The following is a 57,671-nucleotide window of genomic DNA, read 5'->3' as shown; positions in this document are numbered from 1 at the left end:
TGCCGGCTTACTTGCGCGTAATGCAAATGCCAAAGGGTTAATGCGTAAACCCTGGGTTAAAACATCCTTAGCACCGGGTTCAAAAGCGGTGCAATCATACCTAGAAGAAGCAAAATTACTCCCTGAACTTGAAAAACTTGGCTTTGGTATTGTGGGTTTTGCCTGTACTACCTGTAACGGCATGAGTGGCGCGCTTGACCCTGTAATTCAACAAGAAGTGATAGATCGCGACTTATACGCAACAGCGGTACTCTCGGGCAACCGTAACTTTGATGGGCGTATACATCCGTATGCTAAACAAGCGTTTTTAGCGTCACCGCCATTAGTGGTGGCGTACGCTATCGCCGGCACTATTCGTTTTGATATTGAAAAAGGTGTACTAGGGAAAGATCAAAATGGTAACGACATAACGCTAAAAGATTTATGGCCAAGCGATGAAGAAATAGATGAAGTAATAAAACAAAGCGTAAAGCCAGAGCAATTTAAAAAAGTGTACGAACCTATGTTCGATTTAACCGTAGATTACGGTGAAGACAACGACCCGCTATACAATTGGCGCGAGCAAAGTACCTATATTCGCCGCCCGCCATACTGGGAAGGCGCCCTTGCAGGTGAGCGAACCATGACCGGCATGCGCGCTCTTGCTGTACTTGGCGATAACATTACAACGGATCATTTATCGCCTTCAAACGCTATTATGGCAAGTAGTGCTGCGGGTGAATACTTAACTAAAATGAATGTTCCTGAAGAGGATTTTAACTCGTACGCAACGCACCGAGGCGATCACTTAACAGCGCAGCGCGCTACATTTGCAAACCCTAAATTGTTAAACGAAATGGTGCGTGATGAAAACGGTGAAGTTAAACAAGGTTCATACGCACGATTAGAGCCACAAGGTACTAACACACGTATGTGGGAAGCAATCGAAGCTTATATGCAGCGTAAACAACCACTAATTATTGTAGCCGGTGCCGATTATGGGCAAGGCTCATCGCGTGATTGGGCTGCAAAAGGGGTAAGGCTTGCAGGCGTTGAGGTTATAGCTGCAGAGGGCTTTGAGCGTATTCACCGTACTAACTTAATTGGTATGGGGGTATTACCGCTTGAATTTAAACCAGGCACTACCCGTAAAACGCTTAACATTGATGGCAGCGAAAGCTTTGATGTAAAAGGCGAGCCAACACCAGGTGCAACGCTTAATTTAGTGATTACACGTAAAAACGGTGAGGTTCTAACAGTACCTATGAAATGCAGATTGGATACCCAAGAAGAACTTTCTATTTATGCCGCTGGTGGTGTATTACAGCGCTTTGCGCAAGACTTTTTAGAAGCTACGCAATCAGCATAAGGGGCGTGCATTATGTTTAAACCACAAATTAAAGTACCAGCAACTTATATGCGCGGCGGCACCAGTAAAGGTGTATTTTTTAAGTTAACCGACTTACCCAAACCTGCCCAAGTGGCAGGTGAGGCGCGCGACAATTTACTGTTACGCATAATTGGTAGCCCCGACCCATATGGCAAACAAACCGATGGCATGGGCGGAGCAACATCAAGTACTAGTAAAACGGTTATTTTAAATAAAAGCGAGCAACCTAACCACGATGTGGATTATTTATTTGGCCAAGTGGCAATAGATAAACCCTTTATAGATTGGAGCGGCAATTGCGGTAATTTAACCAGCGCAGTAGGTGCGTTTGCTATAACGAACGGCTTAGTTGATAAAAGCACAGTACCCGATAACGGTGTAGCCGTGGTGCGAGTATGGCAGGCTAATATTAAAAAAAGCATTTTGGTTCATGTGCCTATTACCAATGGCGAAGTGCAAGAAACTGGCGATTTTGAACTTGATGGAGTGACCTTTGCTGCCGCCGAGGTAAAGCTAGAGTTTTTAGACCCAGCCGACGGTGATGGCGCGTTATTTCCAACAGGCAATGTAGTGGATGACTTAGAAGTACCAGGTGTTGGTACTTTAAAAGCCACTATGATAAACGCGGGTATTCCTACTGTATTTATTAATGCCGCGGATATTGGCTATAGTGGCACTGAGTTGCAAAGCGATATTAATAACGATACTGACGCACTTAAAAAGCTTGAAACTATTCGTGCCTATGGCGCAGTAAAAATGGGTTTAATAGCTAATATTAACGAAGCGCAAACACGCCAACACACACCTAAAGTAGCCTTTGTGGCAGCGCCATTAGATTACAACGCGTCAAGTGGTAAGTTTATTGAAGCTACAACAATTGATTTATTGGTACGTGCTATGTCTATGGGCAAGCTTCATCACGCTATGATGGGCACAGCCGCAGTCGCTATTGGCGCAGCCGCCGCTATTGAAGGTACGCTTGTTAATGTGGCCGCAGGTGGCGGGACATTGAACGAAGTTAACTTTGGCCACCCCTCTGGCACGCTAAAAGTAGGCGCAGAAGCTAAAAAAGTAGCTGGTGTTTGGCAAGTTACCAAAGCAAGTATGAGCCGCAGTGCTCGTGTGCTTATGGAGGGCGTAGTTAGGGCTTTGCAATAAGCTGATTTTAACGTTTTATATTGAGTCATTAACGGCGCATATTGCTCGTTAATGACTGTTCAACGTTTAGTTTTAATACAAAGCTAAATAAACATTCTGTTTATATATTTCATTTCAAAATACCACCAAACCCCATCCTTTTTCATTATATTGGCCTTAGCGGGCGTTTTTTTTAGCGTATCTGTCGCAATTACTTGAAGAATATTATTAACAAACTAAATTAAATGTAATATTCACTTAATATAGTGGATATATGGTACGCCAGAGCGATGCTTCTTAATGGTTTTAACATATCCTATTGAAAAATAGTAAAGCCTATGAAGAAGCGTCGTTTATATTTAGTTAAAAACTTATACTTATAGCGCATAAAAATGTAGCAAAAACTCATTACTTAATGTTACTTTAATTAATAAGTAACAAAGGTTGTTATTGTGTGTCTGTTTATGTTTTTTTGTAAACTTTCACGCGTATATTTTATAAAATAATTTCTGATACTCATTGCAGGCTATCAAGGAGAAATAAATGGCACAGCGTATGAATAAAATTACCCCAATTGCAGCATCTGTTGCACTTACCCTAGGTTTAGCGGGTTGTGGTTCAGACAACGACAGAAACACTTACGTTCCTCCAGTTGAATCTGTTACTTCATCTGATGACGCTCAATTTAACGTAGAAATAACAGGTAAAGCTGTTAAAGGAGCCATGAAAGGTGCCGTTGTTAGCGTGATGACACTTGATGAAACAGGGCAAAGTGTTCCAGTTGCATTTAGATTAGAAGCATCAGCAGAAGCTGAAACGTTTACCGGCGAAGCAACTTCTCAAGATGCGGCAGATGCGGCAGTAGAAGCTAGTAAAATAGCAGGTAACCCAGATGCGCTAGTAACCGGCGATAATGGTAGCTACAGCATTTACCTTGAAGATGACTTTACAGGCCCTGTATATATTACAGTGACTACTGCTGAAGAAGGCGATGATAGCTTCTTACGTTGTGATGCTTACGTTGGTTGTGGAACTTACGATGATGCGCCAGAAGCAGATGACGTAAACGATGGCGATACTAACATTGAGTTTGGTGAATGGTACAAAACCGACCTAGAGCTTTCTGTTGTTAAATACGTTACTCCAGCAGAAGCTAACACATCAGGTGCGAGCGGCGCAGCTGGCGATGAAAACGTAGCACGATCGTTTAAAGCTAACGTAACTTTTTTGACTACATTGGTTGCTCAAGCTCTACTTGAAGCCGAAGGTGAAGTTGACGCTGATGCTATTGCATCAACAAGCTTAAACACAGTGATCCAAGTTTTAGGACCAGATGCAGCGGTATTATTATCAGCGCTTATTGGTGACTTATCAAATGGTGGTGCAGTAGATTTAAGTGATGTAGACGGTGAAGAAAGTCTTTCGCAAGGCGTGTTGATGATTGCGCAGCTGTCATCTTCGGTTCAAGGTTTACCATCAATTTCTGATGCTATAGCAAGCATTAAAGCCGGTATTGCAGCAGGCACTTTAAGTACCAGCGACATTGCAGCAACCTTACAAACAGCTGTTTCTAGCACTGCAAGCGTATTCGTGGCTATTGCAACGGGTGATGAAGGTGCTATTAAAGCGGCATTAGAGGCAGCCTATTTAGCAAATAACCCAGATGCGTCAGCTGAAGATATTGCTGCTTTCGCACAAAATTCTGCGGGTATTGCTGCTAAAGCAAAAGAAGCAAAAGATAATGCAGTTAAAAATGGCGCAGCAACTGATGCAGAGCTGGCAGAAATTGCTACTGTTGTACAAACAGTGCTAGATGAGCTGGGTTGTTCTGGTGATGAGTGTGTTGCAGGCGATGACTTTTTTGCAGATTTAGCGGTTGCGTTATCAGCGCAAATCAACACATCTTCTAGCGAACTTACTGAACTTCAAGAAGCGATAGATACTGCTGAAGAAATGCTTGCTGATATTCAAAAGATGAGAGATGCAGTGTCAGACGCAGCTTCTGCGATTGAATTTGCTAATGCTGTCGCAGCACTTGAAAATGAGGCTGAAGCAGCCAGTTTATCAACACTAGTAAATGTTTTATACGCAAAAGCACAAGACTATGTTAGCACCGCCACTTTACTTGTAGAGCAAAGCTCTGATTATCAAAGCATACTTGATTCTGCAACTGATTTACAAGATTCTGCTTTAGAAGAAGCAGAAAACGTAATTACATACGATGCAGCAATTGCACAGTTAGTGCTTGATGCAGAAGCTGCTATTACTGAGTACGAGATTGAAGTAGAAGCCACTAAAGAAATTGCTCTAAATACTGCAGATGTAGCAAATGAAAAGAAAACCGCTGCTAATACTGCAGAAGCTGCTTCAACAAGCGCACTTGCTGATGCGCAAGCTGCTGTTGACTCGGGTGACGATGCACAAGCAACGGTTACTTTAGTTGATGCTGCGGTAACTGCTGCATCTGATTTTTCTGCTGCTGTAGATGCGCTTGAGCTTGCGATTGAACAAGCACTAGAAGCTGCAACTGAATATGCAGACGCAGCAGTGACTGAAGCTGATATGGCTGAAGCCGCTGATTTAGTTGATGCTGCAGAAATGATGGCAGAAGCTGCTGTAATACAGGCTGAACTTGCAAACGAGCAACTTGTAACTGCGCTTAGCCTTCAAGCAGAAGCAGAGCTTGCGGTTGCAACGGCATCTGTTAAAGACACATCAGAATCCCTTTCTACAATGACAGTATTAACAAGTACCGGTGGTGATGCACTTTACAACACAGCCGAAGTGTTATTTGATGTATTTGAAGAGCTTGCCGATATGGGTAACTCTGGTGAAGGGACTTCAACAACGCATCCTGAATGGGCATACGAATACAGCTTAGATGATTTAACGCTAATGCTTACTAATGCGACGACCGGTAGCGAAATTACAGCGTCAGCAGCGTACCAAGATGATCAACTTGTTGTAGCTTGGGGCGGCATGCTAAATATCGAAAACGATGCTACTGTTGAGCTTGTTACAGGTGATGTAGCCGCAGATGCACTTGAAGAGTGTCAAGCATTTGCTGATGGTACAATTACTGACTCTACACAAATTGATTCGTGTTTAGTATTTACGTTTGACGGTGATGTGAGTGCAGATACCGTTGATGACGCTGAGCTTACGATGGCTCAAGCGTGGAATCGTGTTGAAATTATGGACGGCGACTCAGGCTTTATGGGTACTCTAAACCTAAGCGGCATGGAAGAGACAGACATGGCTATGCTAGAACTAGCAGGTATGTCTGGCGACTTAGACTTTAGCGTTATGTCTGAGGTGGATAGCAGTGGTGATGAAGACATGACCATGCTTGAAATTAAAGTTAACGGTGACGCAGCAATGGGTTACACGCTGTCTATGTCGGGTACTGAATCAGCTGGTTACATGGGCGATGTTAAAGCTATGTACGATGGCATGATGATGACCTTTGGTACAGCAACTAAAGTAACAAATGGTGTTTCAATTACTTACATTGACGATGAAGTAATTGAGTACACAGATGTGACTTTAATTGACTCATCTAACTAATACTTAAACTATAAAAGGGAAAAGCAGTGTGCTTTTCCCTTTTTTTATAGAAAGCGATTAAATTATGAAAAAAAAAATTCTCTTGTTAGGATTTTCAACTGCTCTACTTTCACCTCTAGCTTCTGCAAATAATCAATTTCAAATATTTACTCACTTTGACGCCGAAATTTACACTGAGGCACAGCCAGTACAAGCATTTGTAGATGATTTTGACGAGCCTATTAAGTCTGGCGACAGTGCATTTACTTATAATATTTTTGAGATTGGCGTGGGTTACAACAATTTTAAAGTTGGTTTGCAGAGCCGTTATGACTACGTACTTAATTTTGATCCCGATACTGCACTTTATACTTATTTAGAAAAAAACGATTTACCCTTTGAAGAGCGATTTTACACGTATCAGCTAAATGCTAAGCAAGTGACCTCTAATGGGGTGTTTGTTTCATACGATTTTAAATTTTTAGATAAAAACGCGCTAACTATTACACCAAAAGTGTCTGTTTTTGCCAGTACACATTTTCAAGATGCCTCAGTAGATGGGCGAGTGTTTAGTGACGATGTAGAAGGCAGCATTACTGCTGATTATAATTTTTCGAAAGATATTTTATTTAAAAAATTTACTCCCTCGCAAAACCCTGAAGGCCTAGGCTATAGCTTAGATATTTTTGCTGATTGGCAAGTAAATGACGATTTAAAAGTAGGGCTAAGTGTAAAAGATCTGCTTTATAAAACTGACTTTGATGATACAGGCGCGGTAAAAGGGCAAACAACAGAAATCCCTTTCAGTGAAGATGAAAGTGGTAATGTTACCTCTACGCCGACTGTTTCTCTTCAAACATCTGCTTTTGGTAATACCCAGTCGCACACACTTGATATGGAAATGCGTATTACCGCCTTTGCCGATTATCAAATCAACCGCCGATATTCAACGGCGCTTACAATCAAGCAATACGACGAAGATACATTTAGTCAGCTGAAAGGGCGTATTCATTTTTGGGATCATTGGAAGGTACAAGCTGGCTATGAAACAAAAAGTGAGGCGTTTTTAGTCGGTATTGAAAACGAGTACTTTGGTCTTAATTTACAAACCGACAGTTTAGACTTAGATAAAGCTTATTATGCGAATGTAAATTGGTACATGAACATTAAGTTTTAAGGAATGAAGATGTTAAAAAAACTTTTACCTTTGTCAGTTGCTCTAGCTCTTAGTGGCTGCGGTGGCTCTTCAAATGACAGTAGTGACGAAGCGGTTGAAATAAGCGTAGCATCTACCTCTACCGTAAATTTTTATGTACCTCAGTGGCAATCAGCCAAAGGTACCCTTAACCAATTAGACAGCCAAGGCAATGTGGTTGAGTCTGTCGCGGTCGAAAACATAAATACCGCCAGCGTGAGTGTATCGCCTCTTAATTTTTATACATTTGAATTTATACCTGACGATAGCGCCTTGCCATGCCCACGCTTTACAGGGTGCGGCAGAACGCTTCGCGGCGATGTAAACGATATAAACGAAAACCGTTTAATTGATTTTGAAGAGATAACTGGCGTTAATTTAAACTATGCCGCCCGTGCCTATGTTGCGCCAGGCGTTAATGAGGTGTTTTTCTCGCCATTGAGCACCGCAATTACGAATGCAAATGTTGACGCGACCCTTGCAAGTTTATCTGCGAGTCCTTTTTATCAGCTTACACATAGTAGCTTGAGTAATACACTAGAGGCAGAAATTGTGGCTAATGCATTTACCTATAGCGCTATCGTCGCTGGTGTGTCTGTTGAAGGATTTGATTTAGCCACTGCATTTGATGATTTTATCACCCAGCAGGATGATACAAGTGCTTGGCAAACTTACAGCAGTTTAGCTGATCAATACATCGCAGATAACCTTTACAGTGAACAAGGTAATGGTTTAATTCAAAGTGTAGCCGGGCAGGTTAAGCAAACTATTGCGAGTGTGGCTAGTTATACCAATTGGCAACAAAAAGTTGAAACTGAGCAAGCATTAGAGTCTCGCGAATTACTCGAAAATATAAGAGATGCGCTAGGTGTTATTCGCTTACAGGACACAACCTACGCTGATGATTTAGACGCGAAGCTTGAACAACTAGAAAGCGCACTTGATGATGATACGCAGCAAACTATTACTGTGCTTGCTGAGGTGATTAATGAGGTACTCATAAATTACTCTCCACTTGCAGAAGTATCTGCGAGCGAAGGGCAGTACACGTTACGTAATCTTGATATTAGCTATTCAACCTCACCCTACGAATGGCTAATTACCGGTACCTATGATGGCTTGCCAGTAAATATAGACATGTCTATCCCCACATTTAGAATAAGCGGTGTACTTGGTGATAAAATAGAAGGGGTAATGAGCGCTTCTGTTATTAATGGCGATACGCGCTTAGATGTTGATGTAAGTGAATTGCTGGTGGAATTTGATGGGGTAAGTGATCAAAGTGAATTATTACCCGATGCACAAACAGGCATTGCTAATATTACCACTGACGTAGTTATTGCTAAGCAATCAGGCGAGCTTACTGGTGAGATATCATTAGATCTAAATCGATTTGTTACTGCGTTTGCACAGGAAGTTACGTCTTTATCTGCCTTTGATTTTGCTGGCCAATATCAAAGTGATATTCAAACTACGCCTTTTCATATTACAGCATTAGAAGCTTCGCCACTGACGGGTGAGGAAAACGATGATTTAATGTTTGGCCTAGAACTGGCTCTGCCATTAGGTGGTGCGAGTGACTTTAGCTTAGCGTATGTAGGTGATGTTATTGATTTATCGCAGCTTACCAGTAGTGATGTATTTATTAGCGTAAAACAAAAAGCCTTAGATTTACGCATTAGAGAAGTAAATAGCAATATTAGTTTAACCGCAAAAGGTGAAAACGGTCGCTGGCTTGATGTAAAACAAGCTGGCAGCAACTACAGCGGTGGCTTGTACTTAGGCGATACAAAAATTGCGGATGTAACCGCAGTACGTGGTATTCCTGGGGTATTATTTCCTAATGGTGATTTTGAATCGTTATTTTAATAGCGGTTTAAACCTAAACTTAAGCCCAGCAAGTTGCACATACTTGCTGGGCTTTTTTATTACTCGTGCTTATATAATACCTAACTAAGCATATTGGCATAAGTTATAGTAGCTCAATTTCTACGGTTTCGTCTTTTGCAATATTGCCACTTTCTGCGGGCACCACAATAAGGCAGTTAGCGTGGCTAAGCGATGAGAGTACCCCCGAACCTTGCTTATTTATAGGCGTTACCAGTAGGTTATTGTTTTCATCGGTACTGGCAATACCACGTTGAAAGTCGGTACGGCCGGGGCGCTTTTTAATCAGCGCTGTGGTGGTTGCTTTTAAACGTAACTTAGCAGTATGTTCATTTCCTGAAAGCTTTGTAAGGGCTGGCTTTACAAGTCGCTCAAGCGTAACGGCTGCCGATACGGGGTTACCTGGTAAACCAAAAAAGTAGCTGTTAGGTAATTTACCAAAAGCAAAGGGTTTGCCAGGTTTCATGGCAATTTTCCAAAAATGGATATCGCCAATTTCATTTAATACTTCTTTAGTAAAATCGGCTTCGCCAACCGATACACCACCAGAGCTTATTACGGCATCGGCTTGCTCGTTTGCTTTTGAAAACGTATTTTTAATGAGCGTTTTATCATCGGCAATTATCCCCAAATCAATCACTTCTATATTGTTATCATTAAGCTCGCTTAATATAACAGCGCGATTACTTTCATAAATAGCACCTGCTGGAAGTGAATTGCCAGGCTCTATAAGTTCATCCCCTGTAGAAAAAACCGCGACCTTTAGTGTCTCATATACACTTACTTGGTTAATACCAATAGAGGCAAGTAAGCCTACATCGACTGCTTTTAGTTTTCTGCCTGCTTTAAAAACAACACTATTTTTTGCAATGTCTTCACCTGCAAAGCGCACATTATTATTGAGCTCAATATGACTTGTAAATGTTATTTTGTCGTTATCTACGCTGGCGTTTTCTTGCATAACTACCGCATTAGCGCCAGGGGGCAGGGCAGCGCCGGTCATAATTCTAACGCATTGCCCAGGTGTTAAGGTGTTTTTAAAGGTTTGCCCAGCAAATACACTGCCTACTTGCTGATAAGTTGTTAGCCCTTCGCTTAGGCAAAGTGCATAGCCATCCATTGCCGAATTATCGTGAGCAGGCACATTCATATTGGATTTAATATCGCTTGCTAAAACACGGCCAACACTGTGCATTATTGAAATGGTTTCTGCGGCTTTATCAACGTTAATAGCGCTTAGCATGTTACTAATTGCGGTTTCTACTGGTAATAAACCAGGTGCATTGCATACATCGTTCATATATATTGTTTTTTATAATGTGTCTGATTTTTAAAACAATACTTATAATGTTAAAGCTTTACAATACATGGTGTGGTTATTTGTTATTACTGTTAGTGGTATTTAGCAATCCTCTTAACGCAAAAGAAACGCTGCATATAGCCGTTGCGAGCAATTTTAAACCTGTGCTGCAAACGCTGGTAACTAACCCAGCCCTAAAAAATATTAATATTAAAATATCAGCTGCTTCTAGCGGCGTATTACACTCTCAAATTATGCACGGTGCACCGTACGATATTTTTTTATCAGCCGACGCTGCACGCCCACACGCACTTATCAAAGACGGCTTTGCACTCAAAAATAGCTTAACTACCTATGCGATAGGTTTATTAGCGCTGTGGCAGCCAAGCAACTCAGTTTTTAATAATAAATTAGCCATTGCTAATCCAAGGTTTTCGCCATATGGGCAATCATCGGCGCATTATGCTAAAAACTATATAAAAACACCGTATGAATTCGTGTATGCAAATAATATTACCCATGCGTTTCAATTTGTAGAAACAGGCAATGCCGCTAAAGGCTTGGTCGCGTTATCTACGTTAAAGTCGGCGTATCGCAAAACTAAAAATAAAAAATATTTAAATTACACGCTTATCGAACCTGAAAAATACCCTGAAATAACGCAGCAAGGCGTTATCATAAGCGCTACTAAGCATTTAACGGCAGCTAAAAAATTTATGGCTTTTTTAAATGACCCCTCAACCGCAAAAACATTATTAGAGCTTGGCTATAAAGCAAAGGAAAATGATGTTAGCAAGTGATGTAACAGCGCTGTGGCTTACAATTAAACTTGCCTTTATAACGGCTGCTATTTTGTTGATTATATGCATTCCGCTTGCATGGCAACTAGCCAGTTATAAAGGTAAGTTAAAGCCTATATTAGAAGCACTTATAGCAATGCCTTTGGTGCTGCCGCCTACGCTAATGGGCTTTTATTTATTGGTATTGTTTTCACCTACTCATGCATTTGGCCAGTTTTGGTTTTGGCTCACGGGTACGCAGCTCGCGTTTAGTTTTCAAGGGGTGGTTATTGGTTCGTTATTTTACTCTCTCCCTTTTGTGATGCAGCCGTTACTGGCGGGCTTTAAACAAATAAATACTACTTACAATCAAGCTGCTATTGCCTTAGGGATCAGTCCATTTAAGCGTTTTATGTATTTAACGTTACCGCTATTAAAGCCAAGCATAGGCAGTGCCTTTGCACTGGGCTTTGCCCATACATTGGGAGAATTTGGTTTAGTGCTAATGATTGGTGGCAATATACAAGGCGAAACCCAAGTGGTGTCTATTGCGTTGTACGACCATGTAGAGTCGCTTAATTATGGGGCAGCGCACCAATTGTCGTTGGTATTGCTAGCAATCTCGTTTGCGTGTTTAGTGTTGTTGTTTAAATTTAATAAAACCGTGATAAACGGAGCTGCTAATCGTGCTTAAAATACAATGCCATCAACGTTTGGACGATTTTGAATTACATGTTGATTTAGCTATAAATCAATTTGATATTTTAGGGGTGTTTGGCCCTTCGGGCTCGGGCAAATCGAGCTTATTACAGGCGATAGCAGGGCTTACTACGGCGCAAAATGTGTGTATAAATAATCATAATATTACCCATTTAAAGCCCGATAAACGCCTACTTACTTTACAGCTGCAGTCGTGCCCGTTATTTCCACATTTAAATGTGATGGGTAATTTACTGTTTACTCACAAGCATTGTAAAAATAAAAGTAACAACCTAACGCCTGATCAGGTAATTGATTTATTAGCACTAAACCCATTACTAAATCGTGATGTGTCGGGGCTTTCGGGCGGGGAGAGCCAGCGCGTAATTTTTGCAAGAACACTACTAAGTGGGCAATCTGTTGTTTTACTTGATGAGCCATTTAGCGCCTTAGATTGGTCAACGCGTTTTACTATGTTGGGGGCTATTCAACAACTTAATAAATCCCATGGTATTAAATTTATTATTGTCAGCCACTCTTTAAAAGAGCTACTTTATTGTAGTGATACATTACTTCATATAGCGAAAGGCAACGTGCTCCAGTGCGGTGCAACACAAGAAGTGGTGCAAAGTATTTATACAAATAAGAGCCAAACGCCACTTAGTATACTTAGTTATAGTAAGCCTGAATTTAATGATGCTTTTGGTCTTTACCAGCTTACTCTTAGTAATAGCCAACAGCATTTATATGCAGTGCCTTCGCTGGTAAAACAAAACCATAAGTTAATTATAGAAAGCAGCCAAATAACCTACAGCAAAGTAAAACCAATTAACGAGAGCAGTGCAAACGTGCTAATAGGTATGCTTGAAAATGCCCAGCAGCTTGATGAGCAATGGCTACTTACTGTTAATGTAGATACTCAATTACTGTATTGCGCGGTGTCTAAAAGGCAATGGCAGCAAAGTGCTGTAAGCCTAGGCGAGCAGATTTACTTGACAATAAATAACCTAGAAACGCTAAATTAGGCTCTAAAGAGCAGTCATGCATTTACAATGTACTAAATTAAGCACTGCAAACAGAGCAGTGCTTATTTTTAACAATGTTAAAACGGTTAAACTCCATACTTAAACCATCTACAAGTAATAGCTGCTCGGTGAGTTTACTAGGCAGTTCTGCAATAATTTTAAGTGCTTCAGTCGCTTGAATACTACCAATAAGCCCTACAATAGGGGAGAGTACGCCTGACTCTGAACAGCTTTGAGTTTGTTCGCCAAAGAGCTGTGACACACACCCGTAGCAATGGCTATTAGGCGCCATTGTAAAGCAAGCTACTTGTCCCTCTAACCTTATGGCAGAGCCCGAAACCAAGGGCGTACGGGTGTTATAGCAGGCGCTGTTGAGCAAATTACGTGTTGCTAAGTTATCAGTGCAGTCAATAACTACATCTACTTTGCTAAGTAATTGTTCAAGCTGCGAGTTTTCATTTAAAAATTCATCAATAGTGTGGATCTCTATTTCATCATTTAACTGAGTTAACTGTTTTTTTGCACTGTGGGTTTTTAAGCACCCAACATCACTTTGTTTATAGAGCACCTGCCTTTGCAAGTTAGTTGCATCAACCACATCGTTATCTACAAGCGTTAACGTACCTACGCCCGATGCCGCTAAGTACTGCGCAACTGGGCAGCCTAATCCACCTAACCCCACAATAAGAGCATGACTTTGCCATATTTTTTCTTGTCCATCTATATCTAGCTGAGGAAGCATAATATGGCGAGAATAGCGTAATTGCTGCTGATACGTTAAAGGGGGTTTTTGCATTAATGAGTTCTCATAATTTTTTTTAACAATACCAATTAGTTAAAACCTAGAGCAAGTAAAGCTTAAAAATTCTTTGCACTGTTTACGCCCAACAAAGCTGCTTAAATAGTGCAAAGCGAAATAAATATTAATTCCCAAAAATATAAGTAACTGAAAAACCTACCTATTAATTGTTGGCTTAGTAATTGCTGAAAGCGGTTAACGTTAATTTAACAATCGTCGCAGTGTTATTACTACCAAAGTCGTACTCACTGCTTAAAATAATAATCGTTACAAGGAAAAAAACATGCAACCGAGTTCTGGGTTTAATCTCATATCGTTTAGCGGAAAAATGAAAATACTACATTTAAGCTGGATGGTGTTTTTTATCTCTTTTTTTGTATGGTTTAACCATGCTCCATTATTAGGGGCAATAGCGGGCTCGCTAGGTATAACTATGGCACAGGTAAAAACGCTTCTCATTTTAAATGTGGCCTTAACCATTCCCGCGCGTGTTGTTGTTGGCATGCTGACAGATAAGTTTGGCCCGCGTATTGTTTATGCCGCTTTACTTATTTTATGTAGCATACCGTGTTTTATGTTTGCTATGGCAACCACGTTTGAGCAAGCCGCTATCGCGCGTTTTGCACTAGGCTTTATTGGTGCAGGCTTTGTAGTGGGCATTCGTATGGTGAGCGAGTGGTTCCCGGCTAATGAGCTTGGTACGGCAGAAGGTATTTATGGTGGCTGGGGTAATTTTGGCTCGGCTGCCGCTGCCATGTTACTACCTGTATTAGCGCTTATGTTTGGCGGCGACGATGGCTGGCGCTATGCCGTTGGTTTAACGGGCGTACTTAGCGTTATTTTTGGTGTTATCTGGTACATAAACGTAACCGATACACCAAAAGGGGGGACGTACTTTAAGCCTAAAAAAGTAGGCGCAATGGAAGTAACCAGTAAAGGTGACTTTGTATTATTGCTTATTATGAAATTACCTATGTATGGCGCACTGGCTTTACTTACTTGGAAGTTGTCTCCTACAGGCGCTAATTTAATTTCTGCCAATTTTGTTTTAGCCGTTTATGCATTCTTAGTGCTGTTATACGCCTACGAGGTATATAAAACCTTTGATATAAACGGACATATCTTTAAACAACCCGTGCCAGAATCGCACCGCTACGAATTTAAGCAAGTAGCTGTACTTAATATTTTATATTTTACCACCTTTGGCTCAGAGCTGGCCGTAGTATCTATGCTGCCATTATTTTTTATGGAAGTGTTTGGCCTCGATATGGTGTACGCAGGTTTACTGGCCTCTGCTTATGCGTTTATGAATTTAGCCTCGCGACCAGGTGGGGGTTGGATCTCAGATAGAATGGGTCGTCGTAAAACACTTATTGTTCTTACCTCAGGGTTAGCTGTTGGTTACTTTGTTATGGGCTTAGTTGACGCTAGCTGGCCACTTTGGCTTGCAGTAGCTGCTGCCATGGCGTGTTCGTTCTTTGTGCAAGCTGGTGAGGGGGCGGTTTTTGCTGCTGTGCCACTTATTAAACGCCGCTTAACAGGGCAAATTGCAGGTATGACAGGCGCTTACGGTAACGTAGGCGCGGTGGTGTATTTAACGGCGCTTTCATTAGTGGATTACCAAACTTTCTTTATGATTATTGCTGCCAGTGCATTGTTAGGATTAGGGGCGTTATTTTTCATGAAAGAGCCAGATGGGCACATGACAGAAGTAAACGAAGATGGCTCCGTTGAACTTATTTCAGTGACTTAAGGCAGCGTTAACCATGTTTGATGAAACCCAACACGCTCAAGTTCGTAATAATACGCTAGATGTTTCTTTTGGTGGGCACAGTGCCGCGGGCATAAAAGATGAAAATCAAGATGCGTTTGCTGCTTTAAATACTGAGCACGAACAACAAGAAACAAAAGGCGCTATTGCGTGCTTAGCGGATGGGTGTTCATCGGCTAAAAATGCCAAACAAGCATCGCAGCTCAGTGTTACTCATTTTATAAATGAGTATTTAAATACACCCGACAGCTGGGCGGTCAAAAAATCGGTTTCTAAGGTTTTAGCTAGCTTAAATCAGTGGTTATATTCGCAATCAGTCAACTATAACCACTTAGGGCAACGCCAAGCTGATTGGATGACCACCTTTACGGCGCTTATATTAAAATCAGCTACGGGGTATATATTTCATTTAGGCGATACTCGCATTACGCGTTTACGCGATAATCAAATGGAAGCGATAACGCGGGATCATAAAGTAAATGATACGCTCACTCGTGCTTTAGGCGCGCAGTCACATCAAGAAATTGATGTTTACGAAGTTGACCTAAAAGCCGGTGATATTTACATACTGACTTGCGATGGTGTGCATGATGTATTGCCCTATAGTGAAATTGCCAACGAAATAAACGCCCATAACAACTTAGAGCAGGCAGCAAAGGCCATTACCTCACGCGCTATAGCACAAGGCAGTGATGATAATGTGAGTTGTTTATTAGTGAAGGTAAATAGCATTGCACAGCAAAATCTAGATGAGCTTTATCAATCGTTAACGCAGCGCAAAATACCACCCGCATTAGAGGTTGGCCAAATAATTGATGGATATACGGTTATTCGTAAAATCAACGAAAGCAGCCGATCGCACATTTATTTGGTACAGCAAGCACCTGATGCACCGCCCGTTGTATTAAAGGCACCCTCGGTTAATTTTGAAGACGATATACACTACCTTCAAGGCTTTATACGCGAAGGGTGGGTAGGGCAACGTATTAATCATCCTAATGTAATGAAGGTTTTAAATACGCAATCGCAAAGCCGATTTTTATATCATATTTGCGAGTACATGGACGGACAAACCCTCAGTGACTATAAGCACGACGTCCCTTATTTAGAAATAGCGCAAGTGCGCAGTATTGTAGAGCAAATAGTGCATGCGCTAAGGGCTTTTCAGCGATTAGATATGGTACATCGTGATTTAAAGCTCGATAACGTGATGATAGATGCTCACGGTAAAGTTACGTTAATTGATTACGGTACTGTAAGTGTTGCGGCTATGGATGAGTCGGTTAAGCAAATAGCCGATGACTGCCCGCAGGGGACTATAGATTATACGGCTCCTGAAACACTTATTTCGCTGCATGCCGATTTTAAAAGCGATATGTTTTCGCTTGGGGTGATTGCTTATGAGTTATTGTGCTCGAAGCTGCCTTATAAAACATTACCGGCAAGTCATACCCCTAATGATTACAGCCACTGGCAATACACAAGTATTCGCAAGTACCGAGCCGATATACCCTTTTGGTTAGATCAGGCTTTAATGAAAGCACTTGCGCCAAAACCAGCGCTCAGATACCACGCATTTTCTGAGTTTTTAACAGATATTAGTAAACCTAATCCACATTTACAGAGCTCAGCCAACAAAATTTCAATAATGAAACGCGATCCAGTATTACTCTGGAAGAGCATTTCGCTGTGTTTATTTATCATTTTATTGTGCGTGCTCATAATTAAAAACTAAGAGACCAACATGTTAAATTATAAAAATAACTTACCTATTATTTTAATGATAGGGTGCATTGCTGCGCCTTCTATTAGTGTTGCAGCGCAAACCGACCTTAATTTTAGGCTGCGTTATGAAAGTGCAGAGCAAGATAACGCACTAAAAGATGCCAGTAGCTTAACGCTGCGTACTCGCCTTACTCATAAAACGGATGAAATGAATGGCTTTTCTGCTTTATTAGAGGTCGAAGATAGCCGAAGCCTATTAGGTGTAGACGATTACAACAATACGCTGGGTAAAAATACAAATTACTCAGTAATAGCCGACCCTGAAACCACAGAGATAGATCAGGCTTTTGTTAAATACGCAAAAGATGCTTTATCAATTAAAGTAGGTAGGCAAGTAATAGCACTCGATGGACAGCGCTTCGTAGGCCACGTTGGCTTTAGGCAAGACAGGCAAACCTTTGATGCTGCAACAGTAAATTACACCTTTAATGATATTAACTTGCACTATAGCTACATAAGTAAGCGCAACCGTATATTTGCTGATAGCAAAGATATTGATGCATCCGATCACCTTATCAATGCAAGCTTTAAAACAAGCCTAGGTAAGGTGGTTTTATACAGCTATTTATTAAGTGACGACGCAATAGATAATGACAGCTTAGATACCTATGGTGTTTCTTTTAATGGTAATAAAACGCTCAGCGATATTAAATTTTACTATAAAGCACAGTACGCCACGCAATCAGCATCAACGAGTATGAGTGATTTTTACGCTGATTACTATGCGTTTGAAGGCGGTATTGATTTAGGCGGTTTAAGCATTGAAACCGTTACTTTAAAAGCCGGTATTGAGTCACTGGGCTCTGATAACGGCGATTATGGTTTTGCCACGCCGCTTGCCACAATGCATAAATTTAATGGCTGGGCCGATACGTTTTTAGCAACCCCAGCACAAGGGCTTGATGACACTTATGTAAGTTTAAATGGTAAAGCTTACGGCGGTAAATGGCTGTTTGCGTATCACAGCTTTGATGCCAACGATAGCGCCAATGGCGTTGATGATTTAGGCACAGAGCTAAACGTATAATACGTAAAGCCTATTAATAAAACCTATGCCGTAGGCGCAAAATATGCTGATTATTCAGCAGGTGATAGCGCTGCAGGCAAAGTTGATACCCAAAAACTGTGGGTATGGGTAAGCGCTAAATTTTAAGTATTTAACCTAAACCCTCGTTATTTAGTTTAAAGCGTTACAAGTTGGTGCAATAGCGCCAGCTTGTGGTGCTTTCACTTCTTTTTTACTGTGTTAACTAAGTTAAGTTATTGAAATTTAATGCTTATATATCTGGCTTGCATATTGCTATAACCAACACATAATAAATTATACATTTAAAGTACCCATCTAAAGTTAAGTGTATTTTAAATCAAACAGGTGATTTAATGCCAAGCAAGCAGCGTGTTGTAGTTGTCGGAAATGGAATGGTTGGCCATCATTTTGTACAACAGCTAGTATCACAACAAGGTGATACTCAAAATATGGAGATTACCGTACTCAGCGGTGAAGACCGACTCGCTTATGACCGCGTGCAGCTTTCGTCTTTTTTTAAAGGTAAAACCGAAGACGATTTAGCACTTACCTGCAGTAAAACCTATCAAGATTGGCAAGTGTGCTTTCATACTGATTCTAAAGTGGTTGATATAAACCGCGATGCAAAAACAGTCACTACTGCAAAAGGCAAAACATTTGAATACGACAAGTTAATATTGGCTACCGGTTCATTTGCATTTGTACCCCCCATTCCAGGTAAAGACCGTGAGCATTGCCTAGTTTACAGAACCATTAACGATTTACACGCCATAAAAAATTCTGCACAGGCCAGCAAAGTGGGCGTAGTAATTGGCGGCGGTTTATTAGGGCTAGAAGCTGCCAACGCATTAAAGCAGCTTGGCTTGCAAACCCATGTAATAGAATTTGCACCACAACTTATGGGCGTACAAATAGATGGTGCTGGTGGTCGATTGCTTAAAAATAAAATTACCGAGCTGGGCGTTACAGTGCATACATCAGTGGCGACAGAGCAAATTATAGAGGGTGAAAACAGCCGTTATAAAATGTGCTTTAAAGGGGGGCAAACCCTAGAAACAGACATGATTGTATTTTCGGCCGGTATTCGCCCATACGATAACCTAGCTCGTGAGTTTAATTTAGAAATAGGTGAGCGCGGCGGCATCGTAATAAACAACCATTGCCAAACGAGTGATAAAAACATATACGCCATAGGCGAATGCGCCCTTTGGAATAACTTTATTTTTGGCCTTGTAGCACCGGGCTACGCTATGGCAAAAGTAGCGGCGGGGCATGTTTTACAACAGCTGTTTTCAAACAAAGCTTTACACACTACCTCTAACAATTTCTCAAATAGTGCTGATGAATTTAGCGGTGCCGATATGAGCACCAAGCTTAAATTAATGGGTGTTGAAGTAGGCTCAATTGGTGATGCTCATGCACGCAGTGAAGGCGCAATTAGCTATTACTTTGAAGATCAACTAAGCGGTATTTACAAAAAAGTAGTCACTAATGAGCAAGGCAATAAGCTCATAGGTGCTGTACTGGTTGGCGATACCAGTGATTACGATAATTTATTGCAGTATCACTTAAATGGCATTGAGCTTAGTGTGCCCGCAGAGTCATTAATAATGCCGCTTGCAGGTGACGCGGGCGAGCTAAACGCTGATGATTTACCAAGTGATGCCATTATTTGTGCGTGCCATAAAGTGACAAAACACACTATTGAACAAGCGGTTATACAAGGTTGTAGCGACTTAAATAAAGTGCAGCAAGCCACTAAAGCAAGTACGGGTTGTGGAGGCTGTGAAAAACTAGTGCAAAGCGTTATTAGCAGTGCACTTAATAATAAAATAGCCACGCTAACTCCAGTAGATGAGCCTGTATCACAGAGCGCTTAACGCAAATAATAAGAGAGCAGTATGGAAACATTAAACACATGTTCAAACACACCTTTGCTTAAACAAACCACCTGCGCTTATTGTGGTGTAGGCTGTGGGGTTGATATTTCATTATTAAATAATACCCCAACAAAACTTGAAGGCACGCGCGAGCACCCCGCTAATTTTGGCCGCTTGTGTGTTAAAGGCACGCACTTGCTTGACACCACAGGCAGTGATAACCGCTTAACATCGCCCCTTATTGATAACGAACCCGCCAGCTGGGATACGGCAACTGATTACGTTGCCAACAAATTTAACGCCATTATTAAAGAGCATGGACCGGAGTCGGTTGCGTTTTATGTATCGGGGCAGTTACTTACTGAAGATTACTACGTTGCCAATAAATTAATGAAAGGCTACATAGGCTCAGGCAATATAGATACAAACTCAAGGCTTTGTATGTCATCGGCGGTTGCCGGTTATAAACGTGCGTTTGGTGAGGACGTAGTACCATGTACCTACGAAGATTTAGAGCAAACTGAGCTACTTATTTTAATTGGCTCAAATGCAGCATGGACACATCCGGTGCTTTACCAGCGTATGGAGCGCGCAAAAAAGCTTAATCCAAACATGAAAGTAGTGGTTATCGACCCGCGAAAAACCGATACAGCCGAACTTGCCGATATCTTTTTAAATATAAAACCAGGCAGCGACGGCGCACTTTATAACGGCTTACTTACTTATTTAAGTGAACATAACTATTTAGATACGCAATTTATAAACGCGCATACAAACGGCTTTGAAACAGCGCTTGCAGAGGCTAAAAAGTGGAGTGTAAAAGCGGTCAGTGATTTTTGTGATATCGACGCGCAGCTAGTCAGTGACTTTTACGCCTTATTTGCACAAAGCCCAACCGCCATTAGTTTTTATTCAATGGGTATTAACCAATCAAGCTCAGGGGTTGATAAGTGTAATGCCATTATAAATGCGCATTTAGCGTCGGGCAAATTGCTAAAACCTGGATGTGGCCCGTTTTCAATAACGGGGCAGCCTAATGCTATGGGTGGGCGTGAAGTAGGGGGCTTGGCAAATCAATTAGCAGCACATTTAAGCATTGAAAACGACGCGCACCAACAGTTAGTGCAGCGTTTTTGGCAATCGCCAACAATAGCTAAAAAAGCAGGGTGTAATGCGATTGATATGTTTGATGAAATCGCCAAAGGGAAAATAAAAGCTATTTGGGTAATGGCAACCAACCCGATGGTGAGCCTACCTAATAACGCAGCCATACAAAATGCACTTGAGCAATGTGAGCTGGTGGTTGTGTCTGACTGTATTGCTAAAAGTGATACGCTAAAATTTGCTGATGTGGCGTTCCCATCAACCGGATGGGGCGAAAAAAACGGCACAGTGACTAATTCAGAACGAAGAATATCGAGGCAGCGCCCGCTAGTTGAGCCATTTTCGGGTGCTAAAAACGATTGGCAAATAATGTGTTTAGTTGCTCAAAAAATGGGTTTTGAAGGATTTGATTTTACAGACCCCAGTGGCATTTTTGAAGAATGGGCACAACTGACTGATTTTGAAAATAATGGTGAGAGGCTATTAAATTTATCAGCCTTAGTGGGGCTTTCACAGCAGCAATACGATAACTTAAAACCGGTTATGTGGCCGGTACTAAAAAATGAGCCATATAAAAACGGGCAGGTTTTTGTTAATAATCAATTTAGCACCGCAGATAAAAAAGCCCGCTTTATTCCTATAACGCCCAAACTTCCTGTGCAACAAACCTCAAGCGATTACCCTTTTGTAATAAACTCAGGGCGAATACGCGATCAGTGGCATACAATGAGTCGCACCGGAAAAAGTACCGCGCTTTCTACTCATATAACGCGCCCATATATTGAAATAAACCCCATAGATGCCTGCAAATTAAACATAAAAGCAAACGATTTAATAACTGCCAATGCTAAAACTGGGCAAGTGACGGCTCATGCAAAAGTAACGGATGCTGTACGTAAAGGCGAATGTTTTATGCCTATTCACTGGAACAAGCAATTTGCCTCATCCGCTACGGTAAGTGGGCTCTATCAATCGGTTGTTGACCCTATTTCGGGCCAAGCTGAGTGTAAGCATGGTGCTGTTGATTTAGTTAAAGCGCAGTTTGCTCAGTACATGCAAGTTTTTAGCAAAACAGAGCTTAAAATAACCAGTGATTTTTGGCTTAAAGCTAACGCAAGTAATTGTGTTAGCTACCAGTTAGCGTTAAATGAGCCGCAAAATGATTTGCTTTATTATTGCCAAACACTGACCGGGTTACAAGGGCAGTGGTCGGCAATGGGCAGTGCAAAAGCAATGCATATTCAATGTATTCAAAACCAGCAGTTAGTGTTTGTTGCGGTTATTTCGTTAGCTCAAAAAGACATATCACTTGAGTGGATAAATCATTTATTTGCAGAGCCTTTAATAACCTTTAGCCAATTACAGTCATTGTTGTATGCCACGCCTGATGAAGAGTTTACCCAAGGCGCGCAAGTATGTAGTTGCTTTAAAGTACGTGAGCAACCCATTATAAACGCCATTAAAAGTGGTGAAAATACAGTAGAACAATTGGGGTCTAAACTAAAATGCGGCACTAACTGTGGGTCGTGTAAAACCCAGTTAAGCCAATTAATAAAGCAGCATACTACGCAAAACGCTAAGAGTATTGATGTTGCAGTTGAAATGTAAATAAACAAGGAAGCATATGCTTAATGATCAATTTGGTCGGCAGTTTAACTATTTGCGCCTCTCAATTACCGATGTGTGTAATTTTAGTTGCACCTATTGTTTACCAAACGGGTATCAGTGCGATACCCCGCGTAACTTTTTAAATAAAAACGAAATAAACACCTTAGTAAATGCATTTGCTTCACTTGGCACAAAAAAAGTGCGCATTACGGGCGGTGAGCCGTGTTTACGCAGTGACGTAACCGACATTATAAAGCAATGTAAAAACACCCCAGGCATAGAAAAAGTCGCCATAACAACCAATGGTTTTAACTTATTTAATAAAATTGATGAGTTTTACAGCGCTGGCCTAGATGCGCTAAACATTAGTATAGATAGCTTAAACCCGAGCATGTTTAAATTAATTACAGGACACGACAAGCTAGCCCATATTTTAAAAGGGATAGACCGGGCAATTGAACTGGGTATAAAAGATATAAAAATAAATGCAGTGCTGGCTAAGCAATTTAATAAAAACCAATTAAATGATTTTTTAGACTGGGTAAAACATAAAAAAGTAACGGTACGCTTTATTGAATTAATGGAAACAGGTAATGGTGCCACCTTTTTTGAACAAAATCATTTAAGCGGGCAAAGTGTTAAAACGCAGCTTTTAGCACAAGGTTGGTTACAGGTAGTAAGAGGTAAATTAAACGGCCCTGCAGAGGAGTTTTGTCATCCCGATTTTGAGGGGCGCATTGGCTTAATTATGCCCTACAGTAAAGATTTTTGTAAAAGCTGTAACCGATTAAGAGTATCGTCATTAGGCAAATTACATTTGTGCTTGTTTGCCGAGCAAGGTATAGACTTACGCCCGCATTTAAATGCGCAAGATATGCCAGCCACTGTAAACGCGATTCAAGCGGCAATGGGCAATAAAACCATTAGCCATGAGCTTGATAAGCGCTTAGCGGGCGCCACAACCCATTTAGCTATGTTGGGCGGCTAAAATGAGCAATAAAGCCGTGTTTACAGGAGTTGTACTCGCTGGTGGGCAATCATCCAGAATGGGCAGCGATAAAGCCAATCTCATTTTAAAAAATAAAACCTTACTGCAAAATGCATGTGAGTTATTAACAGCAGCAGGAGCAAGTGATGTTCTTATAAGCCGTAATGTACAAAGTGCTACTGCGCAATACATACCTGATATATACCCAGGCTCTGGCCCACTTGGCGGGATTTATTCAACTTTAATGGCGACAGAGCAAGATATACTTATCACCGCTGTTGATATGCCGTTGCTTACTTTCACGTTATTATCGCAAATTGTATCTGCAGCAAGCGATAATCCCCACTTTCAAACAAATCAGCCACAAATACATGCGTGGCACTTTGAAAATGAACCGTTACCCCTGTATATTCGTAACACCCAAAGCGTTAAACGTCATTTAAAACAATTACTCATAAACGCAAATAGTCATAAGTCAATTAAACAGTTTACCCGTAGTATTGGTGTGCAAACGCTAAAATGTAATAAAGCGCACGCACTTGTTAATACCAATACACCGGCGCAATTTAAAGCTGTTAACGAGCAATTTGACCAACACAAACCTAATTTACTGAGAAGAACCCTATGAGCCACACAACTGAGTCACAAATCGCATTAAACATTGCCGTAATGACAGTAAGCGATACACGCGATGAAATTACGGATACTTCAGGCCATTATTTAATTAAAGCCCTTACTGAAACAGGCCATCACTTAGCTGATAAAGACATAGTTAAAGATGATGTTTACCAAATGCGAGCAGTTGCATCGCAGTGGATTGCCGATGACACCATTCACGCCATTTTAGTAACCGGTGGTACGGGCTTTACCGAGCGCGACTCAACACCGGAGGCATTTGCACCGCTGTTTGATAAAAGTGTAGATGGATTTGGCGAGCTATTTAGACATATTTCGTACGGCGAAATTGGTAACTCAACTATTCAATCGCGTGCGTTGGCGGGCCTTGCCAATAACACCGTTATTTTTTGTATGCCTGGCTCTACGGGCGCATGTAAAACAGCCTGGACAGGAATTATAAAAGATCAGTTAGACTCAATGCACAAGCCATGTAACTTTGCCCCGCATATTACTATTGGTAAAAAATGCGAATCGCGAGAGCAATAATATGCTGAGCCACGTAGACGAAAATGGCCAAGCAAACATGGTTGATGTATCGCTAAAAGAGGTCACTCTGCGCGATGCATCTGCCGAGGCCTACATTAAAATGAGCAAACAAGCTTTTGAGCAAGTGTTGCTTAATCAAAATAAAAAAGGTGACGTGCTAGGCGTTGCCCGTATTGCGGGTATTCAGGGCGCTAAAAAATGCGCCGATTTAATTCCGCTTTGTCACCCGCTGGCACTGAGTAAAGTAGCCGTTGATTTTGAACTTGATGAAGCAAATAGCCAAATTAAAGTTACTAGCTACTGTAAATTGGCGGGCAAAACGGGCGTTGAAATGGAAGCACTCACCGCTGTATCTGTGGCGACCCTTACACTATTTGATATGTGTAAAGCCGCCGATCCGCTTATGGAAATACACGGTATGCGTGTAACGCAAAAAGCAGGAGGCAAGCATGGCAGCTGGCAGCGAGACTAATTTAAATGATACTGATGCAGGGCATGTAAACGTACTGTTTTTTGGCCAACTTAAAGAGCGCCTAAAGTGCGATAAGTTAACCGTTGAGATAGCGACCCCCCTTAGCATTAAAGCGTTTAAACACATGCTGGTTGAGCAAAACCCACATTGGCAGGCATGGCTTGAAGAGCGTGATGTATTGTGTGCGCTTAATCAAACTATGTCATCAAGCGATGAGCTTGTAAAAGCAGGGGATGAACTTGCTTTTTTTCCACCCGTTACAGGTGGCTAATGAGTATAAGCATTAACGTACAAACGCACGATTTTTCAGTAGGTGAGCAACACAATGCACTTTGCAGTAATAGCAAAAGTGATGGTGCCGTAGTTACTTTTACAGGGCTTGTACGAGAATTTAGTAGCGGCGATAACGTAATCGCCCTTGAGCTTGAACACTACCCAGGGATGACTGAGCAACTACTGCAATCTATAGCCGAGCAGGCGCAAACACGCTGGCAACTTGCTCGCATAAGCATTATTCATCGAGTCGGTTATTTAGCCCTTGGTGAGCAAATTGTATTTGTTGGCGTAACCAGCCGCCACCGCCAAGCCGCCTTTGAAGGCGCACAATTTATAATGGATTACTTAAAAAACCACGCTACGTTTTGGAAAAAAGAGCATTTTAAAGACTCCTCAAACTGGGTTGAGTTTAAACAAAGCGACAAGCAAGCATTAAACAAGTGGGAAAAGTAGGCCTGTGTAAGCCTATTTAAATGCGTTTATAAAATATTAATGAAAAAGCTTATCTCAAAAAGAGAATCAATAGAGTCAGCTTACCTATGGGTAGCGGCTCTACTTATTTTTATAATTATGTTAGAGCTATTAACTGGCTGGTCAGTGGGGTCCAAAAGCTCACCGAGTCAATCTTTAAACATTAATCCGGAACAGTTTTGGTTTGAAATAAAACTTCACTGCAGCTTAGTTTCTTGGGCAATTTTTAGAGCTTTTATTACATTCCCACTTTTTAGAGCGACTTACAATGGCATGCTTCGCTTTAGAGAAAAACACAAAACCGTAGCAAATATCCTTTTCTATGTACTCACCCCTGTATTTGTAGTGTTTCTCATTTTAACTTTGTTATATATTTTTGACTTATAATCTTACTTTGTTGATCTTCAAGGATGAATGATGAAAATTTACGAACTCTTACTTTTAGCTATAATCAAAGGTTTAAGATGAAAATAATCTCTACCAATATCTCTAAAATAAAAACGGTTGAGCATAACGGCAAGAAGGTTAAAACGGGCATATTTAAAACGCCAACCAATGAGCCGGTTGTTATTGAAAAGCTAAATATAATAGGAGATGAGCAAGCCGATTTAGTCAATCATGGCGGGGTGGATAAAGCGGTTTATGCGTTTTCGCACAATCATTATGATTATTGGAAGCGCCCCCTTAAAAATGATGATTTAGCAGTTGGTGCCTTTGGCGAAAACTTCACAATTTCAGGGCTTGATGAGCAAAATATTCATATAGGCGATCGTATTCGTATAGGTACTGCACTGCTTGAAGTAAGCCAGCCCCGTGTGCCGTGCTTTAAATTGGCTATTGCACTTAATAATAAACAAAGCCTAAAATTGTTTACTCAGTATTACCACACGGGTGTTTATTTTAGAGTGCTTGAACAAGGTGTTGCTAAAACGGGCGATGCCGTGACTTTTGAACATAAAGCTGAGCATAACATTTCGGTTAAAACGTTGTTTCAGGCCTTTTTTGATAAACAATACCCAGATTATGAAAACGTATTATTAGCAGCACTTGAACTACCCGAGCTTGCACTTGAGTGGCAAACTAAAATCAAAAAGAAATTGGGTAGTTAAAAGAGCGTTATTAAAGCTGTATTACGCTTAATAAAAGCTTACTTTTAGCTGTATTATTTAGTTTGTTAAGTGAGCAACCGCTGATATGTATTTGCACACCAATTTGCTTAATGTGTCGTATTTCTGTTTGTTATTTACCGGCTTACTAAAATCGCTACTTACCGCCACTGCGCATGCCCCCGCTGCAAACCAATGTGTTAGGTTGTCTAAATTAATGCCGCCTACGGGCATTAATGGCACATCAGAAAAAGGCCCCGTTAGCGCTTTAAAGTAATTAATCCCCATACTGCCTGCCGGAAAAACTTTAATAATATCGGCGTTATGCTCTATTGCATTGGCAACATCGGTAGGAGTGAGTGCGCCCATTAACACAGGTAAACCATGGCGGTGAGCAAGCTCTACCACGGCTTGATTAGTATTTGGTGTAACTATAAATTGCGCACCGGCATCAATCGCTTGTTGCGCAAGGGCGGTGTTAATTATTGTGCCAGCGCCAATGAGTGTATTTTTATAAGCAGCGCGTGCTTTTGCTATTTCTTGCTCAAAGCCAGGTGTATTTGAGGTGATTTCTAGCGCGTTAATGCCTGCATTAACTAAGCAATTAATTAAAGGGGCTACATCGCTTTGTTGCTTTAAGCGAAGTATAGCAACTAACTTATGTTGCTTAATTTGGTTGCTTATTTTTATTCTGTTGGCATTTAAAATTTGGCTCATAATGTCACTTCACTTTATTTAATACAGAGTCACACGTGTAACAGCAATCGGCAATAATACTTAATTATTTTGGTGCTAAACGCGTTAAAAAGCTCTTACTTTGATCATTTTGAATAACTAAATAGCGAATTTTTTGTCTAGTTATCAACACGCTTTTGCACCCTCAAAATAGCACACTTAACTAAACGAATTGGTATAAACGTTTTTTTCTCATAAAAAAACCGCTGATATTTCAGCGGTTTTTTATAAGTAATAAATTACATTACACGCATGCCTCGCTCTGAGCCATCGTCTGGGTTAAGAATGTAAATTTCTTTACCGCCAGGGCCTGCAGCTAATACCATACCCTCTGACATACCAAAGCGCATTTTACGAGGTTTAAGGTTTGCAACCATTACAGTCAGTTTGCCTTCAATGTCTTCTGGTGCGTAAGCCGATTTAATACCAGCAAACACTTGGCGTGTTTCACCGCCTAAATCCAGCGTAAGTTTAAGTAGCTTATCGGCGCCTTCAACATGCTCTGCTTTAGCAATTTTAGCAACGCGTAAGTCTACTTTTGCAAAGTCATCAAATTCAATTTCATCCGCAATTGGCTCTTTTGCAAGTGGGCTATTAGGGTCAATTGTTACTTTTGATTCTAGGCTTTCTTTTGATTCTTCAACCATTTTGTTCACTTTATCCATTTCTACACGTTGCATGAGCGGCTTAAATTTATTGATAGGGTGTGCAACAAGTGCATTTTGAACGCCATCCCATGCTAAGTCGTCATTTAAAAAGGCTTCTACGTTTGCAGCCATACCTGGTAATACAGGTTTTAAATAGGTAATTAAAACACGGAACAAGTTAAGGCCAAGCGAGCACACTTCGTGCGCTTCTTGCTGTTTTGCTTCATCTTTAATGAGTACCCATGGCGCTGCGGCATCAATAAATTGGTTTGCTTTATCGGCTAGGGCCATAATTTCACGAATCGCGCGGCTGTATTCACGGTTTTCATAGTGGGCAGTAATGCTCGGTGCAGCAGCTTGAAATTCTTCAAGTAGTTCTGGCTGCATAATTGTGCTACTTAATTTACCGTCAAACTTTTTAGTAATAAAGCCTGCACAGCGGCTTGCTATGTTTACTACTTTACCTACTAGGTCTGAATTTACACGTTGTGCAAAGTCTTCTAGGTTTAAATCGAGGTCAATAATACCGCTGTTTAATTTAGCTGCGTAGTAATAACGTAAGTACTCTGGGTCTAGGTTATCAAGGTAAGTACGTGCTTTTATAAACGTACCCTTTGATTTAGACATTTTCTCGCCATTGACGGTTACAAAGCCATGTGCAAACACGTTAGTTGGCTTTCTAAAATTAGCGCCCTCTAGCATGGCTGGCCAAAATAAGCTGTGGAAGTAAATAATGTCTTTACCAATAAAGTGATAAAGCTCAGCATCAGAACCTTCAGCCCAAAATGCATCAAAGTCGAGGCCTTTTTCGTCACATAGGTTTTTAAAGCTTGCCATGTAGCCAATTGGCGCATCTAGCCATACGTAAAAGTATTTGCCCGGTGCATTTGGAATTTCGAAACCAAAGTAAGGCGCATCGCGGCTAATATCCCACTGTTGCAGGCCATCGGTAAACCACTCATCTAACTTATTCGCCATTTCTTGCTGAATAGAGCCAGAGTGTAGCCACTCTTTAAGCATGCCTTCAAATGCTGGCAGGTCAAAAAAGTAATGCTCTGAATCTTTTAAAATTGGCTCTGCACCTGACATTACCGAGCGCGGGTTTATTAATTCGGTTGGGCTGTAAGTTGCGCCACACGAGTCACAGCTATCGCCATTTTGGTTTTCAGACTTACACGTTGGGCAAGTGCCTGTTACAAAGCGATCTGGTAAAAATATGCCTTTTTCAGGGTCGAATAACTGTGAAATAGTGTGCTTTTTAATATGACCCGCATCATTAAGGCGGTTATAAATAAGCTCACTCAGCTCTTTATTTTCTGAGCTGTGGGTGCTGTGGTATTTATCAAACTTAATGTTAAAGTCGGCAAAGTCGCGCTGGCGTTCAATGCTTACATTTTTAACCATTTCTTCAGGCGTGATCCCTTGCTTTTGCGCATTAAGCATAATTGGCGTGCCGTGAGCATCGTCGGCGCAAACATAATAAGCTTCGTGGCCTTGTAGCTTTTGAAAACGTGACCAAATATCAGTTTGAATATATTCCAATAAATGGCCTAAGTGAGTAGGGCCATTTGCATAAGGTAATGCGCTGGTAATGAGGATCTTTCGCTGCGTCATAATCATTCCGAATTGAGGATAAACCACCATGTTTACTACAAAAAAGGCGGTTATCATTAATTTATCCATAAGCTTTGGACTAACGGTACGCGCAGCTTATGGATTTTTGTTAATTGACTGGTGTTAATGCCCTGAATGTTACATAATTCTGTGGCACTTTTCATCAAAGAAACGCTATTTAATTGCTATGTTTGGACTGTCGAAACTATTCTCCTCTAAATCGGTGCAAAAACAACCGATTATTACTGCCTTAGCGGCGTATCGAAGCGCGGCATTTGCCGTAGGTATTGATGAAAGTTTTATTGATACCATTTCGCAAAATGACGATAAATCAATACACATTAAAATAACGCTACCATTTGCGGCTCAATCAGAAATGCCGTTAGTTGAGCAGCACGTAAGTGAAAGTATAAATACACCGGTTACCATAGACTCTGTGGTGACTATAAAAGAGCCTGCAAAATTTAAAGCCATTAAACACATTGTGCTGATTGCCTCAGGTAAAGGGGGGGTAGGAAAATCCACGACCGCTGTTAATTTAGCTGGGGCGCTTAAAAGCGAAGGCGCAAAAGTAGGGATTTTAGATGCTGATATTTATGGGCCATCTATTCCTATGCTTTTAGGGCTTGTGGGTGCAGAGCCACAAACCAAAGATAACAAACTACTACAGCCATTTGATGCCAACGGCATTAAAGCGCAATCAATCGGCTTTTTAGTGCCAAGTGATGACGCAACGGTCTGGCGAGGCCCAATGGCATCGGGAGCGCTCAACCAATTATTAAACGAAACTGATTGGGGCGAACTTGATTACTTAATTGTTGATATGCCACCGGGTACGGGCGATATACAGCTAACAATGAGCCAAAAAGTGCCTGCCAGCGGCACTGTTATTGTGACTACGCCACAAGATTTAGCCCTTGCCGATGCGCAAAAAGGCATTGCAATGTTTAATAAAGTTAACGTACCTGTGCTTGGGCTTATAGAAAATATGAGTCACTACATTTGTAGCCACTGCGGTGAAGCCAACCATGTATTTGGCAAAGATGGCGCAGAAAAACTTGCCCATAAACACGGTGTACCAGTGTTAAGCCATATTCCACTTGCCATAGATATTCGTGAATACTCAGAGCAAGGTAAATTAATCGCCAGCGATACCAGCGCGGCTATTAGCAACACATACAGCGCAGCGGCAAGATTGATTGCCAGCACGCTTTTTTATCAGCAGCACCAACACAGTGTTGAGATAGTGATAACGCAGGACTAAGAAAAAATGAGACTCTCAGATACCCATATTAAAGAATATTTAAGCGATGGCCGCATAGTGATTGAGCCTGCGCCGACCAATGAAATGATTTCGGGTGTGACAGCCGATTTGCGTTTAGGGAACAAATTTAGAACCTTTAACGCACATAACGCAGCGTACGTAGATTTAAGTGGCCCTAAAGATCAGTTAAATAAGGCTATGGAATCAATCATGAGTGAAGAGATTGAGCTTGCCGACGGCGAAGCTTTCTTTTTACACCCAGGTGAGCTGGCATTGGCTATTACGCATGAAAAAGTAACACTTCCTGCCGACATAGTAGGCTGGTTAGATGGTCGTTCATCACTTGCCCGCTTAGGTTTGATGGTGCATGTAACAGCGCACAGAATCGACCCAGGTTGGAGTGGTAATATTGTTTTAGAATTTTATAACTCAGGTAAGTTACCACTAGCGCTGCGCCCAATGATGAAAATTGGTGCAATGAGCTTTGAAATGCTTTCAGGACCCTGCGAAAACCCATACAACATTCGTAAAGACGCAAAATATAAAGATCAAAGTAGTGCGGTAGCAAGCCGCATTAGCGACGATAACCAATAACAATATAAAACTATTAAGCGTTTAAATGGCTTTGTTTTGCTAGCTTAAACGCTTAATAATTTATGCCAATGTGCATTATTGCGTAAACTGATATTAAATGTGTTTTTTATTTCTGGCTTTATAAACGAGTAAAAACTCGACTAATATAGATAATAAAATAACTATAATTACAATGCCTTGAATAGTGTGTAGCCTTTTAACCCTGTCAACACTCTCTTTTTCGTACTGCATAACCACCGTATTAAACGCTTTTAAAAGCGGCTCTTTTGCCAAAGAAAAAAAACTTTCTTGCGCTGTATCTAAATTAAGTGTTTGTGTTTTTAACTTTAGTACTTCTTCAACTCTATCCGAAAACATACTTAATTTTTTATCGACATTAATAGGCTCTTTAAAATACATTGCTAACAATTCCTTAGATAGCGGGCTTTCATCGCCTAATACTTGCGCCCCATAAGGCTCACTTAATAAGTATTTATGATTATTTTTTAAAGAGTTTAAAGCATTAATGGCCAGTAATTTAGAATCCTGCGAGCCATACATTAAGTACTCTAAAGTAAACATGCTCACCCGTTGCGAAAGCATTCTTTGTTGACCACTTACATTTACGAGTTTTCCAGTATCGGTTTGCGCGTCTATTACTTCATCAAGCATAAAGTGAATACAGACAGATAAAACTGCAATTACAGTTAAGGGAACAATATAAACAAAAGAGATAGCGCCATGCTTTTTATTTGTAAAATCAGTATTTACCATTTAATTGCTACTTAATTTAAAATTATTAATGCTTTAGGATAGGATAGATTAAATATAAGATTTTTCACGTAAATAAAGTTTACAAGGTAGTTTGTGGCTTATTGAGATTTATGAAGTGCATAACCTAGTAGTTCAAAATACTTATTAAGGGCTTTATTTGCTTTATTAATATGCTCATTATCAGGGTAAATTAAATTACTGCTTTTTAAGCCACTGACTAAAAAGCTATTTTGAATAGTGCTGTGAGCATCTATACAGGCTTCAAAGCAGCGTGCTGCAAGCTCCTCAGGCATACTCATGTAATTCATGTTGTGCGCTTTATCGAACGTAATGCAGCGTTGTACGTAATTATTGGCGTTTGCGCCGCTTTCATCTAAAAACACGTTTTTGTAAAAATCGTTTAGCGCACTATTAAGTGGGTGCGATAAATTTGGCGTATTTGAAAGCCATAATTTTGAGGCAAAACCAAACCGAGGTTTTGCATTAAATAAATGCTCGCTTATATGATGATCAAACGCATGAAACCATTCGTGAGCCAATGCGCCACCGCCGGCGTTTTTTGCTAAAGCAAGGGTTTGTGAAGCTGCGTTATAATGCGCTTGTACGCCTTTTTGACCGCCATGCCCAAAGGAAAAATTTAGTTTGCCGCGCAAGCCAATGGCTTTGGGCGGTAAATGTAATATTTGAGCAAGGTCGGCGAGGGCATCGTAAATTAAATTTGCACTAATAAAATGCTCTTCTTTGGTCACCCATTTTCCTACAACCATAGATCTAAAGCCAAAGGTGTCTCTAATATCACTAAAGTCAACTTGGTCGTCAAAGCGGTAGTCTGGCCCTTTACGAGTGAATCCGCGTTTTAATCTGTTTGGGTAATTACGCATTTACATTTAATGGTGGCTAATTTAAGTAGCGTGCTTTTACGTGTTCGGGCATGTGTTGGGTTTGTTTTTGTATTAATTCATCTAATAAATTGTAAAGCGGGGCAGGGTTTAGCTGCTCTATTAACAACAAACTATGTGCAACGGCCTCAAGTGTAGAGAGACTGTCGGCTCTGGGAGCTTTTCTAATAGCGTAACGGTTTTGCGGTAACTGCTTAAAGCTCACTGTTTTAAATTTAGTGAGTAGCGGGGTCAGCTGCAAAATTTTATAGGCTTTTTTCCAGGTGCCATCAATCACGATTAAGTGCGTAATGTTACTTAAGGCTGGCTTTGGGTTTGTATCATCTAAGTAGGTGGCGTGCTCATTAGGGTAGAGCAGTACAGTGGAATCCAAAGGTAAAGAGTTGAGCATGGCAAAGTCGGTGTTATTTTCTCCTTTGATTGTTTTGCAGTCAGTTAGGCTCAAATTAAGCAATTTTGCCGTGTTTTTCGCTATTTTTTCTTCACTGGGGTGTTGTAGAATAACCACGCTAACTTTATTTTTTAAACGTTTAATGGCCCCGCATATACAGGTAGAGGGCGTAAACAAACAGCGTTCACAAACTTGGCGAGTCATTAATTAAACTTTTTATTGCGAGTGTATTTTGATAATTATACATTTATAAAGTAATAAAGTTGGATTTTTTTACGCATAGATATACAGTAATACTATTAATTATAAAATGACACGGAATGTTTAGAAGGGCTTAAAATATGACAGAAGTACAAATAGATGAGGCTGCTTTAGAAAGTATGCAGTCGTTACTTGGTGAGCAGTTTAAAGATACACTTGAATTTTGCTGCAGTGAATTTGAGCGCCTTGGTAATGAAGTAATTGCAACCATTGGTAACGATAAAGAAGCGGCGATTCGTCATGCCCATAGTTTAAAGTCGAACGCGGCTCAGTTTGGTGCCACGAGTTTATCTGATGTAGCCCGTGATATTGAGCTTAATCTCAATCAAGATAACTTAGCGCAAGCTGCTACGGCATCTACAGATTTATTGGCGCAAGTAAGTGGTTCGCAGGCCCAATTAAGAGCGTGGGTAGAGTCTAATTAACTTTATTTGTTAACGTGAATTTATTTCAGTATTAAGCAACTAATTACGCTGGCATTTTACGCCTTTACTAGGGTAGTCTTAGACTTTACTAGGGCGTGTTTGGCCTCTCGATAATAAATTTGATCACGCATTGCCCAAGGACCACCATTGGGCTAGTAACACAATTTTACCGAGCCCATTAGGTTATAACCCTCGCATTGAGCAAACCCACTCCTAGTTAATTATTTTTTTCCATAAAGCCAGTTCGCCCCAAAGAGGTAAAAATGTCAGATATTAAAAAGAGTCACAAATTAGAAGGTGTATGTTATGACATTCGTGGACCGGTTTTAGCGCAAGCCAAAAAAATGGAAGACGAAGGTCAAAAGGTACTAAAGCTTAATATTGGCAACCCTGCGGCGTTTGGTTTTGATATGCCAGAGGACATGCACCGCGATATTATTCGTAATTTGTATTCGGCCCAAGGCTACTGCGACTCTAAGGGGTTATATTCAGCCCGTGTAGCGGTTTATCAGCATTACCAGCAACGAGGTTTACATAACCTAGATGTAGATAATATTTATATTGGTAATGGGGTGAGCGAGCTTATCCAAATGATCACTCAAGCGTTATTAAATAACGATGATGAAGTGCTTATTCCTGCGCCTGATTACCCACTGTGGACCGCGTCAGTTAAATTAGCAGGCGGCAACCCTGTTCATTATTTATGTGATGAAGAGCAAGATTGGTTTCCGGATATTGCTGATATAAAAAGTAAAATTACGTCTAAAACAAAAGCGCTTGTACTAATTAACCCTAATAACCCAACCGGGGCGGTTTATAGTGACGATTTACTTTTAGAGTTAATTAATGTGGCGCGCGAGCATAAGCTGTTACTGCTTAGCGATGAAATTTACGAAAAGATTTTATACGATGGCATCACTCACACCTCAATTGGTGCGCTATGCGACGATGTGCCCATTATTACCTTTAATGGCTTAGCTAAAACCTACCGAGCGGCAGGTATTCGAATGGGCTGGATGGTACTAAGCGGGCGCACCTCATCAATGGAAGATTTACGTAAAGGGCTAGATATTTTATCGTCTATGCGTTTGTGTGCCAATGTACCCGCGCAATATGCGATACAACAAGCGCTAGGGGGTGTGCAATCAATAGATAGCTTAATCGACCCAGGCGGGCGATTATATGTTCAGCGCGATATTGCTTGGCGTGGGCTTAATGCTATTGAAGGGATAAGCTGTAAAAAGCCAAAAGGGGCGCTTTACGCCTTTGCTAAAGTAGACACGGCTCATTTTAATGTCACTGATGATGAAAAAATGATGTTTGATTTACTAAAAGCAGAAAAAATATTATTAGTGCATGGGCGTGCATTTAATTGGCCAGAGCCTGATCACTTTAGGTTAGTGTTTTTACCTAACAAAGACGATTTATCGAGTGCGATGCTTAAAATGCAGCGCTTTTTTAAAGACTATCGCCAAGTTTAGTTAATTCCAACTAATGCGCTGTAAAATAAAAAACGAGCTTAAATAGCTCGTTTTTTATTTACGCGATAATGCTGATAGGGCTTATTAGTACGCGCGGTCAACTCTTACGGTATTATCACTTAAATAGACCAACCGTACGTTATCACCTTTACTAAAGCGCATTGACTGGTCTTGGTCTTGTACCACCATGTATTGATCGCCGTTTTCTACCTGAATCAATAACTCTACTAGGTGTGTTTGCTTATAATAGCTTTTTTGCTGATTATTATGCGCCACGCTTCCGCCAATGACTGAGCCTAAAATAGTGGCGACGGTACGACCGCTCCCACCACCAAATTGATTACCGACAACACCCCCGAGTAGGGCGCCGCCAAAGGTTTTCCAGCCATTGTTTTTGTCTTGCACAAGCTCTTGTTCGGTAATTTTACGTACAGATTTAACATCGCCAAATAAAACCTGTTGTACAGGCACGGCTTTGTTTCGCTCATAGTTAGCAAAACTTGGTGCACTGAGTGTAAGCAATGCACACATTGCTATGGTTAAGGCTTTCATAGGTGTCTCCTATTGGTGTTACGCAAAGGCGATATTTTGCCTTTGCGTGGAAATGTATACCAATGCGAAAAATACTTAAATATTTTGGGGCTAAACGTGTCACTACCAGTGTTAAAAATTCTCATTTAAAACAAATAAATAGCAATTTTTCCTAGCTATCAACGCGTTTACCCAGCCTCAAAATAGATAAGTTAATTAAGCTAATTGGTACTATTACCAACCAAATGTCGATTTTTCTTTCGTTTTACGAATTTCAGTTTCGTCTGCCCACTCGACTAGGCCGCTTTGCATATCCATTAAGCGCATTGTAAATTTGTAATACACATCTGATTTATCAGCATTTGATTTAACAATGCTCGATAAGTTGCCGTACAACATGTATTGCGCACCAATTTGTTTACCAAAGGCAACTGCGGTGGCTGGGTTTACAAGGGCATCTTCGTTTTGAAAGTTAAGCTGCTCACGTACTGATTCAACACGCGTCATGTCAACAAAACGAAACTTACCGCTGCGCAACAGTTGCGTAGAGATTGAGTCGGTAATAGATTCAGTGTCTATGTGTTCACTGGTTTTATTTTTAATGCGCTCAACAAATACCACAGGGCGTTTGTTTTGGGTCATTGTGCCAATAACCGGCGAGCTAAGTAGTGAGTCGGTCATTTGGCTGGCTACTTTTTGTAAATCGGTAGAGCCAAAGTTTATATCGGTGGTTTCTACTGCTTGCGCGTCGCCATAACTAACTACGGCTTTATTGGCACAACCGCTTAAAATGATTGCGCTCAGGCCAATAACTGCATAACTCGATAACGTTTTAAATTGTGTAGTGATCATCTTTATAACCCTTATTCTTTGAATTCTTGTGCGTCGGTAGACACTTCTCTTACAGCGAGCGAAAATGTAACCGCATCCGGTGTTGGCGCTAAGCCGGGTAATTGTGTTTTAGAAAAACCAAACAGTGTTAAGGCTTGCCAAGGTGAGTGGTTTCCTTTAATTACAAACCCGTCTTTGTCGTACCAATTAAACTGATACTGCAAATACTGCGACTTTTTATATTGGCTGCTTAGTGTTACTACCACGTCGGTTAACTGGTTTGTTTGGCGTGTTTTAACATCGGTAATGGCAAGCTTTTCACCTAGAGCAGGATTATCAACATGTAACTGCTCGTTAAATGTATTTTTGCTTTGCTCAACCGAAATGCCTGATGTATCAGGTTGGCTTGCACATGCCCCAAGCATTAATGCAGCCACTAATGGCAAAGTATATTTCATGATGACTCCTAGAGTTGAACCACATGGTAGTTAAAATAGTTATTAATAGAGGTTAGGTAAATTAAGGTTAACCCTTGCTTACTAACGGTAAAATTAATAGGCGCATGGTTGCCTATTAAAAGTGTATGCGACCCTGCATTTAAACTGCTACGAGCCATGCTTATTTGATTAGGTAAAGTAAGCCAGCTGCGTGTATCGGCCTGCTCAGACGCCAAATTATAAATATTAGCAATGATATTGCCTACATCACCTGTGCTACGTGCAAGCTCTGCGCGCACTTTTTCTTTGGCTACTAAGCGTAGTACTTGCCTAGATACGCGAGCCGGTATTTGTTGCTCTAATGTTTTAGCCGCTAATGCTTCTATATGCACTAATGGGTTGAGCTCTAAATTCTGCGAACCTATATTTACGCCATTAATATTAGCTATAAACGCATTATCTTTATAAACCGGCATTGCTAAACTGTAAAAACGCGCATCGCCACCTGAGGTATAAATAGGCAAGCGTAATTTAAATTCATCTTGTTTAGGCACTAAGCCTTGTTCAACCAATATAACCACTTCACCGTGATTAGCACGAAGGGGCTTTAATGGGCTAAAGCGGCGCTCAAACTCTTCTAAATCTTGGTTAAAACCTTGCTTTTTAGCTAATCGCATTACATCTTGCTGTAAGTAGTGATTGTCAGGTTGAATCTCTAATGCTTTTTTATAATCAATGTAGGCATCATCGTATTGTTTATCACTTTGGTACAACAGCGCAGATAAATAAAACGTAAAGGCATTTTGAAAACCATTTTTAATACCGCGTGTCACATTACTCATACTTGGGTAATGCTGTTGTGCTTGCTCTATTGTGTCGTTTATTTGTGTTTTATTATCTGCAAGCGCATCGACTTGTACTTTGTTAGCACGACGTATTTCAACCAAGGCGCCTTCTAAATCACTGTTGTATACATAATTAAGTGCTTTGTAGCTATGTAGCATGCTCATTTCATATGCCGGTGGTACATAGGTAATGGCAGAGTCGTTAGTAAATAAGGCATTACTTTGTTCAAGCCCTGCACTTAATTGAATTTTTGCTGCTTCTCGTTTTGTTTGTACCTGGGCGTATACGTTTTCAAATTGTTGTTGTGAAAGACTTTGCTCGTTAGCAAGGTCTTTTAAACGGGCTTGCTCTAATTGGTTAAGTAAATAGCTACTATGTAACTTACTATTGTTGGCAATAAGTGATTGAGCCTGTTCAATATTGTTATTTTGAATTGCGTTTCTTACAGGCGTCATTTGGCTTGCATAGTCGTTAAATAAATCATTAAAGCCTATGGTGCTGCATCCACTTAATATAAAACAAACACTTAAAATTATACTTTGGCGCACTGAGCACTCCTATATAGTTAGGTTTTAAAGATTAACATACTCTGGTTTTGGATTTGTGTGAAATAGTGTAAAAAAGCGTAGCCTACTTTAGGGCATATAGACCTGTGAGGATTTAAAAATTATTCTCCCTAAGGTCAGCGCGCGTTAGTTAAATTACGTGTATTTAAGGTAGGCAAATCATCATGAATAGCTTGTGAATACCAGAGGATAGACGCTTAATTACAGCAATTTAGCAGTATATAAAGTTATAATGCTGCGAATAAGGTTAGAGTAATTACAACAATGCCGCTTTACAGCTAAATGGCTCAGCTGTTTAAATACAGAGCTGGCTGAGCAAGCCAATTTAAAGCATCTCATTATAAGGTTTTAGTTAAGGAGCGATTTTGAAAGCCACTTTATACACCCTCGTTGCATTAATAGCCTTTGCGGCAAATTCTTTACTTTGCCGTATGGCGTTAGCGCAAGGTTATATTGATGCGTGGAATTTTACAATTATCAGGCTCGTAAGTGGTGCCGTGTGTTTAGGCTTAATTATGGCTGTATACACGTATAACCTTAAGCGTAAGGGGGCGCTTAATGACGCTATTTTAAGTGATACCGGAAGTTGGCGAAGCAGTATTAGTTTATTGGTATATGCACTTTGTTTTTCTATTGCTTATATAGAGCTAGATACAGGCACCGGTGCGCTTATTTTATTTTCAGCGGTGCAACTTACCATGATTGGTTGGGGCATATATAAAAAAGAGCAGCTAAGTAAATTGCAGTGGGGGGCTTTTTTTGTCGCGTTAGCTGGGTTTGTGTATTTAATGTTGCCCTCTGCCGCTGTGCCTTCTTTGTTAGGGGCATCGCTTATGGCGTTAAGTGGCGTTGCATGGGGCGTTTACAGTATACGCGGTAAAGCGTGTGTATCGCCGCTGCGGACCACCGCGTTTAACTTTATAAGAAGCTTAGTGGCTATTCCTGTTTTATTACTTGTAGCAATAGGCTATTTAAAAACAGTAAGTATGCAAGGGGTGTTACTAGCGTGCGCCTCGGGCGCCATTGCATCAGGCATTGGTTACAGTATTTGGTATGTGGCCATGCCGCTACTAAAAAGCACGCAAGCGGCGGTTGTACAGTTATGTGTGCCTGTACTAGCTGCTATTGCTGGTATGTTGTTTTTATCTGAGCAGGTAACAGTGGAGTTTATTATTGCAAGCTCACTAATACTTGGCTCGGTATTGGTGTTTATATTAAATAAGCATACAGCGCGGTAATACCAATAAAAGTTGCCACGTTTTATCAGTACTGATGGCTTTTAAAGTGAATGTAAGCCCGCTATTAAGGCGGGCTTACATTTGTTATAAAACGTTTATATAGCGCGGGTAAATTATCTAAAATGGCTGACTTACCCTCTAAATCGCTGTTGCTTATACATTCGTAAAGCATCGCTTCGCTCAATGTGTTTACTAACCGCTGAGATTGCTTAATATGGCTAATATGCCAAAGCTCAGGTGCTACGCCGCCTAAATCTTGTTTGTAGGGGCGATAAAAACCATATTTAGCTAGATTTTTATCAAGCCACTGACTGAGTGGCGCAAATGGCCCCCCATGTTGGTATTCATCAGGGGTAAGTTGCAGCTTATAGTCATCGTTAATTGCAGCGGTATCATACACATCAAGGTCGGTACCTAAATGATGCCGACTAGCCCCTGGCAAGGCAGAGTAGAGCATAATAGCCGTGCATTTTTCCAGCTCATTTAGTTGGCTTAAATCCACTATCTGTTGCTGTTTATTAAAAACAGGGCGTATACCTAAAAATTTGTTATTCCAAATCATAGCTTGGCGATTAAAATCGCGAAAACTTGAGGCAATAGTCAACTCAAAACCAGCATTTTTAGCGCCATTTTGCAGGGCTAAAAAGTCATCAATAATATCAGTATGTAACCGATGCGATTGAATCTCAGTGAGGTGTGTATCACTTTGTCCAGTGATACACATTGCTAATGTATTGGTATCGAATGCCATTAGGTTAACAATTGCTCTAAAATTTGCTCGTAAATATCAGCTAAAGCGATTAAATCATCGGTGCTTACACATTCATCTACTTTATGAATAGTGGCGTTACGCGGGCCTAGTTCAATCACTTTTGCTCCTGTTTGCGCTATAAAGCGCCCATCTGACGTACCCCCGGTGGTTTCGAGGTTAGTGGTTAACCCCGTGACAGATTTAATCGCATTTACGGTGGCATCAACTAACGGGCCATGCTCGGTTATAAACGGCAAGCCGTTTACTATCCAGCTTAATTCGTAGTTTAAGTCATGCGTTTGTAAAATAGCATTAACCCGTTCTTGCAGTTGCTGATGAGTTACTTCGGTACTAAATCTAAAATTAAATTGCACCTCAAGCTCGCCTGGTACGACATTACCGGCTCCCGTGCCACCATTTATATTTGATACCTGGAAGCTGGTTGCGGGGAAAAATTCATTGCCGTTGTCCCACACTGTTTGGCTAAGTTCAGTAATGGCGGGGGCAGCCAAATGAATTGGGTTTTGTGCTAAGTGGGGGTAGGCTACATGGCCTTGCACACCTTTTACTTTTAAAAAGCCAGTAAGGGAGCCACGACGGCCATTTTTTACTACATCACCGAGTACATCGCGCGATGAAGGCTCACCCACTAAGCACATATCAATTTTTTCGCCGCGTGCTTCAAGCGTATCTATTACTTTGGTTGTACCGTTGATAAAGGGGCCTTCTTCATCAGAGGTAATTAAAAATGAGATAGAGCCTTTATGATCAGGATTTTTAGCCACAAAGCGCTCAGTAGCAACAAGCATTGCTGCCAGGGAACCCTTCATATCAGCCGCGCCTCGGCCATGCAGCAAACCATCTTCAATTAAGCCTGAAAATGGCGGGTGCTGCCAGTTTTGTGCAGGTCCTGTAGGGACTACATCGGTATGGCCTGCAAAACAAAAGTGTGGCGACTCATTTCCTTTTCGGGCCCATGTATTGAGTGTATCGGTAAAAAATAACGACTCAATATTAAAGCCTAGGGCTTTTAAACGCTTGTTCATCATTGATTGGCAACCCGCATCTTCAGGGGTTACCGACTCGCGCTGAATAAGCGCTTGTGCAAGTGCAATTACTTCATGTGTCATTATTTAAATATCTCATCGTATTGCGCAGCTTTAAAACCTAAGTGGTAGCTGTTGTTATTAACAAGCACTGGGCGCTTGATCATAGCTGGTTGCTCTACAAGTAATGTTATAGCAGTGTCTTTGCTTAGGTTTTGCTTTTGCTCATCACAGAGTGCGCGATAGGTTGTGCCACGCTTATTAACTAATTGCTCCCAGTCAATATGCTCAGCAAATTCGCTTACAAGCTGCTCGTTCACACCGTCTTTTCGGTAATCGTGAAAGGTAAAATCTATGTTGTTGTCGGCGAGGTATTTTTTGGCTTTTTTAATGGTGTCGCAATTACTAATGCCGTAAAGAGTGATCATAGGTTTAGTTCTTCTTAATAATAGTTAAAAGGGGGTCTACACCCGCATTTACTCGCGTGTGTGAATAATGAAAAGTGCCTAAGTTATGGCCATTTAATAGCACTAAGCTGGCCAGTAAGGGCGATTTAAGTTCGCGTAAATCAAAGTAAGCTAAGCGCTGCCCTTTGCTTATTTTGCTGCCATTTAGCTGCGCAATATGTGTGTGTGTAATAGGCTGCTGCGCCGGTAGTGACAAGTTAATGAGAACCTTTAAACCGTTATTTGCTTGGAGAATAAATTCACATCCTGCATTTTTAACCTGCAGTAGAGTGCCATCAAAGGGCGCTAAAATTTTGTGATTACTTAATGCAACCAACATAGTTGGCCCAAGGGTAGAAAATTTAAAAAAGGGCTCAGGGTGCAGGTTCAAATCAATGATTTTGCCGCTAAAGGGGCTGGTAATTTTTAATGCGCTGGCGGGGAGTTTATTTTGCGCTAAAAACTCGATAGAGGCTGCTCTCATTTATTGATCTACTACCAAATTGTAGCCATCGTTTTTAAGTGCAGTGATGGCTTGCTGCGCAGTGTGTTTTTTTACCAAAATATAATCTGTGTCGTAGGTTGAGATGGAAAAAATAGAAATATTAGCCTTTGCAAGCACGCCAGATATATTGGCCATAATCCCCGTTAAAGAAAACCCCAACGGGCCAACCAATTCAAGTGCTTGCCAATCAGGCTCTGTATCTAAACACTCAATAGCAAAATGACTAGGGCAAACAATAGAAAGCTCATCGTGAGTTTTAGAAATAAAAAATAGGGGTAATTTTAATAGCGCTACAGGAATGTCTGCATCCACTTCTAAACTATGAATTGACAACAGCGTGCTGTGTAATTGTAATGTTTGTTTTGACATTAATAACCTGCAAACAGCGTATAGAGTCAGTTAATAGTATAGATTATTGGCTTTAAATTAAAGGTGTAACAGCCACTAAAATAAAGGCTGTGTGACTGTGGGTAATAAGGATTTAAAACTTACCCACAATTTCTGTGGATAAGTATGGGAATTGGTAGGTATAAATAGCCTAACTAATTAATTAATATGTAAATATTAGCTAGGCTATAAAAAGCACTAGTTTGATTTAGGCGTTTTCGAGCGCTTCAACTTGAGCTGCTTGAATAGCCGTAAGTGCAATGGTGTACACTATGTCATCGACTAATGCGCCACGGCTTAAATCGTTAACGGGCTTTCGCATACCTTGTAGCATAGGCCCTATGCTGATTAAATCGGCACTACGCTGTACGGCTTTGTAGGTAGTGTTACCGGTATTAAGGTCTGGGAAAATAAATACCGTAGCTTTACCGGCTACTGGGCTATTGGGTGCTTTTTTAAGAGCAACATTTTCCATAATCGCAGCGTCGTATTGCAATGGTCCATCAATAATTAAATCTGGACGTTTTTGTTGGGCAATTTTAGTGGCTTCACGCACTTTTTCAACATCGGCGCCAGAGCCAGAAGTACCTGTGCTGTAGCTTATCATGGCAACACGTGGCTCTATGCCAAACGCAGCTGCAGAATCGGCTGACTGAATAGCGATATCTGCTAATTGTTCTGCATTAGGGTCAGGGTTAATTGCACAGTCGCCGTATACCAGTACTTGGTCGGGCAGCAGCATAAAAAACACAGACGATACAAGTGATGACCCTGGAGCGGTTTTAATTAACTGCAGCGGTGGACGAATTGTATTAGCTGTTGTGTTAACAGCGCCAGATACTAAGCCATCGACTTTACCTTGCTCAAGCATCATAGTGCCCAGTACAACATTATCTTGTAATTGCTCTTGTGCTACGACTTCTGTTAAGCCTTTGCTTTTACGAATTTCGACCATAGGTGCAACATAGTCGTTAATCACCGATTTTGGCTCAACAATACTTACATGTTCGTTAAGCTCAATACCTTGTTGCTCGGCAATACGCATTATTTCATCGCGATCGCCAAGTAATACTGTTTTTGCAATACCACGTTGTCCACAAATAGCCGCGGCTTTAATAGTACGCGGCTCATTTCCTTCAGGAAGCACCACTGTTTTAGCCGCTTTACGGGCTTTATCAGTAAGTAAATAACGAAACGCAGGAGGAGAGAGCTTACGTGTTTTACCAACATTTTTTGCAAGCGTATCAAGCCAATCAGAATCGATATATTCTGCGTTGTGATCTTTTACTTTTTCAATACGTTGGTCATCATCGCTTGGTACTTCCATATTAAAATTATGCAGTAGTAATGATGTACGCCAAGTATCGGCCTCTGTGGCTAAAATAGGCAAGCCTGTTTGCATTGCTTGTTCACACAGCGCCATTATACGCGGCTCTGGTTCAAAACCACCGGTAAGTAAAATAGCACCAATTTTAGTGCCGTTCATGGCCGACAAACACGCAGCGACCAAAATATCTGAACGGTCGCCTGGGGTGACTAATAATGCGCCCGGTGTAAAGTGGTTCAAAATGTTTGATACGGTGCGCGCACAAAACGTAATACGGCGTAAGCGACGGTGTAGCATGTCGCCTTCGTTAATAATGGTGGCTTTTAAATACGCGCTTAAATCTTTAACGCGCGGCGCAACTAAATCAAAGTCCCATGGGATGGCGCCTAACAGCATAAATGGGTTTTTTCTAAAAATAGGTAAAGAAGCTAAACGGTTTAATTCGTTATCGAGCTCTTCTGCTTTGTATGAATCGACCAAATCAGCGCGGGCGCGGCCTTCTTCATCAAGCGGGGCATTCACTTTGTTAAAAATACAGCCTAAAACACGCGGGTGATCAATGCCACCATAATACCCAGCAGCAATTTCTAAACGGTCTTCAATTTGCGTAATGGTGTAATTACCAGGGGTTAATACAAATACAATATCGGCACCCAGAGTTTGGGCTATTTCGCGGTTTACACGCCCTGCATAAGGTTGGCGGCGAGTAGGCACCATACCTTCAATAATAGCCACTTCGTCATCGTTAATTTTACTTTCAAAGCGCTCTACTATTTCTTCAAGTAAATCATCGCCTTTACCATCGCCAATCATTTGCTCTGCATAGCTTAATGCAAAAGGAGTTGGTGGGGTAATTGATGAGCCTTGCATAATAATTTGAGTTGATTTTTCAGGGCCTGTTTCACCCGTACGTGGCTGGGCAATTGGCTTGAAAAAGTTAACTTTCACGGTTTTTTGCTCAAGCGCACGCACTAACCCGACAGAAACAGATGTTAAACCTACACCCGTAGAAACCGGAATTAACATAATACGACGTGCCATAATTAAAGCTCCTTCACTATGTTAGCGGCATCAAGGGCAATCACCCATTCTTCATTAGTTGGCATTACAACCGCTTTCGTGGTCGCGTTGTCAGAGCTAATAATGCCTTCATTACCAAATCGCGCATCTAAGTTGGCTTGTTTATCGCAATCTAAGCCTAAAAACGCCAGTTGTGTGATTACTTTTTCGCGGATAATATCTGAGTTTTCGCCTATTCCACCGGTAAAAATAAGCGCATCTAATTGCTGTAATGGCACCATGTAGGCGGCAATTTGTTTAGCAAGGCGGTAGCAAAAAATATCAAGTGCAAGGGCGGCTTTTTCATGGCCAGCTACAGCGGCTTCTTCTATGGTTCTGCAGTCGTTAGACAGTTCACTAATACCTAACAAACCACTTTCTTTATTCAGTAAGTTGTCGATTTGTTTTGCATCATAATTAAGTTGTGTCGTTAAAAAGTTAAATAAACCAGGGTCGATATCACCACTGCGGGTGCCCATTACTAACCCAGCAAGCGGGGTTAAGCCCATGCTAGTATCTACACTTTTACCGCCTTTAATTGCACACACAGAACAACCATTACCTAAATGCGCACTAATAAAATTGCTTTGCTCAACAGGCTTATTAATTAATTTAGCGGTTTGGCCTGCTACATAATAGTGGCTTGTGCCGTGCATACCGTAACGGCGAACACCGTGCTCTGTGTATAGCTTGTAAGGGAGTGCATATAAGTAAGCTACTTTATCCATGGTTTGATGAAATGCAGTGTCAAAAACAGCAACCTGTGGCAAACCAGCAAACGAAGCCTGCGCTGATGAAATACCCAGTAAGTTTGCATGGCCATGTAAAGGGGCAAGACTTGAAGCATCTGAAATACCCGCAATGACTTTTTCATCTACTAATGCAGATTGAGTAAAGTGCTCACCACCGTGAACAACACGATGGCCTACGGCAATTAAATGCTCATCTAAGTGGTGATCTTTAATTAGGCTCACAAGCGTATTAATGGCTTCACCATGCGCTTGATTAGCAGCTAAGGTGATAACGGTTTTATCACCTTGGTATTTATATTTAATAGATGGATTTTCTGAACCTAGGCGTTCAGCTAAGCCCGAAATAATTTCATGACCGTTATCAGCATCAATAATGGCAAATTTTAAACTCGAACTACCACAGTTTAATACTAAAACGTGTTGTGATTTAGAGGGCGTAGTTGGCATAGATACAGTTTCCATAAACAATAAATTTAGTAAGTGTACGTTAAGATATGAACAATACACTTAAGGTGCAAATTAAAGGTAAACTTAGCCACCATATAGGTGATAAAAAAGCGACTAAAGTCTAATTTATAAGATGAGTATTTTAACCCAGTTAATAAATTTAGTTTAGTGTTTAGTTGCTTATATATACAAAAACAATAACTTTTACTGCTAAAGTGTGAAGCTATTTATTTGTGTTACACTTACAGGCAGTGGCAAGCAGGCGCTACGGGTTTAAAAGTTTAGATGTGAGGAGTCATGATGCAAAAAAGTGTGATGTCACAATTACAAACGGGTAGGGCATATGCAAAAAAATGGCCTATGCGTAAAGAGTTAGCACCGTTGTTTAACGAATTTAAAGTAATTAAGGCAACCGAGCTGGCAATTACTGTAATGCCAATATTAGCCATGCTTACGTTATTTTTTCAGCTTAACTATTTAGGCCCCGATTTTTTACCGCAAGCGATTGCCAGTGCATTGTTTTTTTTATCGTTGCCGTTACAAGGCTTGTTTTGGTTAGGTAAGCGAGCAGAAACACCATTAGAACCGAGCATGCAAAAATGGTACAACGAGTTATATACCAAAATGGTGGCAAATGGCTACCAAGCCCAAATAAGCGAAAACAAGCCCCGTTATATGGAACTTGCACACTTATTAAAAGACATGTTTGATAAAATGGATAAAGCGTTTACTAAAGAGCAATTTTAGAGCGCGTTTATCTATAACTGTATGAGCAGAGCGCACGCTTTGCTCCATTTATTTATAACACTCCCTCTGGCATATGAGCTAACTCAATTTACCCTATCAGTAATTTCCTCACAAACACTCGTTATTAAAACATCAATCGGCTTTACTAAACTCAGTAATGTAAAACGATAGGGTGACGCTTTGGGCGCCTTTTTCTTCAAGAGTTTGCCAATGTTCAGGTCTAAATTTCCACGCAAATGGTGTCATCATTATTAAATTTTTAATATCTGAAAAATTAAGCGTAACCTGCTCTGTAATGAGCTTTTGATCTGCTTTTATAAAGCCGCTTGGCGTGTCAATTTCAGTGTGTTTTGCTACATCTGCATAAATATATTCTTTAAGCTCTTTTAAATGCCACGGCCCAGGGCTTGCAACTACTAATGTGGCATTTGGCGCTGCTAAACGCGCCAGCTCTTGCTCAAACAAAGGCGCAAAAACACTCAGCAATACTTCAGCAGTGCCTGACTTAAAAGGCGCTTGGCTAATTGATGCAACGCTAAAATGACATTGTGGGTATCGCTTTGCTGCATATTTTACGGCTGATTTAGAAATATCGACGCCGTATACCTGCGCCTCTATTTTATCGGCAATGGCATGAGTATAAAATCCTTCGCCGCAGCCTAAATCTATTAGTACGCTTGGTTTACGCTCACTAATCATATTACTTAATGCGCGCTGTAAAAATGCGTAAAAGCCTTGCTCTAAAAAAGCACGCCTTGCTTGTACCATTTCAAGCGAATCACCCGGTTGCTTTGAGTTTTTGTGTTGCACCGGTAATAAATTTACATAGCCTTCTTTGGCAAAGTCGAAGGTGTGATTATTGTCACATCGAAGTGATGAATTATGTTTTAAAAGTGCGTGGTTACATAAAGGGCATTGGTATTGCAGACTCATGAGTCTAGGTAGTCCTTATCATAAAAAGTTTTGACCCAGTGTGGCCGATAAGTGATCAAAAGCGTAATGGCCATACCGTTAAGGATTGCCTCAGGAAACCAAATGATAGCACTTAGGTATACGTAATTATCTGCCAATTCTTGCCAATTATATTGCCCTATAAGCAAATAAAACAAAGCCCCTAAGCTTATTTTTAGACATGCAATAAAGCCTGCCAATATAAAAGAGCACACAAAAATATAAACAAAAAAGTGACGCGGTAAATACTGATAACTCATTATAAAGCCAAGGTAGCTTAATAATGTAGGAATAAATGCACCAAACAGTATTTGCATGGGCAAAAGATTAAGATCAATGTTTGCAAAAGCCGCCAATAGGGCACTGGCTAGCAGGCTACTTAAAATAGCAAGGCGCCACCCTAAAATTAGCGTTGCGGCAGTTACACCTAAAATGTGTAAATCAAGACCGCTTAAAATACCCGCTTTAATTTGCCATAACATGGCAAATACTAACGCACACGCAAGCACCCCTATTTGCCGTGCAGGCGTATTATAAAGTGCTTTATAGGTGTTTTTTTCTACGCTTATAAAGGTAATAATTAAAACAAGGGCCCAAAGTAGCCCTTGCATTTTAAGCGTTAACATAGCAATTATTTAAAGGTTGACCAAATAGGCGCATGGTCAGAGGGCTTTTCTATGCCGCGTAATTCGTAATCTATGCCGGTATCAATACAGCGCTCGGCAAGGGCATGGGTAGCAAGTACAACATCAATGCGTAGGCCACGATTATCTACAAACCCTTTAGAGCGATAATCAAACCACGAGTATTTGTCGCTTGTTTCAGGGTTTTGCTCTCTGAAGGTATCTTTAAAGCCCCAATTTAATAATTTAGCAAGCCATTCGCGCTCCTCTGGTTGAAACGAGCACTTACCTGTTTTAAGCCAGCGTTTAGCGTTTACTTCACCAATACCAATATCTAAGTCGGTGGGCGAAATATTGATATCGCCCATAACGATAACGTCTTCATCGGGCGTGTGGTTTGTTTCTAAATGGGTCATTAAATCTTTGTAAAACTGGCGCTTATAAGGGAATTTTGTTTCGTGATTTATATTATCGCCTTGTGGGAAATAACCATTCATTACCGTTAGGTCGCGGCCATTTTCTTGCTCAACTGTCACACTTATCATGCGTTTTTGTGCTTCTTCAGTGTCGCTGGCAAAACCTTTTAAGACCGATTTAGGCTCATTTTTGCATAACATTGCCACACCGTAGTGCGCTTTTTGACCATGAAAATAAACGTGGTAACCCATTTTTTGTACGTCCTCGAGAGGGAACGCCTCATCATGAACTTTAATTTCTTGCAAACCAATAATGTCTGGCTGGTGTTTATCTATAATTGCTTGTAACTGGTGTAAGCGAGCTCGCAGACCATTGATATTGAAAGAAATAACCTTCATAAAATTTACCTTTAATTAGACTCTGTTTTTTATAACTAAATTGTATCAGCAAATAAGCCTACATAACATGCTCGAAATGAGAAAATGGCTGCGCAAATGTTGATCAATTGGTGCGTAAAGTTTAAACATTGTAAATGCTTTATTAATTATTTAAATAAATAAAAAATTCAATTGATCTCGTAATTATTGAATATATAATGCGCAAAAATTACTTGTTTAGTCGTTCAAATAGGATCTCTCTCATGAAAACACAATTACTTTTAGCTACTGCTTTATTAGCCTCTGCGTCTGTATCAGCAAAAAGCAACACTTACTTTAGCCAAGATAATAAACTTGAATCTAAATTATGTGTATTAAGTGCAAATAAAGGCTTTAGCGCAGCGCGTAAAGAAGCAGCACAACACGGTGTATACTTATCGCGTTTTTCTAAAAGTGTTTTATGTAATGGTCAAGATATTCGCGACATTGCTAAAAAAGTAACGTCTAACCAAGCTGCTGAATCAAAAGTTGAAGTGTTTGCAAAAGATGCACACCAAGAAACACAGTTATGTATCACAGCGTTAAAGCAAGGCCTTGCGCCTGTTCGCCAAAAAATTGGTAACTTAAACTCATTAAAGTGTAACGGACAAAACGTAACTGAATTTGTAAAGCGTTACCAAAACGCAGCAATCTAATTGCGCGGTAACATGTAGATTAAAATAATGCCCAGTTTGTACTGGGTATTTTTTTGCAAAAATTACAAGGTATGCAGCAATCATTGCAAAGCTAAGTAATTGATTAATGTATATAAAACAAGCTAAATACACGTAACTTATTGATTGTTGGCGGCTTGTGCACTTTGGCATTGGACTTGTATTAGTTAAAGTGACATTTACTAACTACAAGGATACGTCTTATGAAAAAGTTAACACTCGCAACAACTATTTTAGCTTCGTTAAGTTTAGCCGCATGTGCCTCAAACCAAGGCCTTGAAAAAATCGATAGCGATTTTGCAAGTTTAGATAACGACAGTGATGGTTATATTTCAAAAGTAGAAGCAGATGACGATAGCATCTGGGGCCACTTTTCAAATATTGATACCAATATGGATAACGAGATCAGTCGTAAAGAATTTAACACTTACATGCAGTTAAATACCGGTAAGGTAGCGACTGACAGCGAAGTAAGTGAGTCGGCATTTAAAGCTAAAATAGCTAAATTTGATAAAATCGAAAATGATTTTAGAAGTTTAGATAACGACAAAAATGGTTACATCTCAGTAGAAGAAGCTGACGATGATGATATTTCAAACCATTTTGGTTACATGGATGGCAACAATGATAAACGCATCAGTAAAGGTGAGTTTAAAGGCTACATTAGCAAATACGGTAAAGCCGTTGCTGAAGATGATGCACTAAAGCATTATAAAAACAGCTAATATTAGCTAAATACGCTACACATAAGAGCCAGCATTAATTGCTGGCTTTTTTGTGCATTTAATTTGTTTTAAAAGCAGATATATTTTCCCCCTTTTGCGATGTTCTGTCATAATAGATGGCTACGTATTTTAAAGGGCAAAGCAAAATATTATGGCGGGTCGTCGAATTAGTGATGAACAATTAATTGAGATCATTGAAGCGGCTATATTTGTCGCAGACAAACCTTTTAGCAAACGCCACTTAAAAGATACTGTATTGGCTGATTTAGCTATTTCAATGTCACGAATTAACACTGCAATAGACGCTATACATACCCACTATCAAACACGTGGCATTAAGCTAGTTGAAGTAGGCAGTGGCTATCGCTTTCAAGCGTGTAGTAGTTTAAGCCCTTGGCTTAGTAATTTATGGCAAGAACGGGCACCTAAGTACTCTCGCGCACTACTAGAAACATTGTCGTTAATTGCCTACAGGCAACCAATAACGCGTGGTGAAATGGAGCAAGTACGAGGTGTAACAACCGGATCAGCAATTATTAAAACCCTCCTTGAGCGAGAGTGGGTTAAAGTAGTAGGGCATAAAGAAGTACCTGGTAAACCAGCGCTTTATGCAACAACAAAATTATTTTTAGATTATTTTTCGTTAACCGGTCTAGATGAACTCCCTGCATTGCCAGCGCAACAGGAAAGTAAAATAAACCAGTTATTAAGTGATCCTTCTGTGAGAGAACCATCCGAATGAGTATTCAAGGTGAAAAGTTACAAAAAGTCCTAGCCCGTGCAGGGGTAGGCTCACGACGTGAAATGGAAAAATACATTGATGCAAACCGCGTTAGTGTTAATGGTAAAGTGGCTAAATTAGGTGACCGTGTTGAGGAAACAGACTTAATACGTGTTGATGGCCACAGCGTAAAAATTGAAGAAAAAGCCGACCGTATTTGTCGTGTAATTATGTACAACAAGCCAGAAGGGGAGTTAAGTACACGTAAAGACCCAGAAGGACGTCGTACTGTTTTTGACCGTTTACCACGCATAGACGGTGAGCGTTGGATTGCTGTTGGTCGACTAGATATTAACACGGCAGGTTTAATGTTATTTACCAATGATGGTGAGTTAGCGAACCGCTTAATGCACCCAAGTTATGAAGTTGAGCGTGAATATTCAGCCCGTGTATTTGGTGAAGTGACCAATGAAACCATTAAAAACCTAACGCGTGGCGTAGAGCTTGAAGATGGTCCTGCTAAATTTTTAACGGTTAAATCACTGGGTGGTGAAGGCATTAACCGCTGGTACAATGTAACCCTAAACGAAGGACGTAACCGCGAAGTTCGCCGCTTATGGCAATCTCAGGATGTAGAAGTATCGCGCCTTATTCGTATTCGTTACGGAAAATTAGAGCTAGATAAGCGCCTTCCTCAAGGTGGTTGGGCTGAACTTGATTTAGAAACCGTTAACTATTTACGCAAAACCGTTAAATTAGGCCGCGAAACACAAACTAAACTGTCGGTTATGCCTGAAAAACGCAAAGACAAGCGTGCTAAAATTAACCAAATTCGTAAAGCGGTTAAAAAGCATAACCAACGTGTTAAGCAAACTAAGCGTAAGTAATACTAACCCGTAATAATACTTAATCATTTTGCGGGGCTAAACGTGTCGCTACCTAGGTAAAAAAATGCTCATTTAGCACAGCTAAATAGCGAATTTTTTGCCTAGCGATCAACACGTTTTTCTAGCCTTAAAATAGATAATTTAATCAAGCGAATTGGTCTAATTACAAAAAATCATCGACAAAAAAGCCGCAATGTATGCGGCTTTTTTATTATTAAAAATGTAGTTTACTTTTTTTGTTGCGCATCGAGAGATTCACCGTTTACATCGCTCGAGTCATCACTCATTAAATATAAATACGTTGGCATTAAATCTTCTGGGGTAGCAAGCTTATCGCGATCCTCCCCTGGGTACGCTGATGCGCGCATAGAGGTACGCGTTGCGCCAGGGTTTATACAATTTACACGGATATTGGTTTTACCTACTTCGCAGGCCCATGTTTGCATCATGCCTTCAACTGCAAATTTAGATATTGCATAAGGCCCCCAAAATTCACGCCCTTTACGGCCAACGCTTGATGAAGTGAAAACAATAGAGGCATTTTCTGATTTACGCAGCACAGGGAATAGCGCTTTGGTGATCATTGCTTGCGCAGTAACATTCACTTTCATGATGTTTTCAAATGTAGAAGAGCAAAAGTGCTCAAGTGGCCCGAGCGAACCTAAAATACCGGCATTATTTAATAAGCCGTCTAATCGGCCAAATTGACTTTCGATTGTGGCTGCTAAATCGCGGTAGTTTTGTTTTGTCGCGCCTTTTAAGTCCATTGGCACAATAGCAGGCTGAGGGTAACCAGCATTGACAATCTCATCGTAAACGCATTCGAGCTTATTTGTTGTTTTACCAAGTAAAATAACTGTCGCGCCATGCTTTGCGTAGGTAATTGCTGCTACGCGGCCAATACCATCGCCGGCACCTGTAATTAAAATTACTTTATTTTGAAGTGCATTTGGAGTTGCTTGATAAGTTTGCATATAAATACCAATTTATAAAATTTTTTTGATTTTAACATAGCAAATCGTCAAGTAATCGAATTTATTGAAAATTTAGGTGGCGGAATTATAAACTTTACGTTAAGTTTAACTGGTCTAATGTCTCATTAATAAACTGATTACATTGTTTTAACTTTACTACACTGATTAAACACACTTACTTTGAACGAACACACTATAAAAATAAAGATATGTGCGGAGCCAACAATATGAAAAAAATGCTACTCTCACTCTCGGTTACAGCTGCGTTAGCAGGTTGTGGCGGCGGAGAAACATTAGAAGATGTTAAAAACGATACTGCAACCATAATACCTAATGCCACGGTGACCTTTGACCCTGCGAATGGGGTTTTATCTGTCCCTAACGATTTATTAATGAGCGGCACTCAAGACGGCACAATTAATATTCCAGGTGAATTAGACGATGAGAACGTCTCTGTGCCTCGCACTGCTTATGCAGATCCGCAATTAGCGCTAGGTGCGTTAGATGGCTGGTCATCGCAAGTGCCTTACAAAATTGATTTAACTTTCCCTACAGGCGTATCGCTTGATGAAACCTCTGCAGCGTCGCCTGGTACAGTAAGAATTTTTGAAGTGGTTATGGGCGCAAGCTTAACTGACGCAGAATGTGCTGTTGTTACAGCTGGTTCAGCGTGTAAATTGGTAGGTGAATTAACCTACGGCGTAGACTTCATTTCTCAAGCCTCTGGCGATGCAGTTGCTATTATCCCATTAAAACCTTTCACACCAGGAAGTTCTTACATAAATGTATTAACCACTGGATTAAAAGACTCTCAAGGGCGTTCTATTCAGCCTTCTTCTACTTACGCTTCTGTAAGTGAAGAAGCGCCATTGATTACAGATGCTCAGCTTGGTCTTCAAGCGGCAGTAAATAGCTATGAGAATGTGGTTGTAAGCTCAGGTGATATTACAAAAGATGATATTATATTTTCTGCTGCTATGACCATTCAATCAGCAGGTCCTGTGCTTGGCACAATTAAAAACTTACTGGCAGCTAGCTTACAAAATGATGCTTTGCCAACACCAATGGTAAGTGTACCTGAACAAGCAATGGTAAATGTGCAGCAAGTCTTTGCAGCTGCGGGTGTTAGCGTATCGGATGCGTTCTCTGGTGTGCAATATTTAAAAGGTAGCGTTATGTTACCTATGTATTTAGGCACCCCAACAGGCACTGAAATAAGTGATTTAAATGATACATATTGGCAAGGTATGTGTGACAACGCGGTAGCTGTTTTAGGTTACAAAGCTGCAGCTGGCGAAGCTTTCCCTGCAGAGCCAATTAGCGATAATGATGGGCTTTGTGCTGCGTTAAGTGACGGACAGTTGCGTGATTTAGGTTTAGACACTACGCGCCACTTAACTAAGTATAACTCAATTCCTAAAGTGCAAAGCATGGCGAATGTGCCAGTGCAAATAACCAAACCTATTTTACCGGTTATTAATTTTATTCGTGATTCACAAGGTCTTGATCCAATTGAAATGCCAGAAACTGGCTGGCCAGTTGTTATTATGCAACACGGTATAACAACAGACAAAGAAAGCATGTTGGCGCTAACTGCACAACTTTCAATTCAAGGTTTTGCCACAGCGGCGATTGACCATCCTCGCCATGGTGAGCGTGGTGTAGATGTTGATGCTGATGGGACAGATGACTTTAATGCGACAACAGGTTCAGTACTAAGTTACATGAACTTAAACTCGTTGTTAGTGGCTCGTGATAGCTTGCGTCAATCATCAGCAGATTTATTAGGCTTACGCTTAGGTTTAAACTTTATTAATGATGAGACAATTAATGCACAAGATGTAACCTATGTAGGGCATTCTTTAGGCTCTATTGTTGCACCTGCATTTATAGCTCAGGCTAATACTCCGCTTGCAGATACAGTTGACCCATTATTTAAGGTAAACACGGTAGCACTTGCCAGTGGCGGTGGCGGTATAGCAAGCTTTTTACTTGAATCGGCTGCGTTTGGGCCATTTATTCAAGGCTCTGTATTGTCGCAAGCGGGTACAGCAGAATCGCAAGAGTTTAACGAGTTTTTACAAGCGGATGCTATTTCAAACTGTGGTACATTATTACCAGATATGGAAGCGTTTTTAACTTGTGGCTATCAGGCGTATGTAACCTCACTTACTACGGCAGGGGAAACTACAAAGCTTGCTAACATTCAAGCGGTAATGACCGAGTTTGCTTTTGCAGCGCAAACAGCACTTGATAGCGGAGACCCAACAAATTACGCAGCAGCGGTAAATGCATTAGGTACACCTGTATACACTAATGTAGTTGTAGGCGATGGTGCAGATAACAAACCAGACCAAGTTATTCCGCCAGCGGCAGCAAATAACCCTATATCGGGCACAATTCCGTTAGCAACATTAATGGGGCTTGAAACAGTAAGCACTTCACAAGCACTAAGTGAAACCCCGGCGAGTTATTTGGTGAAATTTACAAAAGGGCACCATGGCTCAATTTTAACGCCAGCACAAGACGACGCCCAAGCGGCAACTGTTGAGGGCAGTGCAGCAGCAAACGCTGAAATGCAGCTCCAAGTAGCTACTTATTTAGCTGCACGCGGGCGTATGTTATTAGTCAGTAACCCAGAGGTTGTGACTGATTAATCAGCAAATACCTTTGTCCCGTCCTGAAATAGGTTGACGGTTTTAATGAAAGACTTGGTGCGAAAGCGCCAGGTCTTTTTTATGCACTTGATTTGGTGTTTTCATATCCAAACTTAAGTGCGGTCGCATTGCATTGTATATAAATATCGATTCTTCAACGAGCTGTTTTAACTCTGTCATATTGCGACATTTATACAGTAAAAACTCTTGCTTTAATATCCCATTAATACGCTCTGCTAATGCGTTTTGATAACAGTC

The 57,671-nt window shown here is 40.8% G+C and carries 54 protein-coding genes and 1 pseudogene (1 of these 55 running past the window's edge); 32 read left to right on the top strand and 23 right to left on the bottom strand.

What is annotated here, in order from left to right:
* The 5 genes from acnD to PSI06_RS07300 form a co-directional block, all read left to right on the top strand.
* Positions 1-1,348: the 3' portion of a Fe/S-dependent 2-methylisocitrate dehydratase AcnD gene (gene acnD / locus PSI06_RS07320; protein WP_273603355.1), read on the top strand. The gene continues 1,262 nt to the left of window position 1, outside the view; only the last 1,348 of its 2,610 coding nucleotides appear in the window; its start codon lies off the left edge, out of view; it ends in the stop codon at positions 1,346-1,348.
* A gap of 12 nt (positions 1,349-1,360) precedes the next feature.
* Entirely contained in the window at positions 1,361-2,527 is a 1,167-nt protein-coding gene (gene prpF / locus PSI06_RS07315) for a 2-methylaconitate cis-trans isomerase PrpF (RefSeq protein ID WP_273603354.1), read from the top strand.
* Positions 2,528-3,049: 522 nt separating this feature from the next.
* Positions 3,050-6,073 (top strand): hypothetical protein, encoded by a 3,024-nt coding sequence (locus PSI06_RS07310; RefSeq protein WP_273603353.1) that lies wholly within the window; start codon positions 3,050-3,052, stop codon positions 6,071-6,073.
* 64 nt (positions 6,074-6,137) lie between these two features.
* A complete protein-coding gene (locus tag PSI06_RS07305; RefSeq protein ID WP_273603352.1) occupies positions 6,138-7,229 on the top strand; it encodes a hypothetical protein in 1,092 nt (363 codons plus the stop codon).
* A gap of 9 nt (positions 7,230-7,238) precedes the next feature.
* Complete coding sequence (locus PSI06_RS07300) at positions 7,239-9,116, top strand: hypothetical protein (protein WP_273603351.1); 1,878 nt, start codon at positions 7,239-7,241, stop codon at positions 9,114-9,116.
* A 103-nt stretch (positions 9,117-9,219) separates the two neighbouring features.
* Here PSI06_RS07300 and moeA read toward each other — a convergent pair whose 3' ends face one another.
* Entirely contained in the window at positions 9,220-10,434 is a 1,215-nt protein-coding gene (moeA, locus tag PSI06_RS07295) for a molybdopterin molybdotransferase MoeA (RefSeq protein ID WP_273603350.1), read from the bottom strand.
* Between the two features lie 47 nt (positions 10,435-10,481).
* Here moeA and modA point away from each other — a divergent pair, with 47 nt between their 5' ends.
* From modA to PSI06_RS07280, 3 genes are read left to right on the top strand one after another with little or no spacing between them, the layout of a single operon-like run.
* Positions 10,482-11,234, top strand: a complete 753-nt coding sequence (gene modA / locus PSI06_RS07290; protein ID WP_273603349.1) for a molybdate ABC transporter substrate-binding protein — start codon at positions 10,482-10,484, stop codon at positions 11,232-11,234.
* Positions 11,221-11,907 carry a molybdate ABC transporter permease subunit gene (gene modB / locus PSI06_RS07285; protein WP_004587743.1) on the top strand — a complete coding sequence of 229 codons (687 nt, stop codon included), beginning with the start codon at positions 11,221-11,223 and terminating at the stop codon, positions 11,905-11,907. Before modA ends, modB begins: the two co-directional genes overlap by 14 nt.
* Positions 11,900-12,937: an ATP-binding cassette domain-containing protein gene (locus PSI06_RS07280; RefSeq protein ID WP_273603348.1), complete on the top strand. Its 1,038-nt coding sequence runs from the start codon at positions 11,900-11,902 to the stop codon at positions 12,935-12,937. Before modB ends, PSI06_RS07280 begins: the two co-directional genes overlap by 8 nt.
* A gap of 37 nt (positions 12,938-12,974) precedes the next feature.
* Here the strand turns inward: PSI06_RS07280 and PSI06_RS07275 are convergent, their stop codons facing one another.
* A complete protein-coding gene (locus tag PSI06_RS07275; RefSeq protein ID WP_273603347.1) occupies positions 12,975-13,733 on the bottom strand; it encodes a HesA/MoeB/ThiF family protein in 759 nt (252 codons plus the stop codon).
* 286 nt (positions 13,734-14,019) lie between these two features.
* On the opposite strand from PSI06_RS07275, the gene PSI06_RS07270 reads away from it, so the two are divergent.
* From PSI06_RS07270 to PSI06_RS07210, 13 genes and pseudogenes are all read left to right on the top strand, one after another.
* Positions 14,020-15,489 (top strand): NarK family nitrate/nitrite MFS transporter, encoded by a 1,470-nt coding sequence (locus PSI06_RS07270; RefSeq protein WP_004587746.1) that lies wholly within the window; start codon positions 14,020-14,022, stop codon positions 15,487-15,489.
* Positions 15,490-15,502: 13 nt separating this feature from the next.
* Positions 15,503-17,242, top strand: a complete 1,740-nt coding sequence (locus tag PSI06_RS07265) for a bifunctional protein-serine/threonine kinase/phosphatase (protein WP_273603346.1) — start codon at positions 15,503-15,505, stop codon at positions 17,240-17,242.
* 9 nt (positions 17,243-17,251) lie between these two features.
* Positions 17,252-18,445, top strand: a pseudogene (locus PSI06_RS07260) (alginate export family protein).
* Positions 18,446-18,672: 227 nt separating this feature from the next.
* The gene (locus tag PSI06_RS07255; protein ID WP_273603344.1) at positions 18,673-20,199 is read left to right on the top strand and encodes an FAD-dependent oxidoreductase; all 1,527 of its coding nucleotides are present in this window, start codon (positions 18,673-18,675) and stop codon (positions 20,197-20,199) included.
* 21 nt (positions 20,200-20,220) lie between these two features.
* Positions 20,221-22,911, top strand: coding sequence for a nitrate reductase (locus tag PSI06_RS07250; RefSeq protein ID WP_273603343.1), 2,691 nt, complete (start codon positions 20,221-20,223; stop codon positions 22,909-22,911).
* A gap of 16 nt (positions 22,912-22,927) precedes the next feature.
* Positions 22,928-23,899, top strand: coding sequence for a GTP 3',8-cyclase MoaA (moaA, locus tag PSI06_RS07245; RefSeq protein WP_273605000.1), 972 nt, complete (start codon positions 22,928-22,930; stop codon positions 23,897-23,899).
* Between the two features lies 1 nt (position 23,900).
* Positions 23,901-24,527 carry a molybdenum cofactor guanylyltransferase gene (locus PSI06_RS07240; protein WP_024032655.1) on the top strand — a complete coding sequence of 209 codons (627 nt, stop codon included), beginning with the start codon at positions 23,901-23,903 and terminating at the stop codon, positions 24,525-24,527.
* Positions 24,524-25,063 (top strand): molybdenum cofactor biosynthesis protein B, encoded by a 540-nt coding sequence (gene moaB, locus PSI06_RS07235; RefSeq protein ID WP_273603342.1) that lies wholly within the window; start codon positions 24,524-24,526, stop codon positions 25,061-25,063. Before PSI06_RS07240 ends, moaB begins: the two co-directional genes overlap by 4 nt.
* A gap of 1 nt (position 25,064) precedes the next feature.
* Entirely contained in the window at positions 25,065-25,535 is a 471-nt protein-coding gene (moaC, locus tag PSI06_RS07230) for a cyclic pyranopterin monophosphate synthase MoaC (protein WP_004587754.1), read from the top strand.
* A complete protein-coding gene (locus PSI06_RS07225) occupies positions 25,513-25,806 on the top strand; it encodes a MoaD/ThiS family protein (RefSeq protein WP_273603341.1) in 294 nt (97 codons plus the stop codon). Before moaC ends, PSI06_RS07225 begins: the two co-directional genes overlap by 23 nt.
* Positions 25,806-26,264 carry a molybdopterin synthase catalytic subunit MoaE gene (gene moaE, locus PSI06_RS07220; RefSeq protein ID WP_273603339.1) on the top strand — a complete coding sequence of 153 codons (459 nt, stop codon included), beginning with the start codon at positions 25,806-25,808 and terminating at the stop codon, positions 26,262-26,264. The genes PSI06_RS07225 and moaE overlap by 1 nt, the downstream gene beginning before the upstream one ends.
* Before the next feature lie 39 nt (positions 26,265-26,303).
* Positions 26,304-26,669 (top strand): hypothetical protein, encoded by a 366-nt coding sequence (locus PSI06_RS07215; protein WP_248461371.1) that lies wholly within the window; start codon positions 26,304-26,306, stop codon positions 26,667-26,669.
* A gap of 77 nt (positions 26,670-26,746) precedes the next feature.
* Complete coding sequence (locus PSI06_RS07210; RefSeq protein WP_273603336.1) at positions 26,747-27,391, top strand: MOSC domain-containing protein; 645 nt, start codon at positions 26,747-26,749, stop codon at positions 27,389-27,391.
* A gap of 57 nt (positions 27,392-27,448) precedes the next feature.
* On the opposite strand, the gene PSI06_RS07205 is transcribed toward PSI06_RS07210, so the two are convergent.
* Together PSI06_RS07205 and metG are read right to left on the bottom strand one after the other, a co-directional pair.
* Complete coding sequence (locus tag PSI06_RS07205; RefSeq protein WP_273603334.1) at positions 27,449-28,105, bottom strand: bifunctional 4-hydroxy-2-oxoglutarate aldolase/2-dehydro-3-deoxy-phosphogluconate aldolase; 657 nt, start codon at positions 28,103-28,105, stop codon at positions 27,449-27,451.
* Between the two features lie 257 nt (positions 28,106-28,362).
* Positions 28,363-30,384, bottom strand: a complete 2,022-nt coding sequence (gene metG / locus PSI06_RS07200; RefSeq protein WP_273603333.1) for a methionine--tRNA ligase — start codon at positions 30,382-30,384, stop codon at positions 28,363-28,365.
* A 187-nt stretch (positions 30,385-30,571) separates the two neighbouring features.
* Here metG and apbC point away from each other — a divergent pair, with 187 nt between their 5' ends.
* A complete protein-coding gene (gene apbC, locus PSI06_RS07195; protein ID WP_029772068.1) occupies positions 30,572-31,648 on the top strand; it encodes an iron-sulfur cluster carrier protein ApbC in 1,077 nt (358 codons plus the stop codon).
* A gap of 6 nt (positions 31,649-31,654) precedes the next feature.
* Complete coding sequence (gene dcd, locus PSI06_RS07190) at positions 31,655-32,242, top strand: dCTP deaminase (protein WP_273603329.1); 588 nt, start codon at positions 31,655-31,657, stop codon at positions 32,240-32,242.
* 93 nt (positions 32,243-32,335) lie between these two features.
* Here dcd and PSI06_RS07185 read toward each other — a convergent pair whose 3' ends face one another.
* The 3 genes from PSI06_RS07185 to PSI06_RS07175 all read right to left on the bottom strand — a co-directional run bounded on the left by PSI06_RS07185 (position 32,336) and on the right by PSI06_RS07175 (position 34,489).
* On the bottom strand, positions 32,336-32,995 hold the full coding sequence (locus PSI06_RS07185) for a type IV pili methyl-accepting chemotaxis transducer N-terminal domain-containing protein (RefSeq protein ID WP_273603327.1): 660 nt from the start codon (positions 32,993-32,995) through the stop codon (positions 32,336-32,338).
* 98 nt (positions 32,996-33,093) lie between these two features.
* Positions 33,094-33,876: a CLCA_X family protein gene (locus tag PSI06_RS07180; protein WP_273603325.1), complete on the bottom strand. Its 783-nt coding sequence runs from the start codon at positions 33,874-33,876 to the stop codon at positions 33,094-33,096.
* 16 nt (positions 33,877-33,892) lie between these two features.
* Positions 33,893-34,489 (bottom strand): tRNA-uridine aminocarboxypropyltransferase, encoded by a 597-nt coding sequence (locus tag PSI06_RS07175; RefSeq protein WP_273603323.1) that lies wholly within the window; start codon positions 34,487-34,489, stop codon positions 33,893-33,895.
* Positions 34,490-34,626: 137 nt separating this feature from the next.
* Here PSI06_RS07175 and PSI06_RS07170 point away from each other — a divergent pair, with 137 nt between their 5' ends.
* Positions 34,627-34,971, top strand: a complete 345-nt coding sequence (locus PSI06_RS07170) for an Hpt domain-containing protein (RefSeq protein WP_138685158.1) — start codon at positions 34,627-34,629, stop codon at positions 34,969-34,971.
* 263 nt (positions 34,972-35,234) lie between these two features.
* Positions 35,235-36,452, top strand: a complete 1,218-nt coding sequence (locus tag PSI06_RS07165) for a pyridoxal phosphate-dependent aminotransferase (RefSeq protein WP_273603322.1) — start codon at positions 35,235-35,237, stop codon at positions 36,450-36,452.
* An 84-nt stretch (positions 36,453-36,536) separates the two neighbouring features.
* On the opposite strand, the gene PSI06_RS07160 is transcribed toward PSI06_RS07165, so the two are convergent.
* The 4 genes from PSI06_RS07160 to PSI06_RS07145 form a co-directional block, all read right to left on the bottom strand.
* Complete coding sequence (locus PSI06_RS07160; RefSeq protein ID WP_004587767.1) at positions 36,537-37,004, bottom strand: glycine zipper 2TM domain-containing protein; 468 nt, start codon at positions 37,002-37,004, stop codon at positions 36,537-36,539.
* A gap of 213 nt (positions 37,005-37,217) precedes the next feature.
* Entirely contained in the window at positions 37,218-37,835 is a 618-nt protein-coding gene (lpoB, locus tag PSI06_RS07155; RefSeq protein WP_096041853.1) for a penicillin-binding protein activator LpoB, read from the bottom strand.
* 11 nt (positions 37,836-37,846) lie between these two features.
* Positions 37,847-38,272 (bottom strand): YcfL family protein, encoded by a 426-nt coding sequence (locus PSI06_RS07150; RefSeq protein ID WP_024032667.1) that lies wholly within the window; start codon positions 38,270-38,272, stop codon positions 37,847-37,849.
* 8 nt (positions 38,273-38,280) lie between these two features.
* Complete coding sequence (locus PSI06_RS07145; RefSeq protein WP_004587770.1) at positions 38,281-39,645, bottom strand: COG3014 family protein; 1,365 nt, start codon at positions 39,643-39,645, stop codon at positions 38,281-38,283.
* Positions 39,646-40,028: 383 nt separating this feature from the next.
* Here PSI06_RS07145 and PSI06_RS07140 point away from each other — a divergent pair, with 383 nt between their 5' ends.
* Positions 40,029-40,901, top strand: coding sequence for a DMT family transporter (locus PSI06_RS07140; protein WP_054982394.1), 873 nt, complete (start codon positions 40,029-40,031; stop codon positions 40,899-40,901).
* Positions 40,902-40,965: 64 nt separating this feature from the next.
* Here PSI06_RS07140 and PSI06_RS07135 read toward each other — a convergent pair whose 3' ends face one another.
* The 7 genes from PSI06_RS07135 to PSI06_RS07105 all read right to left on the bottom strand — a co-directional run bounded on the left by PSI06_RS07135 (position 40,966) and on the right by PSI06_RS07105 (position 47,621).
* The gene (locus tag PSI06_RS07135; protein WP_273603320.1) at positions 40,966-41,652 is read right to left on the bottom strand and encodes a M15 family metallopeptidase; all 687 of its coding nucleotides are present in this window, start codon (positions 41,650-41,652) and stop codon (positions 40,966-40,968) included.
* Positions 41,652-42,782: a succinyl-diaminopimelate desuccinylase gene (dapE, locus tag PSI06_RS07130; RefSeq protein WP_273603319.1), complete on the bottom strand. Its 1,131-nt coding sequence runs from the start codon at positions 42,780-42,782 to the stop codon at positions 41,652-41,654. The genes PSI06_RS07135 and dapE overlap by 1 nt, the downstream gene beginning before the upstream one ends.
* Entirely contained in the window at positions 42,782-43,126 is a 345-nt protein-coding gene (locus PSI06_RS07125) for an ArsC family reductase (protein WP_054982397.1), read from the bottom strand. The genes dapE and PSI06_RS07125 overlap by 1 nt, the downstream gene beginning before the upstream one ends.
* A gap of 4 nt (positions 43,127-43,130) precedes the next feature.
* A complete protein-coding gene (locus PSI06_RS07120) occupies positions 43,131-43,628 on the bottom strand; it encodes a PTS glucose transporter subunit IIA (protein WP_273603318.1) in 498 nt (165 codons plus the stop codon).
* Positions 43,629-44,018: an ACT domain-containing protein gene (locus PSI06_RS07115; RefSeq protein WP_273603317.1), complete on the bottom strand. Its 390-nt coding sequence runs from the start codon at positions 44,016-44,018 to the stop codon at positions 43,629-43,631. It abuts the gene before it with no gap.
* 226 nt (positions 44,019-44,244) lie between these two features.
* Entirely contained in the window at positions 44,245-46,404 is a 2,160-nt protein-coding gene (pta, locus tag PSI06_RS07110; RefSeq protein ID WP_273603316.1) for a phosphate acetyltransferase, read from the bottom strand.
* Between the two features lie 2 nt (positions 46,405-46,406).
* Complete coding sequence (locus tag PSI06_RS07105; protein WP_126008737.1) at positions 46,407-47,621, bottom strand: acetate kinase; 1,215 nt, start codon at positions 47,619-47,621, stop codon at positions 46,407-46,409.
* Positions 47,622-47,921: 300 nt separating this feature from the next.
* Here PSI06_RS07105 and yfbV point away from each other — a divergent pair, with 300 nt between their 5' ends.
* Positions 47,922-48,368 (top strand): terminus macrodomain insulation protein YfbV, encoded by a 447-nt coding sequence (gene yfbV / locus PSI06_RS07100; protein WP_024034026.1) that lies wholly within the window; start codon positions 47,922-47,924, stop codon positions 48,366-48,368.
* 132 nt (positions 48,369-48,500) lie between these two features.
* Here the strand turns inward: yfbV and PSI06_RS07095 are convergent, their stop codons facing one another.
* The 3 genes from PSI06_RS07095 to xthA are packed head-to-tail and all read right to left on the bottom strand — an operon-like array spanning position 48,501 to position 50,757.
* A complete protein-coding gene (locus tag PSI06_RS07095; protein WP_273603314.1) occupies positions 48,501-49,301 on the bottom strand; it encodes a putative RNA methyltransferase in 801 nt (266 codons plus the stop codon).
* The gene (locus PSI06_RS07090; protein WP_273603313.1) at positions 49,298-49,945 is read right to left on the bottom strand and encodes an energy-coupling factor ABC transporter permease; all 648 of its coding nucleotides are present in this window, start codon (positions 49,943-49,945) and stop codon (positions 49,298-49,300) included. The genes PSI06_RS07095 and PSI06_RS07090 overlap by 4 nt, the downstream gene beginning before the upstream one ends.
* A 5-nt stretch (positions 49,946-49,950) precedes the next feature.
* Complete coding sequence (gene xthA, locus PSI06_RS07085) at positions 49,951-50,757, bottom strand: exodeoxyribonuclease III (protein WP_248530949.1); 807 nt, start codon at positions 50,755-50,757, stop codon at positions 49,951-49,953.
* A 242-nt stretch (positions 50,758-50,999) separates the two neighbouring features.
* Between xthA and PSI06_RS07080 the strand changes: the two genes are divergently transcribed.
* The 4 genes from PSI06_RS07080 (at position 51,000) to rluB (ending at position 53,782) form a co-directional block, all read left to right on the top strand.
* Positions 51,000-51,431 (top strand): exonuclease III, encoded by a 432-nt coding sequence (locus PSI06_RS07080; RefSeq protein ID WP_273603312.1) that lies wholly within the window; start codon positions 51,000-51,002, stop codon positions 51,429-51,431.
* Positions 51,432-51,652: 221 nt separating this feature from the next.
* On the top strand, positions 51,653-52,174 hold the full coding sequence (locus PSI06_RS07075; protein WP_004587784.1) for an EF-hand domain-containing protein: 522 nt from the start codon (positions 51,653-51,655) through the stop codon (positions 52,172-52,174).
* Between the two features lie 151 nt (positions 52,175-52,325).
* Complete coding sequence (scpB, locus tag PSI06_RS07070) at positions 52,326-52,916, top strand: SMC-Scp complex subunit ScpB (RefSeq protein WP_273603311.1); 591 nt, start codon at positions 52,326-52,328, stop codon at positions 52,914-52,916.
* On the top strand, positions 52,913-53,782 hold the full coding sequence (gene rluB, locus PSI06_RS07065; protein ID WP_004587786.1) for a 23S rRNA pseudouridine(2605) synthase RluB: 870 nt from the start codon (positions 52,913-52,915) through the stop codon (positions 53,780-53,782). The genes scpB and rluB overlap by 4 nt, the downstream gene beginning before the upstream one ends.
* A 227-nt stretch (positions 53,783-54,009) precedes the next feature.
* Here rluB and PSI06_RS07060 read toward each other — a convergent pair whose 3' ends face one another.
* Positions 54,010-54,756: a YciK family oxidoreductase gene (locus PSI06_RS07060; RefSeq protein ID WP_004587787.1), complete on the bottom strand. Its 747-nt coding sequence runs from the start codon at positions 54,754-54,756 to the stop codon at positions 54,010-54,012.
* 227 nt (positions 54,757-54,983) lie between these two features.
* Here PSI06_RS07060 and PSI06_RS07055 point away from each other — a divergent pair, with 227 nt between their 5' ends.
* Positions 54,984-57,413, top strand: a complete 2,430-nt coding sequence (locus tag PSI06_RS07055; protein ID WP_273603310.1) for a VolA/Pla-1 family phospholipase — start codon at positions 54,984-54,986, stop codon at positions 57,411-57,413.
* 42 nt (positions 57,414-57,455) lie between these two features.
* Here the strand turns inward: PSI06_RS07055 and PSI06_RS07050 are convergent.
* The coding region (locus PSI06_RS07050; protein ID WP_273603309.1) for an integrase core domain-containing protein at positions 57,456-57,671 on the bottom strand (216 nt) is incomplete at its 5' end.

Origin of the sequence: Pseudoalteromonas sp. GABNS16E, assembly GCF_028598715.1 — a bacterium.
In the GTDB taxonomy this organism is placed as follows: Bacteria; Pseudomonadota; Gammaproteobacteria; order Enterobacterales; family Alteromonadaceae; genus Pseudoalteromonas; species Pseudoalteromonas atlantica.
Note: the sequence above shows the minus strand (reverse complement) of the source record. Positions and strands in the feature narration are given on the sequence as shown.

Bases quoted from the DNA above. Each gene is read 5' to 3' on its own strand.
- PSI06_RS07255 (WP_273603344.1), top strand. From the start codon at position 18,673: ATGCCAAGCAAGCAGCGTGTTGTAGTTGTCGGAAATGGAATGGTTGGC.
- PSI06_RS07210 (WP_273603336.1), top strand. From the start codon at position 26,747: ATGAAAATAATCTCTACCAATATCTCTAAAATAAAAACGGTTGAGCAT.
- dcd (WP_273603329.1), top strand. From the start codon at position 31,655: ATGAGACTCTCAGATACCCATATTAAAGAATATTTAAGCGATGGCCGC.
- PSI06_RS07075 (WP_004587784.1), top strand. From the start codon at position 51,653: ATGAAAAAGTTAACACTCGCAACAACTATTTTAGCTTCGTTAAGTTTA.
- PSI06_RS07105 (WP_126008737.1), bottom strand. From the start codon at position 47,621: ATGCCAACTACGCCCTCTAAATCACAACACGTTTTAGTATTAAACTGT.
- PSI06_RS07150 (WP_024032667.1), bottom strand. From the start codon at position 38,272: ATGAAATATACTTTGCCATTAGTGGCTGCATTAATGCTTGGGGCATGT.
- PSI06_RS07300 (WP_273603351.1), top strand. From the start codon at position 7,239: ATGTTAAAAAAACTTTTACCTTTGTCAGTTGCTCTAGCTCTTAGTGGC.
- PSI06_RS07240 (WP_024032655.1), top strand. From the start codon at position 23,901: ATGAGCAATAAAGCCGTGTTTACAGGAGTTGTACTCGCTGGTGGGCAA.
- modA (WP_273603349.1), top strand. From the start codon at position 10,482: ATGTTAAAGCTTTACAATACATGGTGTGGTTATTTGTTATTACTGTTA.
- rluB (WP_004587786.1), top strand. From the start codon at position 52,913: ATGAGTATTCAAGGTGAAAAGTTACAAAAAGTCCTAGCCCGTGCAGGG.
- PSI06_RS07180 (WP_273603325.1), bottom strand. From the start codon at position 33,876: ATGCGTAATTACCCAAACAGATTAAAACGCGGATTCACTCGTAAAGGG.
- PSI06_RS07170 (WP_138685158.1), top strand. From the start codon at position 34,627: ATGACAGAAGTACAAATAGATGAGGCTGCTTTAGAAAGTATGCAGTCG.
- prpF (WP_273603354.1), top strand. From the start codon at position 1,361: ATGTTTAAACCACAAATTAAAGTACCAGCAACTTATATGCGCGGCGGC.
- PSI06_RS07115 (WP_273603317.1), bottom strand. From the start codon at position 44,018: ATGTCAAAACAAACATTACAATTACACAGCACGCTGTTGTCAATTCAT.
- PSI06_RS07090 (WP_273603313.1), bottom strand. From the start codon at position 49,945: ATGTTAACGCTTAAAATGCAAGGGCTACTTTGGGCCCTTGTTTTAATT.
- moaC (WP_004587754.1), top strand. From the start codon at position 25,065: ATGCTGAGCCACGTAGACGAAAATGGCCAAGCAAACATGGTTGATGTA.
- PSI06_RS07120 (WP_273603318.1), bottom strand. From the start codon at position 43,628: ATGAGAGCAGCCTCTATCGAGTTTTTAGCGCAAAATAAACTCCCCGCC.
- PSI06_RS07275 (WP_273603347.1), bottom strand. From the start codon at position 13,733: ATGCAAAAACCCCCTTTAACGTATCAGCAGCAATTACGCTATTCTCGC.
- PSI06_RS07215 (WP_248461371.1), top strand. From the start codon at position 26,304: ATGAAAAAGCTTATCTCAAAAAGAGAATCAATAGAGTCAGCTTACCTA.
- modB (WP_004587743.1), top strand. From the start codon at position 11,221: ATGTTAGCAAGTGATGTAACAGCGCTGTGGCTTACAATTAAACTTGCC.
- PSI06_RS07185 (WP_273603327.1), bottom strand. From the start codon at position 32,995: ATGGTAAATACTGATTTTACAAATAAAAAGCATGGCGCTATCTCTTTT.
- moaE (WP_273603339.1), top strand. From the start codon at position 25,806: ATGAGTATAAGCATTAACGTACAAACGCACGATTTTTCAGTAGGTGAG.
- metG (WP_273603333.1), bottom strand. From the start codon at position 30,384: ATGACGCAGCGAAAGATCCTCATTACCAGCGCATTACCTTATGCAAAT.
- PSI06_RS07055 (WP_273603310.1), top strand. From the start codon at position 54,984: ATGAAAAAAATGCTACTCTCACTCTCGGTTACAGCTGCGTTAGCAGGT.
- yfbV (WP_024034026.1), top strand. From the start codon at position 47,922: ATGCAAAAAAGTGTGATGTCACAATTACAAACGGGTAGGGCATATGCA.
- scpB (WP_273603311.1), top strand. From the start codon at position 52,326: ATGGCGGGTCGTCGAATTAGTGATGAACAATTAATTGAGATCATTGAA.
- dapE (WP_273603319.1), bottom strand. From the start codon at position 42,782: ATGACACATGAAGTAATTGCACTTGCACAAGCGCTTATTCAGCGCGAG.
- PSI06_RS07060 (WP_004587787.1), bottom strand. From the start codon at position 54,756: ATGCAAACTTATCAAGCAACTCCAAATGCACTTCAAAATAAAGTAATT.
- PSI06_RS07305 (WP_273603352.1), top strand. From the start codon at position 6,138: ATGAAAAAAAAAATTCTCTTGTTAGGATTTTCAACTGCTCTACTTTCA.
- PSI06_RS07310 (WP_273603353.1), top strand. From the start codon at position 3,050: ATGGCACAGCGTATGAATAAAATTACCCCAATTGCAGCATCTGTTGCA.
- PSI06_RS07250 (WP_273603343.1), top strand. From the start codon at position 20,221: ATGGAAACATTAAACACATGTTCAAACACACCTTTGCTTAAACAAACC.
- PSI06_RS07160 (WP_004587767.1), bottom strand. From the start codon at position 37,004: ATGAAAGCCTTAACCATAGCAATGTGTGCATTGCTTACACTCAGTGCA.
- PSI06_RS07080 (WP_273603312.1), top strand. From the start codon at position 51,000: ATGAAAACACAATTACTTTTAGCTACTGCTTTATTAGCCTCTGCGTCT.
- PSI06_RS07270 (WP_004587746.1), top strand. From the start codon at position 14,020: ATGCAACCGAGTTCTGGGTTTAATCTCATATCGTTTAGCGGAAAAATG.
- xthA (WP_248530949.1), bottom strand. From the start codon at position 50,757: ATGAAGGTTATTTCTTTCAATATCAATGGTCTGCGAGCTCGCTTACAC.
- PSI06_RS07265 (WP_273603346.1), top strand. From the start codon at position 15,503: ATGTTTGATGAAACCCAACACGCTCAAGTTCGTAATAATACGCTAGAT.
- PSI06_RS07225 (WP_273603341.1), top strand. From the start codon at position 25,513: ATGGCAGCTGGCAGCGAGACTAATTTAAATGATACTGATGCAGGGCAT.
- moeA (WP_273603350.1), bottom strand. From the start codon at position 10,434: ATGAACGATGTATGCAATGCACCTGGTTTATTACCAGTAGAAACCGCA.
- PSI06_RS07125 (WP_054982397.1), bottom strand. From the start codon at position 43,126: ATGATCACTCTTTACGGCATTAGTAATTGCGACACCATTAAAAAAGCC.
- PSI06_RS07205 (WP_273603334.1), bottom strand. From the start codon at position 28,105: ATGAGCCAAATTTTAAATGCCAACAGAATAAAAATAAGCAACCAAATT.
- moaA (WP_273605000.1), top strand. From the start codon at position 22,928: ATGCTTAATGATCAATTTGGTCGGCAGTTTAACTATTTGCGCCTCTCA.
- apbC (WP_029772068.1), top strand. From the start codon at position 30,572: ATGTTTGGACTGTCGAAACTATTCTCCTCTAAATCGGTGCAAAAACAA.
- lpoB (WP_096041853.1), bottom strand. From the start codon at position 37,835: ATGATCACTACACAATTTAAAACGTTATCGAGTTATGCAGTTATTGGC.
- PSI06_RS07095 (WP_273603314.1), bottom strand. From the start codon at position 49,301: ATGAGTCTGCAATACCAATGCCCTTTATGTAACCACGCACTTTTAAAA.
- pta (WP_273603316.1), bottom strand. From the start codon at position 46,404: ATGGCACGTCGTATTATGTTAATTCCGGTTTCTACGGGTGTAGGTTTA.
- PSI06_RS07135 (WP_273603320.1), bottom strand. From the start codon at position 41,652: ATGGCATTCGATACCAATACATTAGCAATGTGTATCACTGGACAAAGT.
- PSI06_RS07165 (WP_273603322.1), top strand. From the start codon at position 35,235: ATGTCAGATATTAAAAAGAGTCACAAATTAGAAGGTGTATGTTATGAC.
- PSI06_RS07175 (WP_273603323.1), bottom strand. From the start codon at position 34,489: ATGACTCGCCAAGTTTGTGAACGCTGTTTGTTTACGCCCTCTACCTGT.
- moaB (WP_273603342.1), top strand. From the start codon at position 24,524: ATGAGCCACACAACTGAGTCACAAATCGCATTAAACATTGCCGTAATG.